We start from the raw sequence: 56,439 nt of genomic DNA on the forward strand, positions 1-56,439 counted from the left end.
TTCTCCCACATGCCGCGCGACTCGGCCTCCAGGAGGCGCTCCGCGATGCCGTGCAGGGCCCAGGGGTTGGCCTCCTTCAGGAAGGCCTGGTTCTCCGGGTCGAGGACGTACTCCTGGGTGAGCTTGTCGTACATCCAGTCGGCGACGACACCGGTCGTGGCGTCGTACCCGAAGAGGTAGTCGACGGTCGCCGCCAGCTCGAACGCGCCCTTGTAGCCGTGGCGGCGCATCGCCTCGATCCAGCGCGGGTTGACCACGCGGGCGCGGAAGACCCGAGAGGTCTCCTCGACGAGCGTCCGGGTGCGGACGGTCTCGGGGCGGGTCGAGTCGCCGATGTACGCCTCGGGGGCGGTGCCCTTGAGCGCGCGGACGGTCGCCACCATGCCGCCGTGGTACTGGAAGTAGTCGTCGGAGTCGGCGATGTCGTGCTCGCGGGTGTCGGTGTTCTTCGCGGCCACCGCGATCCGCTTGTACGCCGTCTCCATCTCCGCGCGCGCCGGGCGGCCTTCGAGCCCGCGCCCGTACGCGTAACCGCCCCACACCGTGTACACCTCGGCCAGGTCGGCGTCGGTGCGCCAGTCGCGGGAGTCGATCAGCTGGAGGATGCCCGCGCCGTACGTGCCCGGCCGGGAGCCGAAGATACGGGTGGTGGCGCGCCGCTCGTCGCCGTGCTCGGCGAGGTCGGCCTGCGCGTGCGCCCGGACGTGGTTGTCCTCCGCGGACTCGCCCTCCAGGCCCGCGACGAGCCGGACGGCGTCGTCGAGGAGGCCGATGACGTGCGGGAACGCGTCCCGGAAGAAGCCCGAGATGCGCAGGGTGACGTCGACGCGGGGGCGGCCGAGCTCGGCGAGCGGGATCGGCTCCAGGCCGTTCACCCGGCGCGAGGCCTCGTCCCACAGCGGGCGGACGCCCAGCAGGGCGAGGGCCTCGGCGACGTCGTCGCCGGCGGTGCGCATCGCGCTGGTGCCCCACAGGGAGAGGCCCACGGACGTCGGCCAGGCGCCCTTGTCGGTGCGGTAGCGCTGCAGGAGCGAGTCGGCGAGCGCCTGGCCGGTCTCCCAGGCCAGCCGGGACGGCACGGCCTTCGGGTCGACGGAGTAGAAGTTCCGGCCGGTCGGGAGGACGTTGACCAGGCCGCGCAGCGGCGAACCGGACGGGCCGGCCGGGACGAAGCCGCCGTTCAGGGCGTGCACGGCGTGGCCGAGCTCGTCGGTGGTGGCGGCCAGGCGCGGCACGACCTGCTCGCAGGCGAAGCGGAGCACGGCGTGCACCTCGGCGCCGTACGCGGCGGCGACCGCCGGCACCGCGTCCACGGACCAGTCCGCCGCCTCCATCGCCTCGACCAGTTCGCGGGCCTTCGCCTCCGCCTCGTCGGCGGTGGTGCGGGTCGCGGCGGACTCGTCGAGGCCGAGGGCCTCGCGCAGACCGGGCAGGGCCTGCGTGCCGCCCCAGATCTGGCGGGCGCGCAGGATGGAGAGGACCAGGTTGACCCGGGCCTCGCCCTGCGGGGCGCCGCCGAGGACGTGCAGGCCGTCGCGGATCTGGGCGTCCTTGACCTCGCACAGCCAGCCGTCGACGTGCAGCAGGAAGTCGTCGAAGCCGTCGTCCTCGGGACGCTGCTCGAGACCCAGGTCGTGGTCGAGCTTGGCCGCCTGGATCAGCGTCCAGATCTGGGCGCGGATCGCGGGCAGCTTCGCCGGGTCCATGGAGGAGATCTGCGCGTACTCGTCGAGCAGCTGCTCCAGGCGCGCGATGTCGCCGTAGGAGTCGGCGCGGGCCATCGGCGGCACCAGGTGGTCGACCAGGGTCGCGTGGACGCGCCGCTTGGCCTGGGTGCCCTCGCCCGGGTCGTTGACGAGGAACGGGTAGATGAGCGGGATGTCGCCGAGCGCGGCGTCGGGGCCGCAGGCGGCGGACAGGCCGGCGTTCTTGCCGGGCAGCCACTCCAGGTTGCCGTGCTTGCCGAGGTGCACCATGGCGTCGGCGCCGAAGCCGCCGTCCTCGGCGCGGGCGGCGATCCAGCGGTAGGCGGCCAGGTAGTGGTGGGACGGCGGGAGATCGGGGTCGTGGTAGATCGCGATCGGGTTCTCGCCGAAGCCGCGCGGCGGCTGGATGAGGACCAGCAGGTTCCCGCGGCGCAGCGCGGCGAGGACGATGTCGCCCTCCGGGTTGCGCGACCGGTCGAGGAACATCTCGCCGGGCGCCGGGCCCCAGTGCTCCTCGACGTGCGTCCGCAGCTCCTCGGGGAGGGTCGCGTACCAGCGCTTGTAGTCGGCGGCCGGGATGCGGACCGGGTTCTTGGCGAGCTGCTCCTCCGTCAGCCAGTCCTGGTCGTGGCCGCCGGCCTCGATGAGGGCGTAGATCAGCTCGTCGCCGTCGCCGGAGACCACGCCGGGGAGGTCGGCCTCGGGGCCGAAGTCGTATCCCTCGGCGATCAGCCGGCGCAGCAGCGAGACGGCGGAGGCGGGGGTGTCGAGGCCGACGGCGTTGCCGATGCGGGAGTGCTTCGTCGGGTACGCGGAGAGGACGAGCGCCAGCCTCTTCTCGGCGTTCGGGATGTGCCGGAGGCGGGCGTGCCGGACGGCGATCCCGGCGACGCGGGCCGCGCGCTCGGCGTCGGCGACGTACGCGGGCAGCCCGTCCTCGTCGATCTCCTTGAACGAGAACGGCACGGTGATGAGCCGGCCGTCGAACTCGGGGACGGCGACCTGGCTGGCGGAGTCCAGCGGGGAGAGGCCCTCGTCGTTCTCCTCCCAGGCGGCGCGCGAACCGGTCAGGCACAGGGCCTGCAGGATCGGCACGTCGAGCGCGGCCAGCGCGCCCGCGTCCCAGGCCTCCTCGTCGCCGCCGGCCTGCGCCTCCGCGGGCTTGGTGCCGCCCGCCGCGAGGACGGTGGTGACGATCGCGTCGGCGGTACGGAGGGAGTCGAGCAGCTCCGGCTCGGGGGCGCGCAGCGAGGCCACGTACAGCGGCAGGGCCCGGGCGCCGGCGTCCTCGATCGCCCCGCACAGCGCGTCGACGAAGCCGGTGTTCCCGCTCATGTGGTGGGCGCGGTAGTAGAGCACGGCGATGGTAGGGCCGGTGGTGGTGCGGGCGGTGCGCTCCAGCGGGCCCCAGGTGGGGGCGGCCGCCGGGGACTCGAAGCCGTGCCCGGTGAGCAGGACGGTGTCGGAGAGGAAGCGGGCCAGCTGCTCCAGGTTCGCGGGGCCGCCGTGCGCGAGGTAGGCGTGCGCCTCGGTGGCGACGCCGACGGGAACGGTGGACGCCTCCATCAGCTGCGCGTCGGGGGCCTGTTCGCCGCTGAGGACGACCACCGGCTTGCCGGCGGCGCGCACCGCGTCGAGGCCCTCCTCCCAGGAACGGAGGCCGCCGAGGAGCCGTACGACGACGAGCTCGGCCTCGGCGAGGAGGCCGGTGAGGTCGGCCAGGGGGAGCCGGGAGGGGTTGGCGAAGCGGTACTCCACCGGGCCGCCGGCCGCGCGGGCGCTGAGCAGGTCGGTGTCGGAGTGCGACAGCAGCAGAAGCATGGCGAGCGCAGGCCTTCCTCGGGGTTGTCCGCGCCCCGGGTGGTCAGATGGACGGCGGGAGTTCCTGACTCACCTGCCCGGGGCGTGCAGACGCACAGCCCGGGCCGGCTCACAGTGGCGGGACCGCGCCGGATTCTCACCGGGCTTCCTCCCCGGGGTCCTGGGACCCCATGCCGTCTGCATAGTAGATCGTGCGGTCGACGGGCCGGGGGGAGCCGGGGAGTCGACCGGATCACACTCGGTGGTCGGCCGGATCCCCGTCGGTATGCTCGCCGCCATGCCGCCCACCCCGCCCCCGACGCCCGAACCGGGCGAACGTCACATACGGGACCGAGGCGACGCGTGCCCCGGGGCGCTGCGCCTGCACTCCGCCGACGACGGTCGCCTCGCCCGACTCCGCCTGCCCGGAGGCCGTTTGACGTCTCGTCAGGTCGAGATCCTGGCGGACGCGACGGAGAACCTGGGCGACGGGCGGCTCAGCATCACCTCGCGCGGCAACGCCGAGCTGCGCGGTCTCGCCGACGACTGCGGGGCCGAGCTGGCGGCGCTCCTCGACGAGGCGGGCCTGCTGCCCTCCCCCACCCACGAACGCGTCCGCAACATCGTCGCCTCCCCCGCCTCCGGCCTCGACGGACTCGGCACCGCCGACGTGCAGTTGTGGGCCCGCGAGCTGGACACCCACCTGCGCTCCGCACCCTGGGCGGCGGCGCTCTCCGGCCGGTTCCTCTTCGTCCTCGACGACGGACGCGGTGACGTCGCCGGGCTCGGCGGGGATGTGACCTTGGTCGCAGTGGGCGGCGGCGAGGCCGAGCTGCACGTCGGCGGACGGGCCGTCCGGCTCGCGAGCTCCGACGCGCCGAGCGCGGCCCTGGCGGTGGCGGGCGGGTTCCTGGCCGCGGCGCGCAAGGCAGGAACCGGGGCCTGGCGGGTCCGGGAACTCCCCGAGGAGTACGCGGTGGACATGGCGGAGTCCGGGGTGACGGCGCGACCCGTGGCCGCACCGGAACTCCCCCAGGGCCCGCCGCCCGCCCCCGGCGTCCTCGGACCCGGCGCCCTCTCCGTGCTCGCCCCGCTCGGCCGGCTCACCGCCGCCCAGCTGCGGGCGCTGCTCCCCGCCGAGGAGGTCCGGCTCACGCCCTGGCGCGGGGTCGTCGTGGCCGGGACGGACCCCGGCCGGCTGCCGCTGCTCGACGCGGCCGGGCTGATCACCCGCCCCGACTCCCCCTGGGCCGGAGTCACCGCCTGCACCGGGCGGCCCGGCTGCGCCAAGTCCCTCGCCGACGTCCGCGCCGACGCCGCCCCCGGGTGCCCGGGGCACCCCGGACACCCCGGACACCTGGGAGACCCGGGGCAGCCCGAGCACTCCCGACGCCCGGGGCACCCCGGCCCCGCCGAGCGCCGCCCCGCCGCCCCGCTCCTCCCCGTGCACTTCTCCGGGTGCGAGCGCCGCTGCGGACACCCGCACGGCGCCTGGACCGACGTCCTCGCCACCGTCGGCGGCGACTACCTGGTGGACGGCGTCCCCACCCCCCGTACCGCCCTGCCCGAAGCCGTGACCGCGGCCCGCACGACGAGATGAGCGAGAGCAACAGGATGTTCGACTACGAGAAGGACGGGGCGGAGATCTACCGCCAGTCCTTTGCCACGATCCGCGCCGAGGCGGATCTGGCGGGCCTGCCCGCCGACGTCGCCCAGGTGGCGGTCCGGATGATCCACGCCTGCGGCATGACCGACCTCGTACGCGACATCGCCTGGTCGCCGCGGGTCGTCACGAACGCCCGCGCCGCCCTCCGGGCCGGCGCTCCGATCCTCTGCGACGCGCAGATGGTCGCGAGCGGGGTCACCCGTCGCCGGCTGCCCGCCGACAACGAGGTGGTCTGCACCCTCTCGGACCCGTCCGTGCCGGGCCTCGCCGCCGAACTCGGCACCACCCGCTCCGCCGCCGCCCTCGAACTGTGGCGGGACCGCCTCGAAGGCTCCGTCGTCGCCATCGGCAACGCGCCGACCGCGCTCTTCCACCTCCTGCAGATGGTCGCGGACGGGGCCGGAAGGCCCGCCGCCGTCCTCGGCATACCCGTCGGCTTCATCGGAGCCGCCGAGTCCAAGGACGCCCTGGCCGCGCAGGACCTGGGCCTCGACTACCTCGTCGTACGGGGCCGGCGCGGCGGCAGCGCCATGACGGCCGCCGCGATCAACGCGATCGCCCACGAAGCGGAGATTCAGAAGTGACCGGCAAGCTGTACGGCGTGGGGCTCGGCCCCGGCGACCCGAACCTGATGACGGTGGCCGCGGTGAAGGCCATCGCCGCCGCCGACGTGATCGCGTACCACTCGGCCCGCCACGGCCGGTCCATCGCGCGCTCGATCGCCGCGGAGCACCTCCGCGAGGACCACATCGAGGAGCGGCTGATGTACCCGCTCACGGTGGAGACCACGGACCACCCGGGCGGCTACCGGGGCGCCCTGAACGACTTCTACGAGGAGGCCGCGGCCCGCCTCGCCGCGCACCTCGACGCCGGCCGCACCGTCGCCGTCCTCGCCGAGGGCGACCCGCTGTTCTACGGCTCGTACCAGCACATGCACAAGCGGCTCGCTGACCGCTACGACACGACCGTCATCCCCGGTGTCACCTCGGTGTCCGCCGCCGCCGCCCGGCTCGGCGAGCCGCTGTGCGAGGCGGAGGAGGTCCTCACGATCATCCCCGGCACGCTGCCGGAGGACGAGCTGACGGCCCGGCTCGCGGGCACCGACTCGGCGGTCGTGATGAAGCTCGGCCGCACCTTCCCCACCGTGAAGCGGGCCCTGGAGCGGGCCGGCCGGCTCGACGACGCCCGGTACGTGGAGCGGGCGTTCATGGCCGGCGAGCGGACCGGGGACCTCGTGGACGTCGACCCCGGTTCCGTCCCGTACTTCTCCGTCGCCGTGCTGCCCTCCCGCATCGACCGCGAACCCGCCGTGCGCGAGCGGGGCGAGGTCGTCGTCGTCGGCACCGGCCCGGCCGGCGCGCCCTGGCTCACCCCCGAGTCGCGCGGCGCGCTCGTCAACGCCGACGTCCTCGTCGGCTACACCACCTACCTGGACCGGGTGCCGGTGCTGCGCCCCGGGCAGATCCGGCACGGCTCGGACAACAAGGTGGAGTCCGAGCGCGCCGAGTTCGCCCTCGACCTGGCCCGCCGCGGCCACCGGGTCGCGGTCGTCTCCGGCGGCGACCCGGGCGTCTTCGCGATGGCCACGGCCGTCCTGGAGGTCGCCTGCGAGCCGGAGTACGCGGACGTGCCCGTACGGGTCCTGCCGGGGGTGACCGCCGCCAACGCGGCCGCCGCCGCCGCGGGCGCCCCGCTCGGCCACGACTACGCGACGATCTCGCTCTCCGACCGGCTCAAGCCCTGGGACGTCATCGAGGCGCGGCTGCGTGCCGCGGCCGCCGCCGATCTGGTCCTCGCGCTCTACAACCCGGGCTCGAAGTCCCGTACCCACCAGGTGGCCGCCGCCCGCGACCTCCTGCTCGAACTCCGGTCGCCCGAGACCCCGGTGGTCGTCGCCCGCGACGTCGGCGGCCCCGAGCAGTCGGTCCGCGTGGTGACCCTGAAGACCCTGGAGCCGTCCGAGGTCGACATGCGCACCCTGCTGCTCGTCGGCTCCTCGCAGACGCGGGCGGTCGAGCGGGCCGACGGCCGGACGATCGCGTGGACGCCGCGCCGCTACGGGTAGGACGCGGCGGTCCCTACTGCCGGGTGAAGGTGCCGAGACCCGTCTCGTCCAGGTACTCGACGCGGACGGTCCTGCCGTCGGGGGAGAACGTCACGCCGGTGGGGCCGACGGCGTTCTCCCCGCGCGTCGGGAAGCTGAACGTGTCGCCGTCGTAGTGCGTGAGCCGGTACGACTGGGGCTCCGGCCCCAGCCGCAGGACCAGACCGCCGTTCTCCTCCACCACCGTCAGACGGCCGTAGTAGTCGCTGCTGTACGTGCCGGTGTAGGCGCTGTTCGCCCGCGCGGGCGTCGCGTCCGCCGGCGTCCTCGCGAAGTCGGTGTCCGAGCGGCCGGCCTCCGCCTCCTGCTCGTACAGGGCGTTGACCAGCGGCAGCCAGTCCCTGCTCGGCTTCCCCTCCTGCGCGGTGTCGAAGAAGTCGAGGGCGACGGTGTCGGCGACGCCGACCGGGGCGCCGTTGGTGAGGACGACGATGCCGAGCTGCTCGCCCGGCAGCATCGTGACGTTGGTGTGCGCGCCGAGCGCGAACGCGCCGGTGTGGGAGAGGCGGAGCCGGCCCTCGTCGTCGTACGACACGTTCCAGCCGAGGCCGTAGAAGCCGGTCCGCGCGGCGGGGGCCCGGGCCGGGACGGCCACGGCCTCGGGGTGGTGGGTGAGGTCGAGGGCGTCCTCGGCGACGATCCGCTTCCCGTCGAGCGTGCCGTTGGCGAGCTGCAGCCGCAGCCAGACCGCCATGTCGCGGGCCGAGGAGCTGACGCCGCCGGCGGGGGACTGGGCGTCCGGGTCGCGGACGAACCGGGCCTTCCAGGTCCCGTCGGGCTGCTTGACGTGCCCGTGGGCCCGGTCGGGGTTCGAGACGAAGTCCTGGAAGCTGGAGCTGGTGTCGTTCATGCCGGCGGGCTTGTAGAGGGTGTCGTCGGCGAGCTTCTCCCAGGACACGCCCTTCTCGGCGGCGACGGCCTCGGCGGCCGCCGTCAGACCGAAGTTGGTGTAGGCGTAGCTGGCGCGGAACGGCGCGAGGGGCTCGTACCGCAGGTGGGACAGGATGTACTCCTGGTCGTAGCCGAGGTCTTCCAGCAGGTCGCCCGCGTGGTCGGGCAGGCCGCTGCGGTGCGAGAACAGGTCGGCCACGGTCACGTGGTCGGTCACCCACGGGTCCTTCAGCCGGAACTCGGGGAGTTCGGGGCCGACCGGCTTCTGCCAGCCGTCCACGCCGACCGCTCCGGAGACGACGGTGGAGGCGATCGGCTTCGACACGGACGCCAGTTGGAAGACGGTGTCGGCGTCGACCTGGCCCTCCTTGCCGACCTCGCGCACGCCGTACCCCTTGAGGTGGACGACCTCGCCCTTGTAGACGACGGCGACGGAGACCCCGGGCACCCCGGTCTTCCTCATCAGCGCCGCGACGCCGGGGTCGAGCCGGGCGACGGCCCGGTCGACGTCCGCCCGGTCGAGCAGGGGCGGCGGCTGGGCCGGGGGAGGCTCGGGTGTGGGGGTGGGGGTCGGCGTCGGCGTCGGCGAGGGGGCGGTGCCGGCGAGGGAGCCCAAGCCGAGCACGGCCGCGACCCCCGCTGTGACCAGCCATCGGACGGTAACCACGCTTCCATTGAACGCCCCGGGGAAGCCGCTGTCGCGCCGGGCGGACCGGGGCCGGCAATCCGCTGGTCCAGCGCCTGAACCGGCCGGTAGAGTCCGCATCCGGCGGTGCCCCCGGCCCCACCCGGACCGCCCGGCTCCCCCACGAGTCCGCACCCCGTCGCCTGTTCCCCGTAGGTCCGGAAAGGGCCCTTTCTCTGTGACGACTCGTAACCGGCTGAGCGCCCTGGCCACGACGGCCGCGCTCGCCGCCTCCGGCGGTCTGCTGACCGCCACCCCGGCCGCCGCGGCCGTGACCTGCGCCGCCCCGGTGTGGAAGGCGGAGTACTACGCCAACACCACGCTCACCGGCACGCCCAAGCTGACCACCTGCGACAGCGTCATCGCCGAGAACTACGGCACCGGCGACCCGGCGGGTGTCACGCTGCCCCGGGACAACTTCTCCGTCCGCTGGTCCGTCACCCGCGACTTCGGCTCCGGCGGCCCCTTCACGTTCACCGCCGAGGCGCAGGACGGCATCCGCGTCACCCTCGACGGCGTCCGGAAGATCGACCTGTGGAAGAACGTCTCCACCACCCAGAAGAAGACCGCCGCCGTGACCATCCCGGCGGGGCGCCACACGATCCACGTGTCCTACGCGACCTGGACGGGCGCCGCCAACGTCACGTTCGGCTACACCCCGAACACATCGGCCACCATCGACAGGATCCGCCCGCTCGCGCCGGCCGGCGCGTCCCTCGCGTACGACCGCGCGCTCAACAGGGCCACCGTGAAGTGGGCGGCCAACAAGGAGATGGACCTCGCCGGTTACCGGGTCTACCGGCGCCCGAGCACCTCCGCCACCTGGACGAAGGTCAGCGGCTCCACCGCCCTGGTCACCGGCACCTCGTACGTGAACTCCCCGCCGGCCACCGGCGAAAGGTTCCTCTACGAGCTCCGCGCCGTCGACCGGGCCGGCAACGAGTCCGCGGGCGGCACCGACCTGACCGTCACCAGCGTCGACCGTACGGCCCCGGCCGCGCCGACCGGTGTGACGGCGGACGACGGCACCCCCGGCGTCACGCTCACCTGGAAGCCCGTCGCGGGCGCGGCGAAGTACCAGGTGCACCGGCAGCGCAAGGGCACCGCGGACCCGGTCGCCCAGGTCGCCACCGGAGTCACCGGCACCACCTGGACGGACGCCGGCGCCGCCGAGCGGACCGCCTACACGTACTGGGTCTCGGCCGTCGACGCCGCCGGCAACGCCTCCGCCCGGACCGCCGTCACCGCCACGCACGACGACTGGACCGCCCCGGCGGCCGTCAAGGGCCTGACGGCCACCGCCCGGGAGGACGGCGTCCACCTCGCGTGGACGCCGAACACGGAGGGCGACCTCAAGCGGTACGAGGTCTTCAAGGCCACGCTGTGGGACGACGGCGAGGGCGGCACCGCCTGGGTCGCCCACCGCGTCGAGTACCTGCTGCCGACGGCCTCCTCGTACGTCCACAAGAGCGCGGCGGACGGCGAGACGGTGCTGTACGCGGTGATCGCCGTGGACACCGCGAACAACATGCTCTACATCCCCGACCCGGCCATCGACTGGGTCGAGGTCACGGAGCTGGGCACCCCGGACGAGGGCTGAGCCTCAGCGGACCGCTGAGCCTCGTCCTGACCGCTGAGCCTCACCCCGACCGCACCCAGGCGGCGGCCTCCTCCGGGGTCGCCGCCACCGGTACGCCCTCCGGGACCGGGGGGCGGCGGACCACGACGACCGGGACGCCCGCCCGGCGGGCCGCGGTCAGTTTCGGGGCGGTCGCCGCGCCGCCGCTGTCCTTCGTCACCAGGACGTCGATCCGGTGGCGGGCGAGGATCTCCCGCTCGCCGTCCAGGGTGAACGGGCCCCGGTCGAGGAGGATCTCCGTGCGGGCCGGCATCGGGGCCTCCGGCGCGTCCACCGAGCGGACCAGGAACCACTCCGGGCGGTCCGCGAAGGCCGCGAGGCCCATGCGGCCGGTCGTCAGGAAGACCCGGTCGCCGAGGCCGTCGAGGGCCCCGGCCGCCTCCTCCAGGGACGCCACGGAGCGCCAGTCGTCGCCCTCGCCCGGGACCCAGCCGGGGCGGCGCAGCGCCAGCAGGGGAACATGGGCGGTGGCGGCCGCCCGGGCCGCGTTGAAGCTGATCCGCTCGGCGAAGGGATGCGTGGCGTCGATGACCGCGTCCACGGCGTTGCCGCCGATCCACTCCACGAGCCCGTCGACGCCGCCGAACCCGCCGATCCGCACCTCGCCCTCGGGCAGCCGGGGGCTCGCCACCCGGCCCGCGAGGGAGCTGGTGACCCGGGCCTCGGCGTGCAGCAGTCCCGCCAGGGCGCGGGCCTCGGTGGTCCCCCCGAGAATGAGTATGTGCACAGGAGCCTCTTCGTGACTTCAGGCGGCGGGCGTGAGGCCCAACTCAAGCACACGGGTCTCCGCCCGGGGTGGACGACGGGTGCCTGCGCGACGGCGGCGACGACGGCCGCCTACACGGCGCTCCTGACCGGCGATTTCCCGGACCCGGTGACCATCACGCTGCCCAAGGGCCAGACGCCGTCGTTCGCGCTCACGGCGGAGTCCCTCGACGCGGCCGCCGGTACGGCCACGGCCGCCGTGACGAAGGACGCGGGCGACGACCCGGACGTCACGCACGGCGCCGTGATCCGCTCGACGGTACGGCTGCTGCCGCCCGGCTCGGGCGTCGTCTTCCGGGCCGGTGAGGGCGTCGGCACGGTCACCCTGCCCGGCCTGCCCCTGGAGGTCGGCGAGCCGGCGATCAACCCGGTGCCCCGGCAGCTGATGCGGGAGCACGTGGCCTCGGTCGCGGCCCGGCACGGCGCGGGCGGCGACGTCGAGATCACCGTCTCCGTCGACGACGGCGCCGAGATCGCCCGCTCCACCTGGAACCCCCGGATCGGCATCCTGGGCGGCCTGTCGATCCTCGGCACGACGGGGATCGTGGTCCCGTACTCGTGCTCGGCGTGGATCGACTCGATCCGCCGGGGCGTGGACGTGGCCCGCGCGGGCGGTCTGACGCACGTGGCGGGCTGCACGGGCTCGACGTCGGAGCGGACCGTCGCGGCCCTCTACGACCTTCCGGAGATCGCGCTCCTCGACATGGGCGACTTCGCGGGCGCGGTCCTGAAGTACGTCCGCCGCCACCCCGTCGACCGCCTCACGATCTGCGGCGGCTTCGCAAAGCTCTCCAAGCTGGCCGCCGGCCATCTGGACCTCCACTCGGCCCGCTCCCAGGTCGACAAGGGCTTCCTGGCGGAGCTGGCCCGCGCGGGCGGCGCGTCGGAGTCCCTCGCCGCGGAGATCGCCGGGGCGAACACGGGCCTGGCGGCCCTCCGCCTCTGCGAGGCCGCGCACGTCCCGCTGGGCGACCTGGTGGCCGCCCGGGCCCGCGACGAGGCCCTGGCGGTGCTGCGGGGCGCCCCGGTGGCGGTGGACGTGGTCTGCATCGACCGGGCGGGGACGGTGGTGGGACGGTCGACGGTGACGGGCCCGGGCGCGGGCGCGTAGCCGCCCTCCCGTCCCCTCCCGGTCAGGGCAGGGCGGGGCAGGTCAGGTCGGGTCGGGTCAGGCCGTCGGGTAGCCGATCTCCGTCACGTCCTCGGCGAGGTCCGCGAGCGTCACGTCCGGGTTGAGGGCCGCGACGACCTCCGCCGTCAGCGGGCGCAGGGCGAGGACGTGCCGGACCGCCTCGATGTCGACCGACCGCTCGTAGTAGTCCTCGGCGAACGCCACGTACGCCTCCGCCGACCGGTCCGTGAGGTGCTGGAAGAGACCCACGGAACCGTCCGGGTCCACACGGTCCTCCAGGTCCGTGAACTCCACCGGGCCCGTGTGCCAGGCCGTGTCCGCCGGCTCGCGCCACAGACAGGCGGTGGTCACGTGGACCCCGTCCTCGTCCGTGAAGGCGGGCTCCGTCAGGTACTCCCGGAACGCCTCCGGGACCCCGTCGATCACTCCGGGCCAGGTCACGCCGTCCGCGAGCGGCCCGAACGGGCTCATCGGCGACTCGTGGGCGAAGGCGCGCGCGAACACCCCGGCCGGGGAGAGGACGATCGTGTACTCGTCACCGGAACCGTTCTTCATCGAGGCCAGCTGCTCGGTCTCCGACCAGTGCGCGTCGAAGGAGTAGTACCGGCTCTCCCACTCCGGGCTCAGCACGGCCTCCACCATCGCGAGCCCCCGGCTGTGGTCGCGCAGTTCCTCGATGCCCGGCAGCGCCCGGGCCACGTCGTAGACAGTCACGTCTCCATGAGACCGCACGCCGCCGACAGCCGACATGCGGCCCCCGGATCACGAACCTAGGCTTACCAGCACATACCCCCCGGAACGAGAGGGAGCCCCATGGCCAAGCGAGGCAACAAGAGGCGCGCCCGCAAGAAGAAGAACGCGAACCACGGCAAGCGGCCCAACGCCTGACGCCCGACGCCGTCCACGCGCGGGGGCCCCGGGGATCGGACTCCCCGGGGCCCCGGCGTGTGCGCGCCCCGCCCGCGTCGGCGGACAGACGTCAGCAGGTGTGGCGGTCGCGCGCCGGGTCGTACAGGTGGCTGTCGCGGAACTCCGAGGCCGCCAGCGTGCGGCCGACCAGGATGACGGCCGTCTTCGTGATGCCGGCCTCCTTCAGCTGGGACGCGATGTCCTCGAGGGTGCCCCGCAGCACGATCTCGTCGGGGCGGCTGGCCATCGCCACGACCGCCGCCGGGCAGTCCGCGCCGTAGTGGGGGACGAGTTCGGCGACGACCCGGTCCACGTACCGCGCGGCCAGGTGCAGGACGAGCAGCGCGCCGCTGCGGCCCAGCGTCGCCAGGTCCTCGCCCTCCGGCATCGGCGTGGCCTGCTGCGCGACCCTGGTGAGGATCACCGTCTGGCCGACGGTCGGGACCGTGAGCTCCCGCTTCAGCGCGGCAGCGGCGGCGGCGAAGGCCGGGACGCCGGGGACGACCTCGTACGGGATGCCCGCCGCGTCCAGGCGCCGCATCTGCTCGGCCATCGCGCTGAACACCGACGGGTCGCCCGAGTGCAGCCGGGCCACGTCCTGGCCCGCCTCGTGGGCGGCGGCGATCTCGCCGACGATCTGGTCCAGGTCCATCCGGGCGGTGTCGACGAGCCGCGCCTCCGGCGGGCACTCGGCGAGCAGCTCGGTCGGGACGAGGGAGCCCGCGTACAGGCAGACCCCGCACTTCGCGAGCGTCCGCGCGCCGCGCACGGTGATCAGGTCGGCCGCGCCGGGACCCGCGCCGATGAAGTAGACGGTCATCGCTCTTCAGAACCTTTCGTTACGGACCACTGCGTGACCGGCATCGCCTGGCGCCAGCCGGTGAAGCCGCCGACGGGGACGGCGGCGGCCACGGCGAGCCGGACCAGTTCGCCGCCGTGGCGGCGGTAGCGGTCGGCGAGCAGCGCCTCGGACTCCAGCGTCACGGTGTTCGCGACGAGCCTGCCGCCGGTGGGCAGCGCGTCCCAGCAGGCGTCGAGGAGGCCGGGGGCGGTGAGGCCGCCGCCGATGAAGACCGCGTCGGGGGCGGGGAGGGCGGCGAGGCCCTGCGGGGCGGCGGCCGTCACCACCCGCAGGGCGGGCACGCCGAGGCGGTCGGCGTTCCGCGTGATCCGCGCCGCGCGCTCCTCCGACTTCTCGACCGCGACCGCCCGGCAGGAGCGGTGGGCCCGCATCCATTCGATGCCGATGGAGCCGGAGCCGCCGCCGATGTCCCAGAGGAGTTCGCCGGGCGCGGGCGCGAGGGCGGCGAGCGTGGCGGCGCGCACGTACCGCTTGGTGAGCTGGCCGTCGTGCTCGTACGCCTCGTCGGGCAGCCCCGGAACCGCGCCGAGCCGGAGGGTGCCGGGGTCCCGTGCGCAGTCGAGGGCGAGGACGTGCAGCGCGTCGGTCCGCTCGTACGGCCAGTCGGCGGCGGTCCCGTCGAGGACCTGCTCGCGGTCCCCGCCGAGCTGCTCCAGGACCCGGATCCTGGTGCCGCCCCAGCCGGTCTCCCGGAGCAGGGCCGCGACCCGCGCGGGAGTCCCGGGGCCTTCGCCGAGGACGAGGAGCCGGCGCCCGGGGTGGAGCGCGGCGGACAGCGCGGCGAGGGGGCGGGCGACGAGCGAGAGGGTCTCGACGGCCTCCAGGGGCCAGCCGAGGCGGGCGGCGGCGTACGAGACGGAGGACGGGTGCGGGTGGATCCGGAGGCGGTCGGCGCCGACGGTCTCGGCGAGGGTGCGGCCGATGCCGTAGAAGGAGGGGTCGCCGCTGGCGAGGACGGCGATCGTCCGGCCCTCGTGGGCGGCGAGCAGTCCGGGGACGGCGGGGCGGAGCGGGGAGGGCCAGGCGACGCGTTCGCCGGGGCAGTCGCCGCCGGGGAGGAGGTCGAGCTGGCGGGGGGCGCCGATCAGGACCTCGGCGGTCCGCAGGACGCGGCGGGAGCTCCCGGGGAGCCCGTCCCAGCCGTCCGCGCCGATTCCGACGACCGCTATCGCACCGTTCACCTGCGCGACTTTACGTGAGGGCCGCTTTCCGGCGGTACGTGGCGGGCCCCACTCGGGACCCGCCCGGGGCCCGGAATACACGGAGGGGTGGCACCGTTGAGCCGGATAGTTTAAGCTTCAACCACTAGCCGCGAGGCACCAGGAACGCGAGAGGTGAGCACGATGCAGTTCGGGATCTTCACCGTCGGGGACGTGACGACCGACCCCACCACCGGCCGCACGCCCACCGAGCACGAGCGGATCAAGAACACCGTCGCCATCGCGCTCAAGGCCGAGGAGGTCGGGCTCGACGTCTTCGCGACCGGTGAACACCACAACCCGCCGTTCGTGCCGTCCTCCCCCACCACCCTCCTCGGGCACATCGCCGCCCGCACGGAGAACCTGATCCTCTCCACCTCCACCACGCTGATCACCACCAACGACCCGGTGAAGATCGCCGAGGACTACGCGACGCTCCAGCACCTCGCCGACGGCCGCGTGGACCTGATGATGGGCCGCGGCAACACCGGCCCCGTCTACCCGTGGTTCGGCCAGGACATCCGGCAGGGCATCCCGCTCGCCATCGAGCACTACGCGCTCCTCCACAGGCTGTGGAGGGAGGACGTGGTCGACTGGGAGGGCAAGTTCCGCAGCGCCCTCCAGGGCTTCACGTCCACCCCGCGCCCGCTCGACGGCGTCCCGCCGTTCGTCTGGCACGGCTCCATCCGCTCCCCCGAGATCGCCGAGCAGGCCGCCTACTACGGCGACGGGTTCTTCGCGAACCACATCTTCTGGCCCAAGCAGCACACCGAGAAGATGGTCCGCCTCTACCGCCAGCGGTACGCCCACTACGGCCACGGCACCCCCGAGCAGGCGATCGTCGGCCTCGGCGGCCAGGTGTTCATGCGCAAGAACTCGCAGGACGCGGTACGGGAGTTCCGCCCGTACTTCGACAACGCGCCGGTCTACGGCCACGGCCCCTCCCTGGAGGAGTTCTCCCGGGAGACCCCGCTGACCGTCGGCTCGCCGCAGGAGGTCATCGAGCGCACCCTGTCCTTCCGCGACTACGTGGGCGACTACCAGCGCCAGCTGTTCCTGGTCGACCACGCCGGACTGCCGCTCAAGACCGTCCTGGAGCAGCTCGACATCCTCGGCGAGGAGGTCGTGCCGGTGCTGCGCAAGGAGTTCGCCAACCTGCGCCCGGCCGGCGTCCCGGACACCGCGCCGCTCCACCCCGCCGTCCTCACGTCCCGTACCGAGAAGGAGTCCTAAGCCATGCGCACCCTCAAGCTGGTCGCCGTCTCCGCAGGCCTCAGCTCGCCCTCCTCCACCCGGCTGCTCACCGACCGGCTCCTGCAGGCCGCGCGGTACCGGCTCGCCGAGCAGGAGTACGCGGTCGACGTCCAGGTGGTCGAACTGCGCGACCTGGCCGTGGACATCGCGAACAACTTCGTGACCGGCTTCCCCTCCGGGCGGCTCCAGGACGCGATCGACGCGGTGGCGGGGGCCGACGGGGTCATCGCGGTGACCCCGGTCTTCACCGCCTCGTACAGCGGTCTGTTCAAGTCGTTCTTCGACCTGGTCGACCCGGCCGCGCTGACCGGCACCCCGGTCCTCATCGGGGCGACCGGCGGCACCGCCCGGCACTCGCTCGTCCTGGATCACGCCCTGCGGCCGCTCTTCGCCTACCTGCGGGCCCTCGTCGTCCCGACCGCCGTCTACGCGGCGTCGGAGGACTGGGGCTCGGGCGCCGACGAGACCTCCCCGACGGGATGGGGCGAGGGGCTGCCCTCCCGGATCACCCGGGCCGGCCACGAGTTCGCGGACACGGTCGCGGCCCGGCCGTCCCGGCGGCTCGACGACGACGAGATCGTCCCGTTCGAGAAGCAGTTGGCCGACCTCCGCCTGGATTGACCTCTTTGTTACGTTGGAGGCGCATGGTTCAGATGTGCCGTACAACGAACGGAGTTCTGTGATGGCCGGCAGGATCGTGGTGGGCGTGGACGGATCGGAGCCTTCGCTGAAGGCGCTGAAGTGGGCGGCCGGGCAGGCCGCCCTGACCGGGGACTCCCTGCAGACGGTGATCAGCTGGGAGTACCCGGCCACCTGGGCGTCGCTCATGCCGGGCGTGCCGCCGGAGTTCGACCCCGAGCAGCTCGCGAAGCAGATCCTCGACGAGTCGATCGACCAGACCCTGAGCCCGCGGGAGGCCGCCGCCGTCGCCCGTACGGTCGTCGGCGGCAACGCCCCGCAGGCCCTGCTCGACGCGGCCAAGGGGGCGTCCCTGCTGGTCGTCGGCGACCGCGGCTACAGCGGCTTCAAGGCGGCCGTGCTGGGCTCGGTCTCCTCGCACGTCACCCAGCACGCGTCCTGCCCGGTGGTGGTCGTACGGGGCGAACCGGCGGACGCCTAGCCGCCGGGGGACGCCTGGTCGCCGGCCGCCGGGCCACGTGACCAGGCCCGGTCGGCGTACCTCAGGCGGGCACCACGTCCGCCACCACGCACGCCACGTTGTCCGGTCCGCCCCGCTCCCGCGCCAGGGCGACCAGGGCCTCCGCCGCCTCCTCCGGGCCGACGCCCGCGGCGAGCGCGCGGCGGATGTCGTCGGCCGGCGCGACCGCCGAAAGCCCGTCCGTGCACAGCAGGTAGCGGTCGCCCGGCCGCGTCTCGTGCACGCCGAGCTCCGGCTCGGGCGCCGCGTCCCCGCCGTCCAGCGCCTTCAGGAGCAGCGCCCGGTCGGGGCGGTCCGCCGCCTCGGCCGGGTCCAGTTCGCCCGCGTCGACGAGGGCCTGGACGACGGTGTGGTCACGGGTGAGGCGGACGAACGCGCCGTCCCGCAGCAGATACGCCCGCGAGTCGCCCACGTGCGCCAGCGCGAGGCGGCCACCGGTCCACACGACCGCCGTCAGGGTCGTACCCGACTCGGCGAGACCGGAGACCGCGCCGTCGGCCGCGCGCACCGCGTCCTCCAGGGCGTTGAGCACGTCCCCGGCGCGCGCCGAGGGGACCGGTGGCGGTACGGCCTCCAGGGCCCCGACCGCGGCCAGCGCGGCCCGTCCTCCCTCGGGGCCGTACCCGTCGGCGACGGCCAGCAGGTGCGGGCCCGCGTGGGCGGCGTCCTGCTGGGCGGCCCGGACGAGGCCGCGGTCGAGCCGTACGGCGGTCCGCAGGACGAAGGCCGGCCGCCCGGCCGTCCCGGCAGGCGCGACGCCCACCCCGTCCGCCGTCTCGCAGGCCGTCGCCCCGGTGGTCCCGCCGCTCACCCCGCCAGTCGCCCCATCGGCCGTCGCGTCGGCCCTCTCGTCGGTCATCTCGGTGGGTCCCTTCAGCCGGTCCACCAGGGAGGCCGCCAGATCCCGCCGCGCCGCGGTCTCCGACTCGACCCGCGCCCAGTAGCCGCGGATCGCGCGGGCCGCGCCCGAGGCGTCCGAGGCGTACAGCGCGCAGACCCGTCCCACCTCGGCGAGCGGCATGCCGATGCCCCGCAGCCAGGCGATCAGACGGGCCCGTTCGAGCTGTTCCTCCGCGTAGTAGCGGTAGCCGGTGAACGGGTCGACGCGGGCGGGGGGCAGCAGGCCGAGCTCGTCGTAGCGGCGCAGCGCCTTGGCGGAGAGCCGGGAGGCGCGGGCGAAGTCCCCGATGGTCAGCATCGGCCCGGACACCGCCGCGGGCCTGGGCTCTTCGTCGCGCACAGCTCGATTTTCCTCCCTGGACCGGGCCCTCCGCCCGGCACAGGCGATGCTGGGCCTTCCCCGCGGGGGAAGGTCAACCGACTGGCGGCGCACGCCGTGCGCCGTGCCGCGGCCCGGCGCACGATGCCCCCATGGACATCAAGCTGGAACTGATCGGCGTGCCCGTCACCGACATCGACCGGGCCAAGGCCTTCTACGAGCAGGTCGGCTTCCACGCCGACCACGACATCCCGGTCAGCGACGAGATCCGGTTCGTGCAGATGACCCCGCCGGGCTCGGCCTGTTCGATCGCCTTCGGCAAGAGCATCACGGAGATGGCCCCCGGCTCCCTGGACAACATGCAGGTCGTCGTCGCCGACATCGAGGAGGCCCACCGCGACCTCACCGAGCGCGGGATCACGGTCAGCGAGATCGCCGACATGCCGTGGGGGTCCTTCGTCTTCTTCGCCGACCCGGACGGCAACCGTTGGGCGGTCCAGCAGACCACCCCGCGCGGGAAGTAGCCGTCCGTCACTTGCGGTTGTAGAGCCGCATGGTGATCGCTCCGAAGACGATCACGAGCAGCGCCGACCAGCCCAGCGACCAGGCGATGTCGGCGGCCGGCCAGTTGCCCGCCATCAGTTCGCGCACCGCCGTCGCCAGGTGGGTCACCGGGCTGTTGTTGACGAAGGCCTGGAGCCAGCCCGGCATCGTCTTCGGGTCGACGAAGACGTTCGACAGGAACGTCAGCGGGAAGATCACCATCATCGAGACGCCCATGACGGACTTCTCGCTGCGCAGCAGCAGGCCGAACATGGTCCAGATCCACGAGAACGAGAACGAGAAGACCACGAGCAGCGCCACCCCGAGCAGCACGCCCACGATCCCGCCGTCCGGCCGGTAGCCGATGAGCATGCCGACGGTCAGCATCACGGCCGAGGCGATCAGATAGCGGACGACGTCGCCGAGGAGGTAGCCGACCATCGGCGCGGGCCGCCAGATCGGCAGGGTGCGGAAGCGGTCGAAGACGCCCTTCTCGATGTCGGTGTTGACCGAGATCCCGGTGTACATCGTGATCATCACGACGCTCATCACGAGGATGCCGGGCAGCAGGAACTGGATGTACGACGAGACGGAGCCGGCCAGCGCACCTCCGAAGAGGTACGTGTACATCAGCACCATCATGATCGGGAACGCCGTCACGTCGAACAGCTGCTCCGGCACGTGCTTGATCTTCAGCATGGCCCGCCAGCCGAAGGTCATCGAGGCGGAGAGCGCGCTGGGGCGCGGCGGGCGGGAGTGGCCCACGAGCAGCGCCGCGAGTTCGTCGGCCTTCGGGGCGACGAAGTCGAGCGTGTCGGTCGTCTGGGTGTCCTTGCCGGTGGTGACGGTCATGCCGCCGTTCCTTTCCTGTCCGTCAGTGCCAGGAAGACCTCGTCGAGGCTGGGCTGGCCCAGCGCGAAGTTGTCGACGGTGATCCCGGCCCCCGCCAGCTCCGCCAGGGCCCGCGCGGCCTGCTCGGCGGCGCCGAGGTCCGTGCCGTGGCCGTTGACGGTGGCGGTGAGCGCGACCGGGTCGGCGTCGAGCTGGACGGTGGCGTTCAGCGCGTCCACGAGGACCTGCCGGGCCTCGGGCCGCTGCTCCGGGTCCCGGAGGCGCACGTGCACGGAACCGGAGCCGACGGAGGCCTTCAGCTCGCCCTTCGTCCCCTCGGCGATCACCTTGCCGTGGTCGATGACGGCGATCCGGGAGGCCAGCTGGTCGGCCTCGTCCAGGTACTGGGTGGTCAGCAGGACGGTGGTGCCCTGGGCGACCACCGCGCGGATGATGTCCCAGACCTGGTTGCGGCTGCGCGGGTCGAGGCCGGTGGTCGGCTCGTCGAGGAACAGCAGGTCGGGGGTGTTGAGGATGGACGCGGCGATGTCGATGCGGCGCCGCATGCCGCCCGAGTAGTTCTTCACCTGCTTGTCGGCGGCCTCCGCGAGCCCGAACGCGGCGAGCAGCTGCGCGGAGCGCTCGCGGGCGGCGGGCCGGGTGTGGCCGAGCAGCCGGCCGAGCAGGACGAGGTTCTCGGTGCCGGTCAGGTCCTCGTCGACGGAGGCGTACTGCCCGGTGAGGCTCACCCGGCCCCGCACGGTGTCGGCGTCCTTGACGACGTCGCTGCCGAAGACGCGGGCCCGGCCGCCGTCGGGGCGGAGCAGCGTGGCGAGCATCTTGACGGCGGTGGTCTTGCCGGCGCCGTTCGGCCCGAGGACCCCGTACACGGTGCCGGTGGGCACGCGGAGGTCGATGCCGTCGACGGCGCGGTTGCTGCCGAAGACCTTGACCAGGCCCTCGGTCTCGATGGCGAGGTCGGTCATACCGTGGATCCTCCGGGGGAAGAGGGCGCGGAGCAGACGCGCGCGAAAGAGAGCGCTCCTCCCAGTCTCCGTCGGCCACCGCCGCACCGCCAGGCCGGCGGAGGCGTGTCCTCCGCGCGGCGGCCTCCCGAGCCCCTGGAGAACCCCCGTCCCCGGGACGATGCCGCCTCCCCCGCGCGGCGGAGGAGGAACGGTCTCCGGGGCGACGGCCGGGGGCGGGTCCCGGCGGGACGCTGGGACCATGATGAGAGTCAAGGCCCTTCCGGACGTGCCCCGTTGGGCCGTCCTCGCCGCCCATGCCGTTCCGCTCGTCACCCTCCCGTCGGGGCTGTGGCGGTTCGCGCTCGTCGCCGGGTTCCCGGTCACCCAGCACGCCGGCTGGAGGTCCATGGGCGTGGGGGAGTCCGTGTACGTCGTCTCCCTCAGCGTCGTGTCCGAGCTGCTGGCCTTCCTCACCCTGGGGCTCGTCCGCTCCTGGGGCGAGGTCTTCCCGCGGTGGATGCCGTTCCTCGGCGGGCGCCGGGTGAACCCGGCCGCCGCGACCGGCGCGGCCCTGGCCGGGGCGGCCGGGCTGTGCGCGATCGCCGCCTGGGGCGCCTACGCCGCGTACGCGGACCTGGGGCCCGGCATCCCCTCCACACCGGCGCAGGACGCCCTGCTGGCCGTCTGCTACGCGCCGCTCCTGGCCTGGCCTGTGCTGCTCGCGGCGGTGGCGGTCGCCTACCGCCGGCGCCGCCGCGACGGCGGGAGGGGTGCCGCCGGGGGCGGGAGCCGTCAGTACGGCGCCGGGTGTCCCTCGCCGTCCTCGTGGGTGTAGAAGAGGTAGTAGGCGGCGGCGCCGTTGAGCGCGCCGAAGGCCAGTCCGAGTCCGCTCGACGACAGGATGCTGGCGCCCGAGAGGCTGTAGAGGAAGCCCGCGGCGATGCCCGTCAGGGACCCCCAGGCGGCGGCCCGCGCCTCGCGGAACAGGGCGCGGCCGTAGCGGCGCAGGACGTAGATCCCGGCGCCGAGGACCAGGGCCGAGATCAGGCCGAGCCACAGCTGCCCCAGGGTGGTGGGTCCGCCCTGGCGGGCCACGGTCGCCGCGTAGAGGCCGTACAGGACACCGATGACGATCGGGGTGGCCAGGCCGTGCGTGCTGAACGGTTTCCGGACGGGTATCGCTGCGTGTGCGGCCATGGCAGGAGCTCCTTCGTCTCTCGCCCCCCTGCTGCTTCCCGCACCCTCAAGGGCACACCCGCGCCCGGCGCCCCGCAAGTGGATCAGGCGGAGGCCGGGCGCCGGGGTCGGGTGGCGCCGGGGTCAGGCGGCGGGGCGTACGGCGACCGCGTCGATCTCGAAGAGCATCCCGGGCAGCGCGAGCGCCGCGACGCCGCTGAGGGTCTGGGCCGGCAGCCGCTCGCCGAAGTGGGCGTGCAGGCCCTTGCCGAGGGCCTCCAGCTTGGCCATGTCGTGGTCGACGATGTACGAGCCGAGGCGGACGACGTGTTCGAGACCGAGGCCGACGCCTTCGAGGGCGAGCCTCAGGTTGACGAGCGAGAGCTCGACCTGGGCGGCGAAGTCGACGGGGACGGGCGCGCCGGACGCGTCGGAGGCGTACTGGCCGCCGATGAAGACCGGCTCACCCGGCGCGGAGACGGCGTGGCTGTAGCCGAAGGGGGTGGGGTCGTGGAGCGTGCCGGGGTTGGTGATGACCCGCTGGTCGGTGGTGGAGGGCTGGGCGGCCGTGGCGGGCTGGTCGGTGGTGGAGGGCTGGGCGGTCATGACGGGTCGTTCCTTCCGGAGAGTACGGCCACGGGGAACGCGGCCAGGGTCAGTGCGGCGCCCGCGAGGAGCACCGTGCCGAGGGAGTACGCGTCGACCAGGAACCCGCCGAGGAGGGCGCCGAGCGCGATCGCGAGGCAGAAGACGCTGACGTTGAGGCCGGTGGCGGTCTCGACGTCGTCGGGGGCGGCGGCCATGAACCAGGACTGGAGCGCGACCGAGACCCCGCCATAGGCGAGCCCCCAGAGCAGCAGCAGCCCGGCCCCGGCGATCGCCGAGCCGCCGAGGAGGAAGCCGGCGAGGAGGACGGTGCCGAGCGCGGCGGCGATGACCGCGAGCGTACGGCCCGGGGAGCGGGCGGCCCGGGAGCCGGCGAGGAAGTTCCCGGCGACCCCCGCGACGCCGTAGCCGAGGAGCAGGGCGCCGAGGAGCGAGCCGGAGATCCCGGAGCGGTCGGCGAGCAGCGGGCGGACGAAGGAGTACGCGAGGAAGTGCCCGGTGACGAGGGCGAGGGTGAGCAGCAGCCCGGCCCGCACGCGCCGGTTGCGGCGGGGCAGGGCGAGCAGGGTGCCCGAGCGTGTGGCGGGGGAGGTGGGGGAGGGCTCCGCGCCCGTCCCCGCACCCCTTCCCGGCAGGCGGGGCAGCAGCGTCCGGAGTGCGGCCGCCGCAAGCAGGGCGAGGAGCCCGGTGACCGCGAACGCCCAGCGCCAGCCTGCCCGTTCGGTCAGGAGAGTGCCCGCGGGGACGCCGAGGACCGAGGCCGCGGAGACGCCGCCGAAGATCACGGCGGTGGCCCGTCCCACGGCACCGGCGGGCACGAGCCGGGGCGCGAGGCCGCCGGCCAGGGCCCAGAAGCCGCCGATGGCGATGCCGAGCAGGACCCGGGCGGCGAGCACGACCGCGAGGTGTCCGGCGAGGGCCGAGACGAGGTTGGCGGCCGCGGCGAGGAGCAGGAGGCCCACCAGGAGCGCCCGGCGGTCGGCGCCGGCGGCGCGGACGGTGACGAGCGGTGCGGCGAGGGCCGCGACGAGGCCGGGCACGGTCACCATGAGGGCGGCGGTTCCCTCGGAGACGGCGAGGTCGGCGGCGGCCGGTGTGAGCAGTCCGACCGGCAGCAGTTCGGCGGTCATGACGGTGAAGATGCCGAGCGTCACGGCGGCGACGGCGGGCGGGCCCCCTCGCTCCGGACCTCGCTCAGTGCCTCCCGCCTTCCCTGCCCGACCCTTCCCTGCTCCACCCGCAATCTGGATATCTAACATCCAGAATTACCCCCTTCAGAAGCCCTCCCCCCACCGGGAGAGCGGCCGTGTCAGACGTTGGCGAACCAGCGGCGGATCCGTTCGGGCGCGGCCGGTGCCTGGAGTTCGGCCCGCGCCCGGACGTCGTCCAGGGTCTGGGCCATGAGCTCGCGGCGCCAGGCCAGGTCGGCCCGCCCCATGGCCCCGGCGATGGCGCACTCCGCGGCGTACGTCTCCGGAGCCCCCGCGCCGGGTCCCTGGCGGCGGATCTCGGTGCAGCGGAAGGCCTCGTCCGGGCCTTCGACGGCGGCGACGACGTCCATCAGCGTGATCCGGTCGAGGCCCCGGGCCAGCCGGAAGCCGCCCTTGGGCCCGGAGACCGAGGTGACGATCCCGGCGCGGGCGAGCGCTTGGAGCTGCTTGTTCAGATAGGCGTGGGGCAGCTCGTGGTAGGCCGCGAGACGCGCGGCGGTGACCGCCCGCTCTGACCCGATCCAGGCCAGGTTCAGGCAGCTGTGCAGTGCCCATTCCACGCCCTCGCTCATCTTCATGTCCTGGACCCTACATATCCAGAATAGAGAAGGCAAGCAACGAGCCGACGGAGAAGGCCCGTTCAGTCCTCCGCCCCCTCCGCCGCCAGAGCCGCCAGTCTCCCCAGCGCCTCGTCGAGCACCGCTCGCGGCGGGGACGCGAGTCCGACCCGGATCGCGTCCGGCGCCGCCCCCGCACCGTCCCGCCCGGCCACCGCGAAGGCGCCTCCCGGGGTGACCGCCACGCCCGCGCGTGCGGCGGCCGCCGCCGTGAAGGTCTCCGCCCGCCACGGCGCGGGAAGCTCCCACCAGCAGTAGTACGCGTACGGGGACGCCCGGACGGCCTGCCCGGCGAGCCGGCGCCGGACCAGGGCGTGCCGGGCCCGCGCGTCCGCCCGCTTGGCCGCGACCACCTCGGCGACCGTCCCGTCCCCGGTCCACCGGGTGGCGGCCGCGAGGGCGAGCCCGCCCGCCGTCCAGGCCCCGGAGCGCAGGGACTCCGCCACCGCCGCCCGGAGCCGCCCTGGGACGACGAGATAGCCGACGGTCAGACCGGGGGCGAGGCGCTTGGAGAGGCTGTCCACCAGGAGGACCCGCTCGGGGGCGTGCGCGGCGAGCGGCGCGGGCGCGTCCGGCACGAGGAAGGCCCAGGTGGTGTCCTCGACCGCCGTCAGGTCCAGATTCCTGAGCAGTTCGGCCAGTTCGGCCCGGCGCCCCTCGCCCGCGGTCGAGGAGAGCGGGTTGTGCAGGGTGGGCTGGAGGTAGACGGCGGCCAGCGGTGCCGCCCGGTGGGCTGCAGCGAGCGCCTCGGGCCGTACCCCCTCCTCGTCCAGGGCGAGCGGTACGAGCCGGATGCCGAGCGTCTCGGCCACCGCTTTGACCAGCGGATACGTGAGGGCCTCGACGCCCAGCCGGCCGCCGGCCGGAACGAGGGCGGAGAGGGCGGCGGCGATGGCCTGCCGGCCGTTCCCGGCGAAGAGCACGCTCTCGGGGTCGGGCGCCCAGCCGGGCCGGGCGAGCACCGCCGCCGCCGCGTCACGGGCCTCCGGGGTGCCCGTGGCGGCGGCCGGCCGGGAGACGGCCTCGGTCAGCACGTCGGACCGGGCGAGGGCCGCGAGGGCGCGGGCCATCAGCTCCGACTGCCCTTCGGCGGCGGGGTAGTTGAGCTGGAGGTCGACGGGCGCGGCACCGCTCGCCTCGGCGAGCGCGGGCCCCGGGAGCGGCGGCGCGGCCCGGACGAAGGTGCCGCGTCCGACCTCCCCGACGACGAGGCCGCGCCGGGCGAGCTCGCCGTACACGCGGATGGCCGTCGAGTTCGCGATGGCGTGCCGGCGGGCGAAGACGCGCTGCGGCGGCAGCCGGTCACCGGGGCGCAGCCGCCCGTCCCGTACGGCGGCCTCGACCCGGTCGGCGATCCTCCGGTACTCCTCCACGCCGCTCCCCACTCCTTCGCGAACCGATTGCACCGAGAGCAAAGATCTTATTGCACCGAGCAGTTGGGGCTGCCTAGCCTGCGGACATGCACGTCACCCGTACCCCCGACGCCGACATCCACTACGCGGACAGGGGCGAGGGCCCGGCCCTCCTCCTCGTCCACGGCCACCCCTTCGACCACACGATGTGGCAGCCCCAGCTCGACCACTTCTCCCGCACGCACCGCGTGATCGCCCCCGACCTGCGCGGTTACGGCGCGACACCGCTCGGCGCGCGGCCCGGCCCCACCGGCCTCAGCGTCTTCGCCGAGGACCTCGCGGCCCTCCTGGACGACCTGGGGATCCACGACTGCGTCCTCGCCGGCCTCTCCATGGGCGGCCAGATCGCCATGGAGCTCTACCGCCGCCACCCGCGGCGCGTCCGGGGCCTCGTCCTCGCCGACACCTTCCCCGCCGCCGAGACCGACGAGGGCAAGGCCGCCAGGAACGCCATGGCCGACCGGCTGGTCGCGGGCGGCGCGGAGGCCATGCGCGAATACGCCGACGAGGTCCTCGACCGGATGGTGGCCCCGTACAACACCCATGCCGCGCCGCACGTGCACCGCATGATGTGCGCGACCGACCCGGCCGGCGCGGCGGCCGCGCTGCGGGTCCGGGCGCAGCGCCCGGACTACCGGAAGACGCTGACGACGGTCCCGTTCCCCGCGCTCGTCGTGGTCGGCAGGGACGACTCGTACACCCCGGTCGCCGACGCGGAGGAGATGCACGCGCTCCTCCCCCACTCCACCCTCGCGGTGGTCGAACGGGCCGCGCACCTGCCGAACCTGGAGCGCCCCGACGCGTTCAACGCCGTACTGGAGGACTACCTCCGCTCACTCGTACGGCCCAGCTGAACGTTCGGAACGGTACGAACGCTCCGACGATGGGTCCATGAGCCAGAACACGGCACCACCGCGCAGACCCACGTCCTCCTCGGCCGCCGCCTGGGCGAGCGGCGGCACGCTCTTCGCGGGCGTCCTCATGCTCGTCACCGGCTTCATGGACGTCTTCCAGGGCATCGCAGGCATCGCCGAGGACGACGTGTACACCCGCGTCGGCGACTACGTCTTCAAGTTCAACCTCACCACCTGGGGCTGGATCCACCTGATCCTCGGCATCGTGGTCGCGATCGCCGGCTTCGGCATCCTCAAGGGAGCGGAGTGGGGCCGGGTCGCCGGTATCGCGCTCGCGTCCCTCAACATCCTCTTCCAGTTCATGTTCCTGCCGTACCAGCCGTGGTGGGCGCTGTTCTCGATGGCCATCTCGGTCTTCGTGATCTGGGCGCTCGCGACGGACGAGGCGTACGGCCGGGACGAGACGTTCTGAGGGGCGGGCGGACGATGAGACGCACCACGGCAGCGGCCCTGGCCCTGGCCGCCGGCACCGCGCTCACCCTCACGGCCACCGGGTGCGACACCGTCAAGGAGACCGCCGGCGACATCGTCTCCACCGCCACGGCGGCCGCGGCCTCGGCCGCGACGGAGAAGATGAACGAGGTCAAGGACGGGGTGAAGGCCACCGGCGACGTGAAGGCCGGGCCGACGAGCACCGACGGGGACCGGACGGTCGCCGAGATCACGGCGACCAACCCGAAGGACGCGAACGCCGACTACACGATCATGGTCACCTTCCGGGACGCCGACGGGAACTTCCTCGACTCGGTCGTCCTGAACATCGACGGAGTGGAACCCGGGAAGTCCAAGACCGGTACGGCGCGCAGCAATCGGACGCTCTCGGGCGAACCGACGGCGGAGATCGCGCAGGCCCTGCGACACTGACAGGGTGGAGCGAGTCCAGACCGCGGAGCACGGGGAGACGGCGGAACCCGTGAACAGCAGCCCCGCCGAAGCGACCCCGGAGCCGAACTCGGAGCCGGCCTCCGGGCCGCCGCCTCTCAGGCCCAGGCATCGCGTCACGGCCTGGGCCGGGGGGCTGCTCATGGTGGTCCCGGCCCTGATCGCGGCCTGCCGCGCCCTGGACACGGACGCCACGACCCCCGTCCCCCAACTCCTCTCGGTACTCCCCTGGCTGACGGTCCCCGCCGCCCTCGCCCTGCTCCTCGCCGCCGCGTCCCGGCGCCGGGCGCTGACCTTCGTGGCGGTCCTCGTCCTCGGCGCGACCGCCTGGAGCGCCGTGCCGTACATGCCGCAGGCCGTCATCCCGTACGGGCTGCCGCTGGCACGGGTGAAGGTCCTCGCGGCGAACGTCGAGTTCGGCCAGGGGACGGCGTCACTGGTCGACGTGGTGCGGCAGGAGCGCCCCCAGCTCGTGTTCGTGTCGGAATGCGATGCCGCCTGCCGGTCCACCCTCACCCGGACCTTCGCCGACGCGCTGCCCCACTACGCCGACGTCCGGGGAGAGGGATCGGTCGGCTCGATCCTCCTGAGCGCGTACCCGCTGACCGACTGGCGGATGATCCCGGCGGCCATGGGCATGCCCGGCGCGACGGCCGAGATCGCGGGCGTGCCGGTACGGCTCCAGCTGGCGCACCCGCTGCCGCCGGTGCCGGGGCAGGTGTCCCTGTGGAAGCGGGAACTGGGGCGGGTGGCGGACGCCGTCGCGGCGCAGCGCACCGGACCGATGCTGGTCGCGGGCGACTTCAACGCCTCGCAGGACCACGCGGCCTTCCGCGCGGTCCTCGCGGCGGGCGGACTCCAGGACGCGGCACGGCGGGCGGACCGGAGCCGCACGCCGACCTGGCCGATGGAGGGCCCGCCGCTGCCGCCGTTCGTCCAGATCGACCACGTCCTGGTGAGGGACTTCAGCGTCCGCGACGTCCGCTTCCTGGACCTCCCGGGCTCCGACCACCGGGCGGTCCTCGCCGATCTCGACCTGCGCGGGCCGCGCTGATCGGCGACGCTGGAGAGCATGGAGAACGAGGAGATCCTGGACGACATCGGCGCCCTCGTCGAGGAGGAACGCGCCCTGCGGCAGCGCACCGGCGGCCTCCTCCCCGAGGAACGCGCACGGCTGTCGGAACTGGAGGTCCGGCTCGACCAGTGCTGGGACCTGCTGCGGCAGCGGAGGGCGAAGGCGGAGTTCGGCGAGGACCCGGACACCGCGACGGTCCGCCCGGCCACGGAGGTCGAGTCCTACCGCAACTGACACCGCGCCGCCCACCCCGTTGTGGGCAGTCGTTCCGCTGGGGCGGAACGGGTGGGCACAACGGACGGCGCCCCTTGCCGGGCCCAGGCTTCCGCGCCCTGACCCGCACCCCGAGTGCGGTGCACGGGTGGTGCGGGTCCAGGCACAAGGGGCGGAGGCGCCGCCAGAGGGCGCCGTCCCGTGTGCCCGCCCGTCCCGCCCCAGCGGGACGATTGCCCACACGGGGCACGGGAGGCGGGGGCCTGGGGCGGCGCCGACAGTACGTTGGGCGCATGGCACGACCCGCAGGGCCCACCCGGCTCTCCCCGCCCGCCTGGCTCACCGCCGGCTTCAGGCCCGCGCCCACCCCCGTCCCCTGGGCCGCCGTCGGACGCGCCGCCGTCGCGCTGTCCGCGCCGCTCGCCGTCGGGCTGGCCGTCGGGCAGCCGGCCTACGGGGCGCTCGTGTCCATGGGCGCGCTCTCCGGCGTCATCGGCGACACTGCCGACGCCTACCGGATGCGGATCCTGAACATCGCCGTGCCGCAGCTCTTCGGCGCCGTCGGAGTCACCCTCGGAACCCTCGCCTTCGGCCACGGCTGGGTCGCCGTCGCCGTGCTCACCCTCGTCGCGCTCGTCTCCGGGATGATCTCCTCGATCGGTGCCGTCGCCTCCGTCTCCGGGCTGCTCCTGCTCCTCAACGCCGTCGTGGGAGCCGGGCTCCCCATGCCCGACCCGTGGTGGAAGGCGCCCCTGCTGCTCGGCCTCGGCGGGCTGTTCGTGCTCGCCCTGACCCTGCTCGGCTGGCCCCTCCGCCGCGCCGCGCCCGAGCGGGCCGCCGTCGCCGCGACGTACCGCTCCGTCGGCGAGCTGTACGAGGCCACCGGCACCCCCGCGTACGACGAGAAGCGGCAGGCCGTCACCGCCTCCCTCAACCAGTCCTACGACCTCGTCCTCGCCCGCCGGGCCCGCCAGCACGGCCGCGCGTCCTCCCTCGTCCGGCTGCTCGCTCAGCTGAACGCCGTCATCCCGCTGGTCGAGGCCGCCCCCGCCGCGCAGCTCCGCGCCCGGCTCCACGGCCCGCTGTCCGCCACGATCCCCGCGGCGGTGCGCGAACTCGCCGACGCCGTCGAGGACGAGGAGGGCCGCACCGGGGCACCCGTACTCGATCTGCCGACCCCGGAGCGGCCCGCCGAGAAGGCCGTCGACCACGCCCTGCGGTACGCCGCCGCCGTCGTCCACCGGACCGAGCCCGACGCCTCCAACGTCGACGACCGGCTCGGCCGCCCGGCCGCGCTCCGGGTCCGGGTCCGCCGGGCCGCCCGCGCCGTCCTGTTCTCCGAGGCGTCCTGGCGGTACGGGCTCCGGCTCGCCCTCTGCATCGGCCTCGCGCAGGCCCTCGTCTCGCTGATCCCCGTCCCCCGCTCCTACTGGGTCGCGCTCACCGTCACGTTCGTCATGAAGCCCGACTTCGGCTCGGTCTTCTCCCGCGCGGTGCTCCGCGCCTTCGGCACCGCCGCCGGGCTCCTCCTCGCCGCCCTCGTGCTCGCCGAAGTCCCCCGCGGCTGGTGGGACGTCCCCGTGATGTGCGTGCTCGCGGCCCTCATCCCGGCCTTCTCCGCCAAGGGGTACGCCTTCCAGACGGCGGCCATCACCCCGGTGATCCTGCTGCTCTCCGACACCCTCAACCAGCAGGGCTTCGGCCTCGTCATGCCCCGCCTGTACGACTCCCTCATCGGCTGCGGCATCGCGCTGATCGCCGGCTACCTCCTCTGGCCCGAGTCCTGGCACTCCCGGATCGGCGACCGGCTCGCGGACGCCGTCGCCGACACCGCCACCTATGTGGCCTGCGCGTTCGGCGGGCTGGAGGACCAGGGCCGGCGGCTGCGCGCCCGCCGAAAGCTCTACCGCGACCTGTCCACCGTCCGCTCCGAGTTCCAGCGGGCCCTCACCGAACCCCCGCCGACCGGGACCCGCGCCGCCGCCTGGTGGCCGCTCGTCGTGGCCGTCGAGCGGATCGTGGACGCCACGACCGCCGCCCGGATCCGGGTCAGCCACGGCGCCCCCGAACCCGACCCCGCCGAGGTCGCCGCCGTCGAACGGGAGCTGCGCGAACTCGCCCAGGGAATCCGCGCGTCGGACACCCTGGTCGAGGTCCGCAGCGAGCTTCCCGGCGACGAGAACGGAGTCCTCGCGCCGCTCCGCCAGGAGGTCAGCGCGGCCCGCGCCATCGCCGGTCCCGACCTGCGGTAAACCTTCCCCCGGGGGCGTACGGGAGGACTTACCGGCGGTCACGGAACGGAACCCTCCCCACCGCCGTTACCGGAAGCCATCCGGGCGACTACGATGCGCTCGATCTCACCCTGATCCGCGCCGGCCGCCGCCGGCAACCGGCCCGGTGGACGGGCCACTTCGTCCTGCCTCACCCCCCGCGCCCCGAGGACACCGCCATGCGCACCACGAACAGAGGGCTCCAGCCCAATGTCCTCGGCACCTTCGACACGATCGTGATGGCCGTCGCCGGCAGCGCCCCCGCCTACTCGATGGCCGCGACCACCGCCGTGCTCTTCGGCGCCGTCGGCTACGCGGGGCCCGCCGCGCTGCTGTACTGCGCGATACCGATGTTCGGCATCGTCCTCGCGTACGCCCGGCTCGGGCGGATCGACGTCAACGCCGGTGCCGGCTACTCCTGGGTGGGCCGCACCCTCCACCCGTTCCTCGGCTTCCTGTCCGGCTGGGCCCTCGTCTTCGCCGCCACCGTCTTCATGGTGGCGGGTTCGCTGCCCGCCGGGTCCCTCACGCTCGCCCTGTTCGACCAGGACCTCGCCGACAGCACCCCGCTCTCCGCGGCCGTCGGCGCCGGCTGGTTCCTGATGATGCTGCTCGTGGTCCTGGGCGGCGCCCGGCTGACCGTGCGCGCCCAGCTGATCATGTCCGGGGTCGAGATGCTGATCCTGGTCGGCTTCATCCTCGCGGCCGTCGCCCACCGCGGCCGGGCCACCGCCTTCGACTGGTCCTGGTTCGGCCTCGGCCACTTCGACGGCACCCAGGGCTTCGCCGCGGGCGCGCTGATCGCCGCGTTCTACTACTGGGGCTGGGACGTCACCAGCAACCTCAGCGAGGAGACCCGGAACAGCCGCCGCACCGCGGGACTCGCCGCGCTCGTCGGCGTCGGCTTCGTCTTCCTCCTCTTCGTCGCCGTCACCGTCGTCGTCAACGTCCTGCTGAGCGCGGAGGAGATCCGTACCGCGGGACCCAACGTCCTGGCCGTCATCGGCCAGCAGATCTGGCCCGGCGTCGGCGGCAAGCTCCTCGTCGTCGCCGTCCTGCTGTCCACGGTCGCCACCCTGGAGACCACCCTCCTCCAGGTCACCCGCTCGCTCTTCGCGATGGGCCGCGACCGGACCCTGCCGTCCGCGCTCGGCGCCGTGCACCGCCGCTGGAACACCCCGTGGGTCGCGATCGCCGCCGTCGGCGGCGCCGCCCTGGTCCTGTTCGCGGCCGCCGCGGCCGCCGGCTCGGTCCAGCAGATCCTCCGCGACGCGGTCTCCGCGATCGGGCTCCAGATCGCGTTCTACTACGGCCTCGCGGGCATCGCCGCCGCCGTCGCCTACAAGTCCGTCCTCCTGCGCTCCGTGAAGAACCTGCTGCTCGGCGGCGTCTGGCCGCTGCTCGGCTCCGCGTTCATGCTCTGGACCTTCGTCGAATCGCTCGGCGAGCTCTCCACCACCGCCCTCACGATCGGCCTCGGCGGCCTGCTCCTCGGGGTCGTCCCGCTCCTCGTCTACTGGCGCAAGGGCAGCGACTACTACCGCCCGGCCCGCCTGGACGCCGCCCGCGCGATGGCGGCCGCGGAGGGCTCGGGCCCGGCCACCCGGGCGCGGAGCGGAACCAGGGACAAGGGTTACGCAACGGATTTCTGATCCCGGCCGTCACCAAGAGCAGAGCCACGAGCACGGGAACACCAGCGAGTCACCACTTCTGACGGCAGCCGAACCCGAAGGAGGCCCCCGATGGCCGTACGCCGCCGCTCCGCGCGCTCGGCACGTCAGGAGCGCTTCGCGCCCGACTTCGACCCGGACTTCGGGGACCGCGCCCTGACCGAGGCGCGCCACGACATCGTCATCGGCCGCTGGCAGGGCGTACGGGACCTGCTCGCCGCCACCGGTGACCACTGGGCGCGCCGCACCCACCGGCTGCGGCTCCTCTCGCACGCGGCCGCGGGCAGCTCCACCGTGGAGACCTGGCGGGCCGCCGAACCGGGCAACCCCGACGCTGCCGTCCTCCGGGCGGCGACCGAGGTGGTCCGGGTCTTCGACGCGGCCATCGCGGCCGGCCGGGGCGCGGCCGTCGAGCGGGGCCGGATCGACGCCGCCGTCGACGCCTGCCGGGGCGCGGCCGAGGCGGCGCCCGCCGACCCGATGCCGTGGGTGTCGCTGCTCTCGGTGGCCAGGCTGTACGAGGGCGGGGTGCCGCGCCGCGAACTGCGGCACTGGTTCGACGAGTTGCGCCGCCGGGACCCGTACAACACGGAGGGGCACATCCAGGTGCTGCGCTACTGGTCGGCGCGGTGGCACGGCACGCACGGCAGCATGTACGACTTCGCGCGGGACGCGGCGGGGGTGGCGCCGCCCGGCTCCCCGCTGCCCGTCCTCGTGCAGGTGGCCCGGGTGGAGGAGTACCGGTACATCGCGGACGGGGCCCTCGGCCGGGGCCCGGTGCGCGGCTTCGACCAGCACTGGAAGCACGAGCTCGCGGTGACGGAGCTGCGGCGCACCCACGCGCGCTGGATCGGCGGCCGCGATCCGGCGGCGCCGGTGGCGCCCGAGGAGGTGGGCGACCTCAACTTCCTCGTGCACGCCGCCTGTTACGCGGGTCAGGTGGAGATCGCGCGGGAGCTCCTCGGGATGCTCGGCGCACGGGCGGCCTGGGTGCCGTGGGCGTACACGGGGGACCCCGAGGAGCAGTTCGTCCGGTTCAGGGAGGGCCTGGGGGTGGAGTGAGCGGGCACTCCACCCCCGGGGCCGCCTGTCAGGCGCCGATGTCGCCGCCGTCCGTGCGCCACACGGCGACGACCGACGGGCGGACGATCCGGCCGGGTCCGTCGGGCCACTCCGACTTCGGGTTCTCGACGGACGCGCCGTCGATCTCGCCCGGGTGCTGCACGGCCACCAGGACACGGCGGTCCTGGATGATCGGGCCGCAGGTCTCGGCGCCCTTCGGCACGGTCAGGAACTGCTTCAGCTCACCGCGGCGCTCGCCCTGCGTCGCGACGCCGAACAGGCCGTCGTGCGAGCCGAGCTGGGCGCCGTCCGTGGAGATCCACAGGTTGCCGTGCGGGTCGAAGGCCACGTTGTCGGGGCAGGAGATCGGGGAGACCTTCTCCTTCGGGTAGCCCGCGAAGTAGGTGGCCGGGTCGTTCGGGTCGCCGGCGACCAGGAAGAGGCGCCAGGCGAAGCCGTCCGAGGACGGGTCGTCCCAGTTCTCGGCGAGTTCGAGGATCTGCCCGTGCTTGTTGAGGTTGCGCGGGTTGGCCTCGTCGGCGCCGGCCTTGCCGGCCTTGCCGCGGTCGGTGTTGTTGGTGAGCGCGACGTAGACGCGACCGGTGCGCGGGGACGGCTCGACGTCCTCGGGGCGGTCCATCTTGGTGGCGCCGACCTTGTCACCGGCGAGGCGGGTGAAGACGTACACCTCCTCCGCGGTCATGCCGGGGACGTGCGAGACGTCGCCGGTGGCGAGCGGGATCCACACGCCGGTGCCGTCGAACTCGCCGTCGGCGGGGTGCTTGCCGGTGCCGTCGATCTCGGCGGCCGGGGAGTCGCCGGTCAGCTTGGCGACGTACAGCGTGCCCTCGTCGAGCAGCGTGAGGTTGTGCTCGCGGGCGGCCCGCGAGTTCCCCTTCTTCATCCGCTTGCTGGAGACGAACTTGTAGAAGTAGTCGAACCGCTCGTCGTCGCCCATGTAGACGACCGGACGGCCGTCGGCGGTCAGCCGGGGCTGCGCGGCCTCGTGCTTGAAGCGGCCGAGCGCGGTGCGCTTGCGCGGGGTGGAGTCGGGGTCGTACGGGTCGAGCTCGACGACCCAGCCGAAGCGGTGGACCTCGTTGGGCTCCTGCTTGAGGTCGAAGCGCTTGTCGAACCGCTCCCACTTGCGCTCGGTGGCACCGGTGCCGACGCCGTAGCGCTTGTCGGTGACGCTGGAGCCGTTGGCGAAGTACTGGTTGAAGTTCTCCTCGCCGTGGAGGGTGGTGCCCCACGGGGTGGTGCCGCCGGCGCAGTTGTTGAGCGTGCCCAGGACGGTACGGCCCCTGGGGTCGGCGGACGTCTTCAGCAGGCCGCTGCCGGCGGCGGGGCCGGTCACCTCGAACTCGCTCGTCGTGTGGAGGCGGCGGTTGAGGTGGTGCCGGGTGACCGGGGTGAGCTTGCCGGTACGGCGCTCCTCCTGGACGACCACGACGGACAGGCCGTGCGCGGCCCAGGCGATCTCGACCTGCTCGCGGGTCGGGTTCGCGGCGTCGTAGTTGCGGAACATCAGGACTTCGTCGGTGTACTCGTGGTTCGCGACGAGGACCTGGCGGTCGTGCTCCCCGCGCAGCGGCAGCAGGGAGAGGAAGTCGTTGTTGTAGCCGAACTGGCCGGCCTGGGCCCTCGCCGTCTGCTTCTCGGAGTCGAAGGCCGGGGCGCCGCGGAGGATGGGCTCGCCCCAGCGGATGACCACGTTCTGCGCGTAGCCGGAGGGGACGGTCACCTTGTCGGCGGTGTTGGGCGCGACGGGGGTGAAGCGGAGGCCGCGGGCGCCGTCGGCCCTGCCGGAGCCGTGGCCGTGTCCGTGGCCGTGCCCGAAGGTCTCCTGGCCGGCGACGGCCTCGGGCGCGTTGCCGATCGCGAGGGCACCGCCGGCGGCGGAGGCGACCGTCACGACGGCGGCGGCGCGGAGGGCCGAACGGCGGGAGAGCACACCGGCTATGACGTCGCCGGCGTACTCGTTGTCGCTGGTGTTGGGAACCTCGTGGAAGCAGGCGTCGCCGCAGCGGTAACGGCACGTGAGAGCGGAACGTCCGCCTCCGTGGGGGTTCGTGCTCAGCAGCGGCAGCAGTTTGCGCACTTCGTCCTCCTCCGGCGCACGCTGCGCCGACATGGTGTCGGGTAGACCTTCGGCGGCGACGCTATGTGCGCACATCTGCACAGGGACGGCGTCGGGGTGAACGACGAATGAATGCACGGCAACCGGGGGCGACCGGGTCGCGGAGGAGGGGAGGGGTGGCCGCTAACCTTACGTGTCCGCCCTGGCCAGGGATGAACGTCCCGAAACACCCAGTACGGACATTCACACGCACCCCACTCATGCGAAAGGGTTCGCCCATGGGTATTCGGAGCATGCTGCGCAAGGTGTTCGGCCGAGACCGCGAGGAATCCCCGGCAACCTCCGTCGTCCCGCCCCAGACGCGTGAGACCACGTCGACGGCGACGGCAACGGCGACGGCTTCGCCTTCGGAGCCGGAGCCGGTGCCGGTGCCGGTGGCGGTGACGGTGACGTCCGAGGAGCCGGTCGCGGCCGCGAGGGCCACGGCGTCGACCGGGACCACGGACACCTCGGAGGCGGTGGCCCGCCGGGCGGCGGACGACCTGGTGGCGGCGTCGTTCGACAACCCGCAGATCCCGCGGGCCCGGGCGAAGACCCCGTCGCCGACAGCGGAGAAGCCGATCGCGGAGACGGAGAAGCCGGTCGCCGAGGCGGACAAGCCCGTCACCGAGACGGAGAAGCTGGTCGCGGAGGCGGACAAGCCCGTCGCCGAGGCGGACAAGCCGGTTGCGAAGACGGACAAGCCGGTTGCCGCTGCCGCTGTCGCTGCCGTCGAGGAGACGCCGGCGGTCGAGGCGGAGGCGCCTGCCGCGGCTGCGGAGGCCGCGCCGGTCGAGACGCCCGTGGCTGAGGTGGAGGTGACGGCGAAGGCCGACGCACCCACCGCCGAGGTGGAGGCGTCGGTGAACGATGCGGAGGCGCCTGCCGCCGCCGCGGAGGCCGCGCCGGTCGAGACGCCCGTGGCTGAGGCGGAGGTGACGGCCGAGGCCGACGCGCCTGCCGACGCTGCGGAGCTCGCGCCGGTCGAGGCGCCTGCGGCGGACGCCGCCGCGACCGCCGAAGCCCCGGCGGAGCCCGAGGCTGCTGCCACTGCGCCCGAGGCGGAGATCGCGTCCACGGAGGCGGCCGAGCCGCAGGCCGTGGAGCCGGTGGAGGCACCGGTGGCCGAGGTGTCGGCGGAGCCGGAGGCCGAGGCCGTCGAGCCGGAACCGGCGGCGACCGCCGTCGAGGCGGAAGCAACCGCCGCCGTCGAGCCCGAGGTCGAGGCGACCACGGCTGCTGACGTCGAGGTCGAGGCGGAGGCGAGCGCGGCTGCCGAGGCCGAGCCGAGCACCGCCGCCGAGCCCGAGGCCGTTGCGGCCGTGGCCGCCGACACGGCGACGGAGCCGGAAGCCGCCGAGGAGCCGCAGACGGAGCAGGCCGAGCCCGAGGCTGCGGCCGAGCCGCAGGCCGACGAACCCGCCGCCGAAGCGACCGACGTCGTCGCCGACGCTCCCGCCCCCGAGGCTGAGCCCGCCCCGCAGGAGCAGGGCACCGAGCCCGAGGCCGCCGTCGTCGCCGACGACGCGACCCCGGCGGCGGAAGCCGCCGAGGAGCCGCAGACGGAGCAGGCCGAGCCCGAGGCTGCGGCTGAGCCGCAGGCGGAGCCCGAGGCCGCTGCGGCGGAGCCGGAGGCCGCCCCCGAGGCGCCCGCCCCGCAGCCCGCCTTCGCCGCCGCCACGGCCGGCGTCGCCGTCCCCGCGCACCTGGCCGACGCCCACGCCGCCGCCGCCGCGCAGCTGGAGGCGCAGGGGCTCGCCGGGGCACGGGCCGCCGTGTACCTCGTCGTCGACCGGTCCGGTTCGATGCGCGGGTACTTCAAGGACGGTTCCGTGCAGCGGCTCGCCGAGCAGGTGACCGCGCTCGCGGCGCACCTCGACGAGGACGCCACCGTCACGACCGTGTTCTTCTCGACGGACATCGACGGGACGGTCGAGCTGACCCCGGCCGGCCTCACGCCGACCCGTATCGACGAGGTCAACTCCACCCTCGGCCGCCTGGGCCGGACCAACTACCACCGCGCCGTGGAAGAGGTCCTCGCCCACCACGAGAAGGCCGACCCGACCCGTACCGCCCTGGTCGTCTTCCAGACCGACGGCGCGCCGGAGTCGAAGACCGCCGCCACCGCGGCCCTGGCCGAGGCGGCGGAGCGTCCGCTGCACTGGCGGTTCGTGGTCTGGGGCGAGGAGGACAACAAGGCCTTCGACTTCGTCCGGAAGCTCGACGGCACTCCTCGTACCGCCGCGTACTTCGCGGGCACGGCCCCGGCCGGGACCGCGCACGCGGCCTTCTACGCCGGCCTGCTCGCGGGTCTGGAGTTCTGAGGCTCACGCGAAGGAGTTCCACGGCGCGGGCCGGGTCCGGGATCTTCCCGGGCCCGGCCCGCGCGCGTGAGCCCCGCGCGCGTGAGCCCCGCGCGCGTGAGCCCCGCGCGCGTGAGCCCCACCGCACAAAGCCCCGCCACCAGTCCCCGCGGCGCGAACCCCCCGCCCGGACCCCGGCAGAATCCTTTTTCTCTTCCTGTGCGGCATTCGGGTGATATTCAGCATCCGCTGAGTTTCCCCGCCCCTAAGATCCACTCGTGACAGCAAGTCAACAGCCTTTACCCGCACCGGACATGACCCGTTCCGCCGACGTGGTCATCCTCGGCGCGGGCCCCGCCGGGCTGGTGCTCGGGAACCTCCTCCTCCGCAGCGGCGTCGACTGCGTCGTCCTGGAGCGGGCGAGCCGTGAGCACGTGCAGCAGCGGGCGCGGGCCGGTTTCCTCGCCCCGCACACCGCCCGTGTCCTCGCCCGGCACGGCCTCGACGAGGGGCTGCGCAAGCGCGGGCAGGAGCACGGCGTCTGCGAGTTCCGCACCGAGAGCGGACGGTTCCGCCTCGACTACGCCCGGCTCGGCACGGGCGAACCGCACACCGTCTATCCGCAGCACGACCTGGTCACCGATCTCGTCCGGCTCTTCCTCGGGGCCGGCGGGCGGATCCGCTTCGACACCGAGGCCCTCGACGTGACCGGCCTCGACGGCCCGCGCCCCTCGGTGGCCGTACGCGAGCCGGACGGCGGCACCGCGCACTGGCGGGCGCGGTACGTCGCCGCCTGCGACGGGCGGTACGGGGCGGGACGCCGCTCGCTGCCGCCCGGCGCGGTGCGGCACCACCACCGCGACCACGGGGTCACATGGCTGGGACTCCTCGCGGAGGCGCCCCCGAGCCTGGACGCCGTCGGATACGCCACGCACGCCCGGGGATTCGCGGGCCACATGGCGCGCTCGCCCGAGGTCACCCGCTACTACCTCCAGTGCCCGCGGGGCACCGTGCCGGACGACTGGCCCGACGAGCGGGTGTGGGACGAGCTCGACCTGCGGATGCGGGCCGAGGAGTTCGGGCCGCTGCGACGGGGCGGCATCCTGCAGCGGACGGTGGTCGACTTCGAGTCGGACGTCCTCGAACCGCTGCGCCACGGCCCCCTGTTCCTCGTCGGCGACGCCGCGAGCCTGCTGAGCCCCTCCGCCGCGAAGGGGGCCAACCTCGCCGTCCTCGAGGCGGAGCTCCTCGGCCGCGCCCTCGCCGACGACCTGCTGCACGGGGACTCCGCTGGACTCGACGCGTACTCGGAGCGGTGTCTCGCGCACATCTGGCGCGCGCAGGAGTTCTCGCACTGGATGATCCAGCTCCTGCACCGCGTGCCCGGCCCCGACGGCGGCACCTCCCCCTTCCAGGAGGGGCTGCGCCGCGCCCGTATGGAGGCGCTGCGGAACTCCCGGAGCCAGCAGGACTGGTTCGCCGAGAACTACGTCGGCGTCTGACCCCCGTCGTCCCTCCCGCCTTCATTCCCTCCCCCCACTCCCCCTCCCGTACGGCCGTGGAGAGCCCGGTCCCGCCCCCGGCGACCGTGGCTCCGCCCTGCCCTGCCTTGCCCTGCCCTGCCCTGCCCGCATTCCGCCGTCCCTTCCCCTCCCCGAAGGAACCCCCGCGATGACGACCACCACCCCGGCCCGCACCGATGTCGAGCGGCTGCGCGCCGCCGCCGATTTCGTACGGGAGCAGGAGACGCCCGACCTGTTGGCGCGCGTCCTGCCCGGACTCGACGGCCCCGAGCTGCGGGCGATGACCGAACGGTGCCGGTTCGCGCACGCCGCGCTGCTCGTCTCCCCGCCCGACGGACAGGCCCTCCGCACGCAGCTGGCCGCCGCCGGGCTGTCGCCGGACGGCGAGGCGCGGCCGAGCGTGGTGGTGCGGGACCGGCTGGCGGCACGGCACGGACGGGAGGCCGGAGAGCTGGACGTACGCATCCTCCGCCCGGCGGTGTACGGGCCGGGCGGCGAGCGGCGGGCGGTGGAGGTGTTCGTGCTGACCGATCCGGCGGGGTCGGCGGCGGACGTCGCCGCCGAGGAGCGGGCCGCCGACCGGGAGGCCCATCTGGCGTTCGACGTCGAGCGGCCGGACCCGCTGGTGCTGCGCGGGCTGCGGGCGGGCTTCCTGCGCCACGGAGCGGCGCCGGACGGCGGCGGCTACAACCCGCACGAGGACGGCACCGTCTTCTACTTCGCCGCGCCCGAGGAGACGAAGACGCCCTACCGGCGGGTGGAGCTGTACGCGCGCGGCGACCACCGGGACGTCCTGGCCGAGCACCTCGCCGGGCGGCCGTCCGCGCATCCGGCGGAAACGCTCCTTCGCCTGCTGACCGGGGCCTGGACCACACAGGCGCTGGCGGTGTGCGCGGAGCTGCGGCTGCCGGAGGCGATGAGCCCGTCCACCGCGCGCGGGGCCGGGGAGCTGGCACCCCTGGTCGGCGCCCGGACGGAGAACCTGGCGACGCTGCTCCGGTACCTCGCCATGGTGGGGGTGGTGGCCGAGGAGCCCGGCGCGCGGGGCACGTTCCGGCTGACGGAGGCGGGGCTGCTGCTGCGCGAGGACGCCGAGGGATCGGTGCGGGCGCTGGCGCTGATGTACGGCGGGCCGTTCTACGAGTCCTTCGCCCGGCTCGCGCACACCGTGCGGACGGGGGAGCCGGGCTTCGAGGACCGGTACGGCGAGAACCACTTCGACCACTTCGCACGCGACCCCGAGCTCGCCGCCCGGTTCGACCGGTCGATGACGGCGAGCGCCCCGATGTTCGACCCGCTGCCTCAGCACCCGGTCGTCGCGGCGGCCGCCGCCGCCGGCCGTACCGTCGTGGACATCGCCGGAGGCACCGGGGAGCTCCTCGGGCGTCTCCTCACCGCGCACCCCGCCCTGCGCGGGGTCCTCCTCGAACGCGCCCACGTGGTCGAGGCGGCCAGGACCCGGCTCGGCACCGTCGCGGAGCGGTGTGCCTTCGTGACCGGCGACTTCGCGGACGTGCCGCCGGACGGGGACGTGTACGTGCTCTCCCGGGTCCTGCACGACTGGGACGACGAGCGGTGCCGGGCGATCCTGCGCCACTGCGCGGCCGCGATGCCGCCGGAGGCCGACCTGCTGATCGTGGAGCGTCTGCTGCCCGTGGATCCCGCGCCCTCGCTGGCGACGGCCTGGGACCTCCACATGATGTGCAACACGGGAGGGCGGGAGCGGACGGCAGCCGGGTACGCCGGGCTGCTCGCCGACGCCGGGCTCACCCTCGTCGGCCACAGCCCGCTGCCCCTGGAGGCCCACGTGCTGCACGCCCGCCGGCTGTAGGGCGTCAGGAGGCGGTAGCGGTGCTGGTGGCGGCGGTGCTGCTGGTGACGGCGGCGGTCACCGGCAGGGCTTCACGGCGAGGCGGTGCCGGTGACGGCGGCGGCGGCGCTCACCGGCAGGGTCACCGTCACCACCAGGCCGCCGCCCTCCCCCGCGCCCCGGGCCACCGCCCGCACCCGCCCCCCGTGCGCCTCCGCGATCGACCGCACGATGGACAGGCCGAGCCCCGCGCCCGGCCCCATCCGGTCCCGCCCCTCGCCGCGCCGGAACGGTTCGAAGAGCCCGGCCACCTCGTCGGGCGGGACGACCGGCCCCGTGTTGGTCACCGTGAGCACCCCGCCCTCGGCCCGTACGCCGACGGTGCCGTCCGGCACGTTGTAGGCGACGGCGTTCGCGACGAGGTTCCGTACGAGCTGCCCGAGCAGCACCCGGCTGCCCCGTACGACCCCGCCGTCGGCCACGACCTCCGCGTCCGCCCACTCCTCCTCGGCGAGCTCCCCGAGCCGCACGTCCTCGCGTTCGGCGAGGCCCCGCTCGCTGCGGGCGAGCAGCAGCAGACCGTCGATGAGGCGTTCGCTGCGGCGGTTGGCGTCGAGGAGGACCTGCCGCACGTCGCAGCTGTCGGCCAGACCCACCTGGATCGCGGCGCGCTGGGTGGCGAGGGGGGTGCGGAGCTCGTGGGAGGCGTTGGCGATGAACCGGCGCTGGCTGTCGAAGGCGGTCTCCAGGCGGCCGAGCAGCGCGTCGATGGTGTCGCCGAGTTCCTTGAGCTCGTCGTCGGGTCCGGTGACGGCGATCCGGTCGTGCAGGTTGCGTTCGGAGAGGCGGGCGGCGCGGGCGGTCATCTCGTGCACGGGCCGGAGCACCCGTCCGGCGGTCCACCACCCGACGACGACGGCGCAGCAGGCCATGCCGAGCAGGGCGAGGGCCGACCACATGAGCATCTGCTCGGCGGCGGCGCGGCTGATGTCGTCCCCCAGCTCGTACGCCTCGACGACGGCGACCCCGTTCGTGACACCGCTCCCGGCACCGTCGGCGAGACCGTGGGCGCGGGCCACGATCGCGTCGGTCTCGTCGTCCGTGCCGGCGAGGACGAGCAGGTTCACGACGAGCAGCAGCACCGTCCCGAGGACCAGGAAGGCGCCCCCGTACACGAGCGCGATCCGGGTCCGGATCGTGGAGCCGGACCCCAGGTATCCCGCGTCGCCGCCCGGCCTCACAGCTGGTACCCCACGCCCTGCACCGTCCTGATCAGCGCCGGCTCGCCGAGCTTCGCCCGCAGCTTGCTCATGCAGACGCGTACGGCGCCGGTGAAGGGGTCGGCGTGCGCGTCCCAGGCACGGTCGAGGAGCTCCTCGGCGGAGACGGCCGCGCCGTCGGCCTCCAGGAGGATCTGGAGGACGGAGAACTCCTTGGGGGAGAGGTCGAGGTCCCTGCCGTCGCGGGCGGCGGTCCGCCGGACGGTGTCCACGCGGAGCCCGTGCCGCTCCAGGAGCGGGGGCAGGGCCGCGCGGGCGGACCGGCGGCGCAGGGCGCGGACCCGGGAGACCAGCTCGGGGAACTCGAAGGGCTTGCCGAGGTAGTCGTCGGCGCCGAGGTCGAGGCCGGTGACGCGGTCCTCGGTGGCGGTGGCGGCGGTCAGCATGAGGATGCGGGTCGGGGAGCCCTCGGCGAGGAGGCGGCGGGCGACGTCGTCGCCGTGGACGCGGGGGAGGTCGCGGTCGAGGACGAGGACGTCGTACGGGTGGAGCCCGAGGTGGTCGAGGGCGGCGTCGCCGCTGTGGACGGTGTCGACGGCGAAGCCCGCGCGCCGCAGACCGGTGGCGACGAGCTCGGCGAGGGGGCGTTCGTCCTCGGCTACCAGTACACGCATGGCCTCCATCCTCCTCGTGCCCGGCCCGTCGTCCGCCCCCGGGTTTATCGATGTGAGTGGATCTTCGTACGACCGTTAGGATTTCGACCATGGCGGCCACTGGATCCGAGAAGCAGGGGGCGAAGGCGTTCTACGTCACGACCCCCATTTACTACGTCAACGACGCTCCTCACCTGGGCCACGCCTATACGACCGTCGCAGGCGACGTGCTCACGCGCTGGCACCGTCAGCGCGGCGAGAAGGTGTGGTTCCTCACCGGCACGGACGAGCACGGTCAGAAGATCATGCGCACGGCCGAGGCGAACGACGTCACGCCCCAGGCCTGGTGCGACAAGCTCGTCGAGGAGGCGTGGAAGCCCCTCTGGGAGCACCTGAACATCGCGAACGACGACTTCATCCGCACCACGCAGAAGCGTCACACGGACCGCGTCCAGGAGTTCGTGCAGGACCTGTACGACAAGGACGAGATCTACAAGGGCGGCTACGAGGGCCCGTACTGCGTGGGCTGCGAGGAGTACAAGCTCCCCGGCGACCTCATCGAGGCCGAGGACGGCACCAAGCTGTGCGCCGTCCACAAGAAGCCGGTGGAGATCCTCAAGGAGGAGAACTACTTCTTCAAGCTGAGCGAGTACGGCCCGAAGCTCCTGGAGTTCTACGAGGCGAACCCGGGCTTCATCCAGCCGGAGTCGGCCCGCAACGAGGTCGTGAACTTCGTCAAGCAGGGCCTGGAGGACCTCTCCATCTCGCGCTCGACGTTCGACTGGGGCGTCCCGGTGCCGTGGGACGAGAAGCACGTCATCTACGTGTGGATCGACGCGCTGCTCAACTACGCGACGGCCGTCGGCTACAACGAGAACCCCGAGAAGTTCGACGAGACCTTCCCGGCGAACGTCCACCTCATCGGCAAGGACATCCTGCGCTTCCACGCGGTGATCTGGCCGGCGATGCTGATGGCGCAGGGCCTGCCCGTCCCGGGCCGGGTCGCGGCCAACGGCTGGCTGATGGTCGGCGGCGAGAAGATGTCGAAGTCGAACCTGACGGGCATCAAGCCGCAGGACCTGACCTCGCACTTCGGCGTGGACGCGTACCGCTGGTACTTCCTGCGGGCGATCGCGTTCGGCCAGGACGGCTCGTTCTCGTGGGAGGACTTCACGGCCCGCTACACGAGCGAGCTGGCGAACGACTACGGCAACCTGGCGTCCCGCGTCGCGGCCATGGTCGGCAAGTACTTCGACGGCGCGCTGCCGGCCTCGACGGCCGACGGCGACGCGGAGAAGGCGATCCACGAGGGCCTGGCCAAGGCCGTCGCGACGGCCGACGCCAAGATCGGCGAGGAGCTGGACTTCCAGGCCGGCATCCTGGCGATCTTCGACTTCGTGAAGCAGGTCAACGGCTACATCACGGAGCAGGAGCCGTGGAAGGTCGCGAAGGACGAGTCGGAGGAGGGCCGGGCCCGCCTGGCGACGATCCTCTACACGGCCGCCGAGTCCCTCCGCGCGGTCGCGGTCCTGCTGAACCCGATCATGCCGGAGACCTCGCAGGCGCTCTGGGAGTCCCTGGGCGCCGAGGCGTCCCTGGGCACCCTGGCCGCCCAGCCGGTCCAGTCCTCCGCCACGTGGGGCCAGCTCCCCGCGGGCGCGACGGTGACGAAGGGCGCGGTGCTGTTCCCGCGCCTGGAGGAGCCGAAGAAGGACTGACGCAACGGCGAAGGCCGCCGTCCCCCTCTGCGGGGGGCGGCGGCCTTTTCGCTGCCCACGGTCACCAGGTCAGGGCGAGGGCGGCGACGGCGGGGGCCATGTAGACGAGCGGGAAGGGGGCGTGGCCGTAGGCGCGGGCGCGAAGCACGGTGATCACGGCCCCGGCGAAGTACAGGATCAGCCCGATCGCGGCGAGGGTCCCGACGACCGGCACGAAGAACCCGACGACGAGCCCGACGGCCCCGGCGGCTTTGGCGGCCCCGAGCCAGTTCCACCAGGCCTGCGGGACGCCGTACTGGGCGAGGGGCTCGACGACGAACTTCGCCCGGAAGAAGATCGAGGCTCCGGAGAACCCGGCCATGACCGCGGCGACGGCGGTGACGACGACAGCGGTGGTGGACATCTCGGTGAACATCGCGGGGCTCCTCGTCCGGTGAACGTCCGCCTCGACCGAGGCGGACACAGCACTGACGGAGCGGGGACGGGAAGTGTGACGGCCCGCGCGAAGAACTCTTCACACGTGTGGGTTACGGAGGCGGGATGGCGGGATCAGCCGGCCGTCGCGTACGAGACGAAGCCCGCCCAGGCACCGGGCACGAACGCCAGCTGCGGGCCGTCGAGGCACTTGGAGTCGCGGACGTGGACGGTGGCGGGGGTGGTGGCGACCTCGATGCAGGAGTCGCCCTCGCTGCCGCTGCTATAGCTGCTCTTGAACCAGACCAGTTCGGAGGCGTCCCCGACCGAGGTGTTGCGGATCATGTCTCTCCCAGCAGTTGCTCGATGAGGGCCGACGACTCACGGGGGGTGAGAGCCTGAGCCCGGATGATGCCATAGCGCAACTCCAGGATATGGAGCTGTTTCCGCTCGGTCACTGGCCGACCGTTGGCCACCACCGGCGAGCGCCCGACCACCGATCCGTCATCGAACTTCAACACCTCGATTCCGCCGTCCACTCCGGCGTGCTCCTCGCGGTCCAGCGGCATCACCTGAAGCTCGACGTTCCGCAACTGCCCCACCTCCAGCAGGCGCTCCAGTTGAGGACGCCGCAGACTCCGTCCGCCCAGCGGGCGGCGAAGTGTCCACTCCTCCAGAACGAAGCTGATCTCCGGGGCCGGGTCCCGCTGGAAGATGCTCTGCCGTGCCATCCGACCGGCCGCCATCCGCTCGACCTCGTCCTGCGTGTACGCCGGCCTCCTCATCATCAGCAGCCCACGCGCGTACTCCGGCGTCTGCAAGAGGCCGTGGATGTTCAGCGGGTCATAGAGCTGAATCTCGACCGCCTTGCCCTCCATCTTCGCCAACGCCCGCACCTTCTTCGGGTACCGGACCTTCGCCACGTCCTCCTTCATCGCCGAGAGCAGGCCGCCCGCCCCCAGTACCTCGTCCGCCTTGTCCAGGAACTCCGGACGGGGGATCCGCTTGCCGCTCTCGATCTTGTAAATGAGGTCCTCGCCGTAGCCGGTGGCCGTTCCCAGCTCGGCGGCCCGCATCCCCACCGACTCCCTCCGCAGCCTCAACTGCCGCCCTACGGTGGCGACCACGGCCACGCCCCAGTCGTCGTCCGGGTCGACCTCCCACCCCGGCTCGTCCGCCTCGGTCTTGAGCCGTTGTGCCGCACCATCCACCGACATACCGCACCCTTCCCTCGCCCCTTCGTGGCGCGACGCCCCTACCCGTGAAGAGGGTCCGGACAGCCCGGACAGCAGTGGACAAGCTCCGGACAGTGGCTCTACGCATCGACGTCGTCGCTGTTCACGGTAGCCAGGAGCGGCCACGCTCGGTGACGTGAATCAGCAGAACGTGACGCAAGTCCACACGCCCGCACGCCACTTCAGCGTGCTCCTGTCCCCCACGCCCCGAGGGGCACGTCTCGCCCGGCTGCTCGCCGTCGCGTGGATGCGGGACCACGACGTCCCGTACGGGCTGACGGAGTCGGCGACCCAGGTCGTCGCCGAACTGGCCGCGAACGCGGCGACGCACGGCCGGGTCGGCGGCCGGAGCTTCCGGCTGGCCCTGCTGTCACGGCCGGACACGCTACGGATCGAGGTGACGGACACGCGGGGCGAGGATCTCCCGCGCGCCCGACCACACCGCCCCGAGAGCGACTCGGGACGAGGACTGCTCCTGGTCGAGGCACTGGCCGACCGGTGGGGCGTCGCGCTCGGCCCCGTACCCCGGAAGACCGTATGGGCGGAACTCGACCTGCCACGCCCATGACCGCGTCTGACCTGCACAAAGGGCCTGGTCACCGGATCCCGTGATCTCGGTCGCCGGTCGGGTGGACGGCCTCCCAAAGAAACGACCACCGGGGGAAAGAAACCGAACCAAACCCCACCCCTCCTCCCCGTTCGGACCGGTCTCACTCGCGCGGGTGAATATGCCAACTCAGCTGGCTTTGGGGTGGGTTGCCTGATCTACGCTCTGCCCAACAGACCCGGACGCAGACATGCGTCGGCCCTCGCCGGGACGGCAATCCCAATGCGAGGGCCTGACCACCAAGGAAGAGAACAGCTTCCCGATGGATAAAGAAAACCGTAGCGCCCAGGCGCCCGCCCTGTCTGGTGACGGGGCCAAGAACCACCCTTCCCGGGGTACTTCCTGCGGAGTGGTGCACGAGAACACGCATCACTCCACTCACTTCACGGTGGTCGGCAACCACCTCGCGCAGCACGCGGACCTCTCGCTGACGGCGATCGGACTGGCGACGCACATCCAGTCGCTGCCGGCCGGATCGCCCGTGGACATCAGGTCGTTGGCCCGGCGCTTCCCGGAAGGCACCACGCGGATCGCCGCCGCCCTGCGCGAGCTGGAGGCCCACGGCTACCTGCGCCGCACCAAGGAACGCACGGCGGCCGGGCGGGTCGTGACCCGCACGGTCTCCTGCAACCGGCCCGGCCGCACGGGCGGCGGCCCCCGCCGCACGAGCGCCCCGTCGGCCCGTCCCACCAAGGGGGACGGCCCCCCTCCGAGGCCCGAGGCGGAACCTCCGCCACGACGGCGCGAGCAGCGCGAACCCCGCAGGCGGGCCGCCCTGCCGGCCGTACCGGAGCCCGTGTACCCGACGCCGGATCTCGTCCAGACGGCGATCGGCGTCCTCTCCGGCCTCCGCCGCACCGATCCGCGGCTGCTGATCTCCGCGACGGACGCCGAGCACCTCGCCCCGGGCGTCGCCGCCTGGCTCGAACGCGACCTCACCCCCGAGGACGTACACCGCGCGCTGACCACCGCCCTGCCACCGGAGCCCCTTCACCGCCCGGCAGCCCTGCTGGCCCACCGCCTGACGGCCCAGCTCCCACCCCTGCCACCGTTCCACGCGGAGAGACCGTCGGCGAGACACCCACTCCAGAACTGCGACACCTGCGACCGCGCCTACCGGGGCCCGGAACCGGGCACCTGCGGATCGTGCTCCGACCCGGCGGAATCAGAACCGCGTTCACTGCTTCTCTGAGCAGGCGGATGGCTCCCCAGAAGGCGGGGGCCCGAGCCCTGCCAATCCCCGGGACGCCCAACTGGTCTCGTGGAACACTCGGTTGAGACGTACCGAATCAAGGAGTCCACGGCATGACGAGCGGTGTCCCCGACGAGCCGGACGCGACAGCGTCCATCCCCGGCCAGCGCGTCCTCGACCGCCTGGACAAGGCGATCGGCGTCCAGAGCCCGCTCGTGCGCAAGAACATCGCCCGGGCGCGCCAGCGGAATCCGGAGGCGACGCCGGCGGAGGTCATCCGCAGTCTGGAACGGATGTATGTCAGCGCCCTGACGGGTACCGGCGCCGCCGTCGGGGGAGCCGCGGCCGCACCCGGGGTGGGCACGGGAGTCGCCTTGGCCCTGTCGGCGGGCGAAGCTCTTTCGTCTCTCGAGCTGAGCGCCCTCTTCGCGCTCTCGCTCGCGGAGGTCCACGGAGTGCCTGTCGACGAGCTCGAACGTCGCCGAACGATCGTGATGGGCATCATGCTGGGTGGCGGCGGCTCCGCGACCATCGGCAAGGTCGCCGAGCGCACGGGGCAGCACTGGGGTCGTCAGGTCGTCGCCAAGGTACCCGTCGAGACATTGCGCCAGATCAACAAGATCCTCGGCAAGAACTTCGTCACGAAGTACGGGACCAAGCAGGGAATCATCGTCCTCGGCCGAGTGGCGCCGTTCGGCATCGGCGCCGTGATCGGCGGTGGCGCCAACGCCGCCCTTGCGGCTCTGGCCGTGCGAGCCGGCCGTCGGGCGTTCGGCCCTCCCCCGACGACGTGGGAAGAGACGCCGACGTGGGCCGAGGACGAGGACGACGACTGATCCCGGGTGAACGGAAGGGGCCCGGAATCCACGAGGATTCCGGGCCCCTTCGGCCGCTCAAGGCGAGTGACTACCGCGCCGCGTCCGGGTGGACCGCGTCCGTGATGTCGACCGTCTTCTTCTCGACCGGCTTGCGGAGCTGGATGTTCAGCTCGCGCAGGCGGGACTCGTCCAGCTCCGTCGGGGCTCCCATCAGGAGGTCCTGGCCGTTGCCGTTGAGCGGGAAGGCGATGATCTCTCGGATGTTGGGCTCGTCCGCGAGGAGCATCACGATGCGGTCGACGCCCGGGGCGATGCCGCCGTGCGGCGGGGCGCCGTACTCGAAGGCGCGGAGCATGCCCGCGAACTCGTGCTCGACCGTCTCGCGCGAGTAGCCCGCGATCTCGAAGGCCTTGAACATGATCTCGGGCTCGTGGTTCCGGATCGCGCCGGAGGAGAGCTCGATGCCGTTGCAGACGATGTCGTACTGCCAGCCGAGGACGTCCAGCGGGTCCTGGGTCTCCAGGGCCTCCAGGCCGCCCTGCGGCATCGAGAAGGGGTTGTGCGAGAAGTCGATCTTGCCGGTCTCCTCGTCCTTCTCGTACATCGGGAAGTCCACGATCCACGCGAAGCGGAAGACGTTCTCCTCGAACTGGCCGGCGCGCTTGGCGGCCTCGACCCGGACCGGGCCCATGATCTTGGAGACCTCGTCGAACTCGCCCGCGCCGAAGAAGATCGCGTGGCCGGGCTCCAGGCCGAGGCGCTCGGTGAGGACCTTGACGTTCTCCTCGGTGAGGAACTTGGCGATCGGGCCGGTGAGGGCGTGGCCCTCGCCGACGCGGACCCAGGCCAGGCCCTTCGCGCCGAGGGAGACGGCGAAGTCGCCGAGCTGGTCGAAGAACTTGCGCGGCTGGTCGCCCGTGTTCGGGACGGCCAGGGCGCGGACGTGCTTGCCGGCGAAGGCCTTGAACTCCGAGGCCTCGAAGACGTCGGAGATGTCGACGAGTTCGAGGGAGGTGCGCAGGTCCGGCTTGTCGTTGCCGTACTTCAGCATCGACTCGCGGAACGGGATCCGCGGGAAGGGGGAGGTGACGTGGCGGCCGCCGCCGAACTCCTCGAAGAGCTCCGTCATGAGCTTCTCGATCGGCTGGAAGACGTCCTCCTGCTCGACGAAGCTCATCTCGACGTCGAGCTGGTAGAACTCGCCCGGCGAGCGGTCCGCGCGCGCGTCCTCGTCGCGGAAGCAGGGCGCGATCTGGAAGTAGCGGTCGAAGCCGGAGATCATCAGCAGCTGCTTGAACTGCTGCGGCGCCTGCGGCAGCGCGTAGAACTTGCCCGGGTTCAGACGGGACGGGACGACGAAGTCGCGGGCGCCCTCGGGGGAGGTCGCGGCGAGGATCGGGGTCGCCATCTCGTTGAAGCCGAGGGCCACCATCTTGGAGCGGATGGAGGCGATGACGGCGGAGCGCAACATGATGTTGCGGTGCATGCGCTCGCGGCGCAGGTCGAGGAAGCGGTACTCCAGGCGCCGCTCCTCGTTGACGCCGTCGTCGGCGTTGATGGTGAAGGGGATCTGCTTCGCGGCACCCAGGACCTCGACCGTGGCGGCCTCGATCTCGATCTCGCCGGTGGCGAGCTCCGGGTTGACGTTGTCCGCGCCGCGGGAGACGACCTTGCCGTCCACGCGGACGACGGTCTCCTTCGTCAGCTTGTCGAGGACCTCGGCGGCGGCGGTGCCGGGCCGGGCGACGAGCTGCGTGATGCCGTAGTGGTCGCGCAGATCGATGAAGAGGATGCCGCCCAGGTCGCGCCGATTGTGCAGCCAGCCGCTCAGCCGGACGTCGGTGCCGACGTCAGAGGCGCGGAGCTCGCCGCAGGTGTGGGACCTGTACCGATGCATCGTCGTTCATCCAGTCTTCGGGATCTGTGGTCGTGGGGCGCCGCCCTGTGGCCCCTGTCACAGATGTCACAGGACACGCGGGCAGACCCACCCAGAGTACCGGCCGGGCCAAGATCGGTTTTCGAATACGCTCAGTGGCGATCTGCTGTCCGATATTCATAAAGTGGGGCAATGCGCACCGAGGACGTCCTGGCCGCGATCGCGACCGGCCTGTGGCGCTGGGACAACGCGTCCGGGACCGTCTCGCTCGACGCCGAGGCCGCCCGGCTGCTCGGGCTGCCCGCGGAACCCGTCCGGCTCACCGAGGCGGCCGTGCGCTCGCGCTTCCACCCGGTCGACTGGAACGAGATCGACGGGGTCGTGAACCTCGCCGTCGCCGAGGGGACGCTCGCCGAGGCCCGGCTGCGGATCATGGACGGGAACGGCCGGGTGATCCGTACCGTACGGAGCAGGTCGAAGCCGCTCATCGAGGGCAACGACTACCAGCTGGTCGGCACCCTGCAGGAGGTCGCCGAGCAGCTGCCGGGGACCGCCGCGCGCACCCCGATCACGGGTGACTGGCGCAGGTCCCGCGAGGCGTTCCTCCTGGACGCCGGGCGGGCGCTCGCGGAGGCCCGGTCGACGGCCGAGGTGCTGCGGGTGGCCGCCTCCCTCTCGATGCCCGGGTTCTCGCCGGACGGGCTCGCGGTCTTCGGGGTGGCGGGCGACCGGCTGACGGTCATCGGCCACCACGGGCACGGCGAGGGCGACGAGGGCCCGTTCTCGTCGATGTCGCTCGACACGGACTACCCGGCGGCGGAGGCCGCGCGGACCGGCCGGGCGATCTATCTGCCGACCCCCGACGAGTACCTGCGCCGCTTCCCCGTGACCTGGCCGCTGGCGCAGCGCTTCGGCCGCCGTTCCTGGGCCTTCGTGCCGCTGGTCGTCGCCGGCCGCACGATGGGGGCCTGGATGGCGGCCTTCAAGCACCCGGTGGCCTTCACCCCCGACGAGCGGTCGGTGCTGACGACGGTCGCCCGGATGCTCGCCCAGGCCCTCGCACGCGCGGGCGTGGCCGAGTCCGAGCGCGAGCTGTCGCTCGGACTGCAGCGGACGATGATGCCGGTCCTCGGGCCCGGCATCCCCGGCATCCAGGTGGCCGCCCGGTACGTGCCGACCGGCGGCGGGCTCCAGGTCGGCGGCGACTGGTACGACATGATCCGGCTGCCCGGCGGCACCTCCCGCACCGGCGGTCGCGGCTCGGGGCGCATCGCCCTGGTGATCGGCGACGTCCAGGGCCACGACGTGCGGGCGGCGGGCCTGATGGGGCAGCTGCGGATCGCCCTGCGCGCGTACGCCTCCGAGGGCCACCGGCCGGACGCCGTCCTCTCCCGCGCCTCGCGCTTCCTGTACGGGATCACCGACGGCGACGACGGGGAGGGCGAGGCCGGTCCGCGCTTCGCCACCTGCCTCTACCTGGAGGTCGACCTGGAGAGCGGGACCGTCGACATCGCGCGGGCCGGGCATCCCGACCCGGCGGTGCGGATGAACGACGGAACGGTTCTCCTCAGACCCACCGCGGGCGGCCTGCCCCTCGGCATCGACCCCGACACCGACTACCCCACCACCCGGCTCACCCTGGAACCCGGCGAGACCCTGATGATCTGCACCGACGGCCTCCTGGAGACCGGCGGGCACGACCTCGACACCGGCTGGGAGCGGGTCCGCGCGCTCCTGGAGTCCCACGACGGCGAGGACCTGGAGGCGCTCGCCGACACCCTCGTGGAGGCCGTCCACGGCCCCGGCTCCCACTACACGACGGGGCCGCTCGCCGACCGCCGCGAGGACGACATCGCCGTGCTGCTGCTCTCCCGCCGGCCCGTCGGCACGCTCCCCGAGGCCCCGCGCCGCACCCTGATGACGATCGCGCAGGCCGAGCCGGAGCGGATCGCCGCGGCGCGCGAACAGGTACGGCAGCTGCTGCACGACTGGCGGGACGAGGACCAGCTGGACTCGGCGGTCCTCATGGTCTCCGAGATGGTCACCAACGTCCTCGTGCACACGGACGGGGACGCGCTCCTCGTCGCCGAGGTCGCCTGCGGGGAGAAGGCCCGGCGGCTGCGCGTCGAGGTCTCCGACGGAAGCGACGAACTGCCGCACAAGCGCCACCCGGGCGAGATGGCGTCGAGCGGGCGCGGCCTGGTCCTGATGGAGATGCTCGCGGACGCGTGGGGCGTCGACCCGCGCGGCGAGGGCAAGGCGATCTGGTTCGAGCTGAACGAACCGGAATCGGAACAGGGCTGCTGCGGCTGACCCGTGTGCGGCACGGGCGCGCTCGCGTACCGCCTCCGGTGTGCTGCGCTCGGCACGGGCCGCGCCGTGCTCGTGCGCCGCTCCCCTGTGCGGCGCAGACTGGTGTCGTACGGCCGTCCGGGGGAAACCGCTCGGCCGGGGGACCTTCGCCGGGGGGACCACGGAGCGCGCCATGGACACCCACAAGGTCGGCAGCGACACCACCGTGCTGGCCGACAGCCTCGAAGTCCCGGGCATCGGGCACCTGCCGATCAACGCCTATGTCGTCACCGCCACCGAGCCCGTCGTCGTCGACACCGGCGTCTCCCTCCCCGACCGTGACTTCGTCGCGGCGATCGGCGAGGTCGTCGACCCGGCCGACGTGCGCTGGATCTGGCTGACCCACCCCGACCGGGACCACACCGGCGGCCTCTTCGACCTCCTCGAAGCCGCCCCGGACGCACGGGTGGTCACGACGTTCCTCGGGGCCGGCGAGATGACCACCGAACGCCCGCTGCCCATGGACCGGGTGTACTTCCTCAATCCGGGGCAGTCCCTGGACGTCGGCGACCGCGCCCTGCACGCCTTCCGGCCGCCGCTCTTCGACAACCCCGCCACCGTCGGCCTCTACGACGACCGCACCCGTTTCTACTTCAGCTCCGACTGCTTCGGCGGGCCGATGCCGAGCGCGGAGGTCGCGGAGAGCGGGCACGCGAGCGACCTCAAGCCGGAGGACCTGCGGCAGGCGCAGCTGCTGTGGGCGACCATCGACAGCCCCTGGGCGCACCTCGTGGACCCGGAGAAGTACCGGGCGACGATCGAGCCGCTGCGGGAGATGGGCCCTGAGATCGTGCTGTGCACGCATCTGCCGCCGGCCGTGCGGATGCTGGACCGGATGATCGAGACGATCGCGATGGTCCCGGACTCCGACCCCTTCGTCGGCCCCGACCAGGCGGCCCTGGAGCAGCTCCTGGCCTCCTTCCAGCCAGGCGGCCCGGTGCCGGCCTAGCCGGCCCGGTGCCGACCCAGCCGACCCAGCCGGTGCGGACCCGGCCTGACCGGCCAGGTGCCGGCCCGGCCCGTGCGGGCCCGGACGGTGCCGGGCCCGCACCGCCACCGGTCAGGCGATGTCGGAGTAGGCGCTGCCCTCCCCGGGACCGTCGTAGAGCCGCGTGCTCACCCGCGTGAAGGGCGACTGCCAGTTGCCGGTGGCGCGGTAGAGGTAGGTGCCCTGGGGGCCGTAGCCGATCAGGTCCGGGCGGCCGTCGTTGTCCACGTCACCCGCGCCGACGAGCCGGCTGAACATGTTCCAGCCGCTGCCGACGCGGGTGCGCGGGGCGAAGGTGCCGTCGCCCTTGCCGAGGTACAGCCAGAGGACGCCGGCGGTGTCGCGGGCGACGAGGTCGCCTGCGGCGGCTCCCGCGATGTTGCCCACGGCGGTGATCTGGTTGTAGCCGCCCCAGCCGGAGCCGAGGCGCACCCGGGAGGCGTACGGCTTCGTCCAGTCGCCGGTGCCCTTGTAGAGCCACGCGACGCCGTCGGTGGCGGTGGCGACCAGGTCGGACCTGCCGTCGCCGGTGAGGTCGGAACCGCCCGTGATCTTGTCGTAGACGTTCCAGCCGCCGCCGACGCGCGCGCGAGGCGCGAAGGTGCCGTCGCCCTTGGCGAGGTAGGTCCACAGGTCGCCCTTGGCGTCGACCGCGACGAGGTCGCCGTGGGCGGCGCCGCCGATCTGCCCGACCGCCTCGATGTGCTTGTACGTCTGCCAGCCGCCGCCGACGGCCGACCGGCCGACCGAGGTGTACTGGCCGTCCACCGGCCCGTCGGACAGGTCGTCCCGCCACAGCGTGCCGGAGGAGTCCCGCGCGAGGAGGTCGGTCGATCCGTTGTCGTTGAAGTCGTGCGGGTTGGCCTGCCGGGTGACCTGGAACGTGCCGGAGGCGCGCGCGGCGCTGCCGATGCCGTGGGGGATGGCGACGAGCTGCCAGGTGTAGGCCCCGTTCGGAGCGGCGAGGCCGTCGATGGCGCCGTCCCACTCCATGACCGGGCGCGTGGAGCGGTCGACCGGACCGGGCAGGGTGATCTTCTTGCCGGTGGCCACGTGCGTCAGCGTCACCATGGCGAAGGCGGGGCGGGAGAGCGTCCACTCCCACCGCACCGGGGTCCCCGGCTGCTGGAGGTCGACCGCGGTGGGGACCTTCGTGTCCAGGACGGTGACG

The 56,439-nt window shown here is 73.4% G+C and carries 50 protein-coding genes and 1 riboswitch (2 of these 51 cut by a window edge); of the genes, 28 read left to right on the top strand and 22 right to left on the bottom strand.

The features are described 5' to 3' along the window. On the bottom strand, positions 1–3,527 hold the 5' portion of the coding sequence (cobN, locus tag AMK27_RS17610; protein WP_073908376.1) for a cobaltochelatase subunit CobN. It extends 85 nt beyond the left edge of the window; only the first 3,527 of its 3,612 coding nucleotides appear in the window; it begins with the start codon at positions 3,525–3,527; its stop codon lies beyond the left edge, outside the window. Positions 3,528–3,563: 36 nt separating this feature from the next. Beyond that, positions 3,564–3,720: riboswitch (cobalamin riboswitch) on the bottom strand. Positions 3,721–3,792: 72 nt separating this feature from the next. On the opposite strand from cobN, the gene AMK27_RS17615 reads away from it, so the two are divergent. The 3 genes from AMK27_RS17615 to cobJ are packed head-to-tail and all read left to right on the top strand — an operon-like array spanning position 3,793 to position 7,237. Beyond that, a complete protein-coding gene (locus tag AMK27_RS17615; RefSeq protein ID WP_073909472.1) occupies positions 3,793–5,106 on the top strand; it encodes a cobalamin biosynthesis protein CobG in 1,314 nt (437 codons plus the stop codon). 14 nt (positions 5,107–5,120) lie between these two features. Beyond that, on the top strand, positions 5,121–5,756 hold the full coding sequence (locus AMK27_RS17620; RefSeq protein WP_073908379.1) for a precorrin-8X methylmutase: 636 nt from the start codon (positions 5,121–5,123) through the stop codon (positions 5,754–5,756). Next, positions 5,753–7,237, top strand: coding sequence for a precorrin-3B C(17)-methyltransferase (gene cobJ / locus AMK27_RS17625; protein ID WP_073908382.1), 1,485 nt, complete (start codon positions 5,753–5,755; stop codon positions 7,235–7,237). The genes AMK27_RS17620 and cobJ overlap by 4 nt, the downstream gene beginning before the upstream one ends. A 13-nt stretch (positions 7,238–7,250) precedes the next feature. On the opposite strand, the gene AMK27_RS17630 is transcribed toward cobJ, so the two are convergent. Further along, positions 7,251–8,834: a serine hydrolase gene (locus AMK27_RS17630; protein ID WP_073908385.1), complete on the bottom strand. Its 1,584-nt coding sequence runs from the start codon at positions 8,832–8,834 to the stop codon at positions 7,251–7,253. A 196-nt stretch (positions 8,835–9,030) separates the two neighbouring features. Between AMK27_RS17630 and AMK27_RS42355 the strand changes: the two genes are divergently transcribed. After that, positions 9,031–10,452 (top strand): fibronectin type III domain-containing protein, encoded by a 1,422-nt coding sequence (locus AMK27_RS42355; RefSeq protein WP_073908388.1) that lies wholly within the window; start codon positions 9,031–9,033, stop codon positions 10,450–10,452. 40 nt (positions 10,453–10,492) lie between these two features. Here AMK27_RS42355 and AMK27_RS17640 read toward each other — a convergent pair whose 3' ends face one another. Next, positions 10,493–11,218: a cobalt-precorrin-6A reductase gene (locus tag AMK27_RS17640; RefSeq protein ID WP_073908391.1), complete on the bottom strand. Its 726-nt coding sequence runs from the start codon at positions 11,216–11,218 to the stop codon at positions 10,493–10,495. Positions 11,219–11,230: 12 nt separating this feature from the next. Between AMK27_RS17640 and AMK27_RS17645 the strand changes: the two genes are divergently transcribed. After that, positions 11,231–12,367, top strand: a complete 1,137-nt coding sequence (locus AMK27_RS17645; protein ID WP_073909476.1) for a cobalt-precorrin-5B (C(1))-methyltransferase — start codon at positions 11,231–11,233, stop codon at positions 12,365–12,367. A gap of 57 nt (positions 12,368–12,424) precedes the next feature. On the opposite strand, the gene AMK27_RS17650 is transcribed toward AMK27_RS17645, so the two are convergent. Then, on the bottom strand, positions 12,425–13,138 hold the full coding sequence (locus AMK27_RS17650; protein ID WP_073908394.1) for a hypothetical protein: 714 nt from the start codon (positions 13,136–13,138) through the stop codon (positions 12,425–12,427). A gap of 63 nt (positions 13,139–13,201) precedes the next feature. Here AMK27_RS17650 and AMK27_RS44565 point away from each other — a divergent pair, with 63 nt between their 5' ends. Beyond that, positions 13,202–13,276 (top strand): 50S ribosomal protein bL37, encoded by a 75-nt coding sequence (locus AMK27_RS44565; RefSeq protein ID WP_015034725.1) that lies wholly within the window; start codon positions 13,202–13,204, stop codon positions 13,274–13,276. A gap of 91 nt (positions 13,277–13,367) precedes the next feature. Here AMK27_RS44565 and cobM read toward each other — a convergent pair whose 3' ends face one another. Both cobM and cbiE read right to left on the bottom strand, forming a co-directional pair. Next, entirely contained in the window at positions 13,368–14,117 is a 750-nt protein-coding gene (cobM, locus tag AMK27_RS17655) for a precorrin-4 C(11)-methyltransferase (RefSeq protein ID WP_073908396.1), read from the bottom strand. Next, on the bottom strand, positions 14,114–15,340 hold the full coding sequence (cbiE, locus tag AMK27_RS17660) for a precorrin-6y C5,15-methyltransferase (decarboxylating) subunit CbiE (protein ID WP_073908399.1): 1,227 nt from the start codon (positions 15,338–15,340) through the stop codon (positions 14,114–14,116). The genes cobM and cbiE overlap by 4 nt, the downstream gene beginning before the upstream one ends. A 162-nt stretch (positions 15,341–15,502) precedes the next feature. On the opposite strand from cbiE, the gene AMK27_RS17665 reads away from it, so the two are divergent. The 3 genes from AMK27_RS17665 to AMK27_RS17675 all read left to right on the top strand — a co-directional run bounded on the left by AMK27_RS17665 (position 15,503) and on the right by AMK27_RS17675 (position 17,732). Further along, positions 15,503–16,591 (top strand): LLM class flavin-dependent oxidoreductase, encoded by a 1,089-nt coding sequence (locus AMK27_RS17665; RefSeq protein WP_073909480.1) that lies wholly within the window; start codon positions 15,503–15,505, stop codon positions 16,589–16,591. Between the two features lie 3 nt (positions 16,592–16,594). Further along, complete coding sequence (locus AMK27_RS17670; RefSeq protein ID WP_073908402.1) at positions 16,595–17,233, top strand: FMN reductase; 639 nt, start codon at positions 16,595–16,597, stop codon at positions 17,231–17,233. A 61-nt stretch (positions 17,234–17,294) separates the two neighbouring features. Next, entirely contained in the window at positions 17,295–17,732 is a 438-nt protein-coding gene (locus tag AMK27_RS17675; protein WP_073908404.1) for a universal stress protein, read from the top strand. A gap of 61 nt (positions 17,733–17,793) precedes the next feature. Here AMK27_RS17675 and AMK27_RS17680 read toward each other — a convergent pair whose 3' ends face one another. Then, complete coding sequence (locus AMK27_RS17680; RefSeq protein WP_073909484.1) at positions 17,794–18,969, bottom strand: MerR family transcriptional regulator; 1,176 nt, start codon at positions 18,967–18,969, stop codon at positions 17,794–17,796. A gap of 173 nt (positions 18,970–19,142) precedes the next feature. On the opposite strand from AMK27_RS17680, the gene AMK27_RS17685 reads away from it, so the two are divergent. Then, positions 19,143–19,514 (top strand): VOC family protein, encoded by a 372-nt coding sequence (locus AMK27_RS17685; protein WP_073908406.1) that lies wholly within the window; start codon positions 19,143–19,145, stop codon positions 19,512–19,514. A gap of 7 nt (positions 19,515–19,521) precedes the next feature. Here AMK27_RS17685 and AMK27_RS17690 read toward each other — a convergent pair whose 3' ends face one another. Both AMK27_RS17690 and AMK27_RS17695 read right to left on the bottom strand, forming a co-directional pair. After that, entirely contained in the window at positions 19,522–20,385 is an 864-nt protein-coding gene (locus tag AMK27_RS17690; protein WP_073908408.1) for an ABC transporter permease, read from the bottom strand. Continuing rightward, on the bottom strand, positions 20,382–21,350 hold the full coding sequence (locus AMK27_RS17695; protein WP_073908410.1) for an ATP-binding cassette domain-containing protein: 969 nt from the start codon (positions 21,348–21,350) through the stop codon (positions 20,382–20,384). The genes AMK27_RS17690 and AMK27_RS17695 overlap by 4 nt, the downstream gene beginning before the upstream one ends. Positions 21,351–21,591: 241 nt before the next feature. On the opposite strand from AMK27_RS17695, the gene AMK27_RS17700 reads away from it, so the two are divergent. Then, positions 21,592–22,167 carry a hypothetical protein gene (locus AMK27_RS17700; protein ID WP_073908412.1) on the top strand — a complete coding sequence of 192 codons (576 nt, stop codon included), beginning with the start codon at positions 21,592–21,594 and terminating at the stop codon, positions 22,165–22,167. On the opposite strand, the gene AMK27_RS17705 is transcribed toward AMK27_RS17700, so the two are convergent. The 5 genes from AMK27_RS17705 to AMK27_RS17725 all read right to left on the bottom strand — a co-directional run bounded on the left by AMK27_RS17705 (position 22,125) and on the right by AMK27_RS17725 (position 26,315). Continuing rightward, positions 22,125–22,529, bottom strand: a complete 405-nt coding sequence (locus tag AMK27_RS17705; RefSeq protein ID WP_073908415.1) for a hypothetical protein — start codon at positions 22,527–22,529, stop codon at positions 22,125–22,127. The two genes, AMK27_RS17700 and AMK27_RS17705, sit on opposite strands and share 43 nt — an antisense overlap. Positions 22,530–22,652: 123 nt before the next feature. After that, positions 22,653–23,114, bottom strand: a complete 462-nt coding sequence (locus AMK27_RS17710) for a RidA family protein (protein WP_073908418.1) — start codon at positions 23,112–23,114, stop codon at positions 22,653–22,655. Further along, positions 23,111–24,268 (bottom strand): MFS transporter, encoded by a 1,158-nt coding sequence (locus AMK27_RS17715; protein ID WP_241847531.1) that lies wholly within the window; start codon positions 24,266–24,268, stop codon positions 23,111–23,113. The genes AMK27_RS17710 and AMK27_RS17715 overlap by 4 nt, the downstream gene beginning before the upstream one ends. 155 nt (positions 24,269–24,423) lie before the next feature. Beyond that, a complete protein-coding gene (locus tag AMK27_RS17720) occupies positions 24,424–24,897 on the bottom strand; it encodes an RrF2 family transcriptional regulator (RefSeq protein ID WP_079188517.1) in 474 nt (157 codons plus the stop codon). 68 nt (positions 24,898–24,965) lie between these two features. Further along, positions 24,966–26,315, bottom strand: a complete 1,350-nt coding sequence (locus AMK27_RS17725) for an aminotransferase-like domain-containing protein (protein ID WP_073908427.1) — start codon at positions 26,313–26,315, stop codon at positions 24,966–24,968. Positions 26,316–26,401: 86 nt separating this feature from the next. Here AMK27_RS17725 and AMK27_RS17730 point away from each other — a divergent pair, with 86 nt between their 5' ends. The 8 genes from AMK27_RS17730 (at position 26,402) to AMK27_RS17765 (ending at position 34,440) form a co-directional block, all read left to right on the top strand. Continuing rightward, the gene (locus AMK27_RS17730; protein ID WP_073908432.1) at positions 26,402–27,208 is read left to right on the top strand and encodes an alpha/beta fold hydrolase; all 807 of its coding nucleotides are present in this window, start codon (positions 26,402–26,404) and stop codon (positions 27,206–27,208) included. A gap of 37 nt (positions 27,209–27,245) precedes the next feature. Continuing rightward, on the top strand, positions 27,246–27,680 hold the full coding sequence (locus AMK27_RS17735; RefSeq protein ID WP_073908436.1) for a DUF7144 family membrane protein: 435 nt from the start codon (positions 27,246–27,248) through the stop codon (positions 27,678–27,680). Between the two features lie 14 nt (positions 27,681–27,694). Next, entirely contained in the window at positions 27,695–28,132 is a 438-nt protein-coding gene (locus AMK27_RS17740; RefSeq protein WP_079188492.1) for a hypothetical protein, read from the top strand. Between the two features lie 4 nt (positions 28,133–28,136). Then, entirely contained in the window at positions 28,137–29,204 is a 1,068-nt protein-coding gene (locus tag AMK27_RS17745) for an endonuclease/exonuclease/phosphatase family protein (protein ID WP_079188493.1), read from the top strand. 18 nt (positions 29,205–29,222) lie between these two features. Beyond that, on the top strand, positions 29,223–29,459 hold the full coding sequence (locus AMK27_RS17750) for a DUF2630 family protein (RefSeq protein ID WP_073908441.1): 237 nt from the start codon (positions 29,223–29,225) through the stop codon (positions 29,457–29,459). Between the two features lie 272 nt (positions 29,460–29,731). Next, positions 29,732–31,690, top strand: a complete 1,959-nt coding sequence (locus tag AMK27_RS17755; protein ID WP_073908446.1) for an FUSC family protein — start codon at positions 29,732–29,734, stop codon at positions 31,688–31,690. Between the two features lie 197 nt (positions 31,691–31,887). Continuing rightward, positions 31,888–33,360, top strand: a complete 1,473-nt coding sequence (locus AMK27_RS17760) for an APC family permease (RefSeq protein ID WP_073908449.1) — start codon at positions 31,888–31,890, stop codon at positions 33,358–33,360. A gap of 90 nt (positions 33,361–33,450) precedes the next feature. Beyond that, positions 33,451–34,440 carry a hypothetical protein gene (locus AMK27_RS17765; RefSeq protein WP_073908453.1) on the top strand — a complete coding sequence of 330 codons (990 nt, stop codon included), beginning with the start codon at positions 33,451–33,453 and terminating at the stop codon, positions 34,438–34,440. A 28-nt stretch (positions 34,441–34,468) separates the two neighbouring features. On the opposite strand, the gene AMK27_RS17770 is transcribed toward AMK27_RS17765, so the two are convergent. After that, positions 34,469–36,541, bottom strand: a complete 2,073-nt coding sequence (locus AMK27_RS17770) for a PhoX family protein (RefSeq protein ID WP_073909496.1) — start codon at positions 36,539–36,541, stop codon at positions 34,469–34,471. Positions 36,542–36,798: 257 nt separating this feature from the next. Between AMK27_RS17770 and AMK27_RS43720 the strand changes: the two genes are divergently transcribed. From AMK27_RS43720 to AMK27_RS17785, 3 genes are all read left to right on the top strand, one after another. Continuing rightward, positions 36,799–38,883, top strand: a complete 2,085-nt coding sequence (locus AMK27_RS43720) for a VWA domain-containing protein (RefSeq protein WP_073908457.1) — start codon at positions 36,799–36,801, stop codon at positions 38,881–38,883. Between the two features lie 293 nt (positions 38,884–39,176). After that, positions 39,177–40,364, top strand: a complete 1,188-nt coding sequence (locus tag AMK27_RS17780) for a 4-hydroxybenzoate 3-monooxygenase (protein WP_198955894.1) — start codon at positions 39,177–39,179, stop codon at positions 40,362–40,364. 169 nt (positions 40,365–40,533) lie between these two features. Further along, positions 40,534–42,216, top strand: coding sequence for a methyltransferase (locus tag AMK27_RS17785; RefSeq protein WP_073908462.1), 1,683 nt, complete (start codon positions 40,534–40,536; stop codon positions 42,214–42,216). A 71-nt stretch (positions 42,217–42,287) separates the two neighbouring features. Here the strand turns inward: AMK27_RS17785 and AMK27_RS17790 are convergent, their stop codons facing one another. Both AMK27_RS17790 and AMK27_RS17795 read right to left on the bottom strand, forming a co-directional pair. Beyond that, on the bottom strand, positions 42,288–43,436 hold the full coding sequence (locus tag AMK27_RS17790) for a HAMP domain-containing sensor histidine kinase (protein WP_107425601.1): 1,149 nt from the start codon (positions 43,434–43,436) through the stop codon (positions 42,288–42,290). Beyond that, the gene (locus tag AMK27_RS17795; RefSeq protein WP_073909504.1) at positions 43,433–44,089 is read right to left on the bottom strand and encodes a response regulator transcription factor; all 657 of its coding nucleotides are present in this window, start codon (positions 44,087–44,089) and stop codon (positions 43,433–43,435) included. Before AMK27_RS17795 ends, AMK27_RS17790 begins: the two co-directional genes overlap by 4 nt. An 89-nt stretch (positions 44,090–44,178) precedes the next feature. Here AMK27_RS17795 and metG point away from each other — a divergent pair, with 89 nt between their 5' ends. Beyond that, positions 44,179–45,786 carry a methionine--tRNA ligase gene (gene metG / locus AMK27_RS17800; protein WP_073908469.1) on the top strand — a complete coding sequence of 536 codons (1,608 nt, stop codon included), beginning with the start codon at positions 44,179–44,181 and terminating at the stop codon, positions 45,784–45,786. 61 nt (positions 45,787–45,847) lie between these two features. Here metG and AMK27_RS17805 read toward each other — a convergent pair whose 3' ends face one another. The 3 genes from AMK27_RS17805 to AMK27_RS17815 all read right to left on the bottom strand — a co-directional run bounded on the left by AMK27_RS17805 (position 45,848) and on the right by AMK27_RS17815 (position 47,417). Further along, positions 45,848–46,201: a DoxX family protein gene (locus tag AMK27_RS17805; protein ID WP_107425602.1), complete on the bottom strand. Its 354-nt coding sequence runs from the start codon at positions 46,199–46,201 to the stop codon at positions 45,848–45,850. 134 nt (positions 46,202–46,335) lie between these two features. Then, positions 46,336–46,545 (bottom strand): DUF397 domain-containing protein, encoded by a 210-nt coding sequence (locus tag AMK27_RS17810; protein WP_073908476.1) that lies wholly within the window; start codon positions 46,543–46,545, stop codon positions 46,336–46,338. Next, positions 46,542–47,417 (bottom strand): helix-turn-helix domain-containing protein, encoded by an 876-nt coding sequence (locus tag AMK27_RS17815; RefSeq protein WP_073908479.1) that lies wholly within the window; start codon positions 47,415–47,417, stop codon positions 46,542–46,544. The genes AMK27_RS17810 and AMK27_RS17815 overlap by 4 nt, the downstream gene beginning before the upstream one ends. A 154-nt stretch (positions 47,418–47,571) precedes the next feature. On the opposite strand from AMK27_RS17815, the gene AMK27_RS17820 reads away from it, so the two are divergent. From AMK27_RS17820 to AMK27_RS17830, 3 genes are all read left to right on the top strand, one after another. Next, positions 47,572–48,003, top strand: coding sequence for an ATP-binding protein (locus AMK27_RS17820; RefSeq protein WP_073908482.1), 432 nt, complete (start codon positions 47,572–47,574; stop codon positions 48,001–48,003). A 301-nt stretch (positions 48,004–48,304) separates the two neighbouring features. Beyond that, the gene (locus AMK27_RS17825; RefSeq protein ID WP_073908485.1) at positions 48,305–49,234 is read left to right on the top strand and encodes a helix-turn-helix domain-containing protein; all 930 of its coding nucleotides are present in this window, start codon (positions 48,305–48,307) and stop codon (positions 49,232–49,234) included. Positions 49,235–49,347: 113 nt separating this feature from the next. Next, positions 49,348–50,070, top strand: a complete 723-nt coding sequence (locus AMK27_RS17830; RefSeq protein WP_073908489.1) for a hypothetical protein — start codon at positions 49,348–49,350, stop codon at positions 50,068–50,070. Positions 50,071–50,140: 70 nt separating this feature from the next. Here the strand turns inward: AMK27_RS17830 and aspS are convergent, their stop codons facing one another. After that, positions 50,141–51,949 (bottom strand): aspartate--tRNA ligase, encoded by a 1,809-nt coding sequence (aspS, locus tag AMK27_RS17835; protein WP_073908493.1) that lies wholly within the window; start codon positions 51,947–51,949, stop codon positions 50,141–50,143. Positions 51,950–52,120: 171 nt separating this feature from the next. Between aspS and AMK27_RS17840 the strand changes: the two genes are divergently transcribed. Both AMK27_RS17840 and AMK27_RS17845 read left to right on the top strand, forming a co-directional pair. After that, positions 52,121–54,241 carry a SpoIIE family protein phosphatase gene (locus AMK27_RS17840; RefSeq protein WP_073908496.1) on the top strand — a complete coding sequence of 707 codons (2,121 nt, stop codon included), beginning with the start codon at positions 52,121–52,123 and terminating at the stop codon, positions 54,239–54,241. Between the two features lie 172 nt (positions 54,242–54,413). Then, entirely contained in the window at positions 54,414–55,229 is an 816-nt protein-coding gene (locus tag AMK27_RS17845; protein WP_073908498.1) for an MBL fold metallo-hydrolase, read from the top strand. Positions 55,230–55,340: 111 nt separating this feature from the next. On the opposite strand, the gene AMK27_RS17850 is transcribed toward AMK27_RS17845, so the two are convergent. Continuing rightward, positions 55,341–56,439: the final stretch of an FG-GAP repeat domain-containing protein gene (locus AMK27_RS17850; protein ID WP_073908501.1), read on the bottom strand. Its footprint extends 1,112 nt past the window's final position; 1,099 of the gene's 2,211 nt are visible here — the last part of the coding sequence; the start codon falls outside the window, past its right edge; the stop codon is at positions 55,341–55,343.

This window comes from Streptomyces sp. CB02009 (assembly GCF_001905825.1).
Taxonomy (GTDB): Bacteria; Actinomycetota; Actinomycetes; order Streptomycetales; family Streptomycetaceae; genus Streptomyces.

What these genes read in the sequence shown, in the direction of transcription:
- AMK27_RS17840 (WP_073908496.1), top strand. Translation starts at nt 52,121, where the DNA reads ATGCGCACCGAGGACGTCCTGGCCGCGATCGCGACCGGCCTGTGGCGC.
- AMK27_RS17825 (WP_073908485.1), top strand. Translation starts at nt 48,305, where the DNA reads ATGGATAAAGAAAACCGTAGCGCCCAGGCGCCCGCCCTGTCTGGTGAC.
- AMK27_RS17785 (WP_073908462.1), top strand. Translation starts at nt 40,534, where the DNA reads ATGACGACCACCACCCCGGCCCGCACCGATGTCGAGCGGCTGCGCGCC.
- AMK27_RS17795 (WP_073909504.1), bottom strand. Translation starts at nt 44,089, where the DNA reads ATGCGTGTACTGGTAGCCGAGGACGAACGCCCCCTCGCCGAGCTCGTC.
- AMK27_RS17735 (WP_073908436.1), top strand. Translation starts at nt 27,246, where the DNA reads ATGAGCCAGAACACGGCACCACCGCGCAGACCCACGTCCTCCTCGGCC.
- AMK27_RS17665 (WP_073909480.1), top strand. Translation starts at nt 15,503, where the DNA reads ATGCAGTTCGGGATCTTCACCGTCGGGGACGTGACGACCGACCCCACC.
- metG (WP_073908469.1), top strand. Translation starts at nt 44,179, where the DNA reads ATGGCGGCCACTGGATCCGAGAAGCAGGGGGCGAAGGCGTTCTACGTC.
- AMK27_RS17620 (WP_073908379.1), top strand. Translation starts at nt 5,121, where the DNA reads ATGTTCGACTACGAGAAGGACGGGGCGGAGATCTACCGCCAGTCCTTT.
- AMK27_RS17700 (WP_073908412.1), top strand. Translation starts at nt 21,592, where the DNA reads ATGATGAGAGTCAAGGCCCTTCCGGACGTGCCCCGTTGGGCCGTCCTC.
- AMK27_RS17705 (WP_073908415.1), bottom strand. Translation starts at nt 22,529, where the DNA reads ATGGCCGCACACGCAGCGATACCCGTCCGGAAACCGTTCAGCACGCAC.
- AMK27_RS17690 (WP_073908408.1), bottom strand. Translation starts at nt 20,385, where the DNA reads ATGACCGTCACCACCGGCAAGGACACCCAGACGACCGACACGCTCGAC.
- AMK27_RS17675 (WP_073908404.1), top strand. Translation starts at nt 17,295, where the DNA reads ATGGCCGGCAGGATCGTGGTGGGCGTGGACGGATCGGAGCCTTCGCTG.
- AMK27_RS17615 (WP_073909472.1), top strand. Translation starts at nt 3,793, where the DNA reads ATGCTCGCCGCCATGCCGCCCACCCCGCCCCCGACGCCCGAACCGGGC.
- AMK27_RS17695 (WP_073908410.1), bottom strand. Translation starts at nt 21,350, where the DNA reads ATGACCGACCTCGCCATCGAGACCGAGGGCCTGGTCAAGGTCTTCGGC.
- AMK27_RS17680 (WP_073909484.1), bottom strand. Translation starts at nt 18,969, where the DNA reads ATGCTGACCATCGGGGACTTCGCCCGCGCCTCCCGGCTCTCCGCCAAG.
- AMK27_RS43720 (WP_073908457.1), top strand. Translation starts at nt 36,799, where the DNA reads ATGGGTATTCGGAGCATGCTGCGCAAGGTGTTCGGCCGAGACCGCGAG.
- AMK27_RS17720 (WP_079188517.1), bottom strand. Translation starts at nt 24,897, where the DNA reads ATGAGCGAGGGCGTGGAATGGGCACTGCACAGCTGCCTGAACCTGGCC.
- AMK27_RS17830 (WP_073908489.1), top strand. Translation starts at nt 49,348, where the DNA reads ATGACGAGCGGTGTCCCCGACGAGCCGGACGCGACAGCGTCCATCCCC.
- AMK27_RS17740 (WP_079188492.1), top strand. Translation starts at nt 27,695, where the DNA reads ATGAGACGCACCACGGCAGCGGCCCTGGCCCTGGCCGCCGGCACCGCG.
- AMK27_RS17730 (WP_073908432.1), top strand. Translation starts at nt 26,402, where the DNA reads ATGCACGTCACCCGTACCCCCGACGCCGACATCCACTACGCGGACAGG.
- AMK27_RS17780 (WP_198955894.1), top strand. Translation starts at nt 39,177, where the DNA reads ATGACCCGTTCCGCCGACGTGGTCATCCTCGGCGCGGGCCCCGCCGGG.
- cobM (WP_073908396.1), bottom strand. Translation starts at nt 14,117, where the DNA reads ATGACCGTCTACTTCATCGGCGCGGGTCCCGGCGCGGCCGACCTGATC.
- AMK27_RS17755 (WP_073908446.1), top strand. Translation starts at nt 29,732, where the DNA reads ATGGCACGACCCGCAGGGCCCACCCGGCTCTCCCCGCCCGCCTGGCTC.
- AMK27_RS17670 (WP_073908402.1), top strand. Translation starts at nt 16,595, where the DNA reads ATGCGCACCCTCAAGCTGGTCGCCGTCTCCGCAGGCCTCAGCTCGCCC.
- AMK27_RS17805 (WP_107425602.1), bottom strand. Translation starts at nt 46,201, where the DNA reads ATGTTCACCGAGATGTCCACCACCGCTGTCGTCGTCACCGCCGTCGCC.
- AMK27_RS17845 (WP_073908498.1), top strand. Translation starts at nt 54,414, where the DNA reads ATGGACACCCACAAGGTCGGCAGCGACACCACCGTGCTGGCCGACAGC.
- AMK27_RS17750 (WP_073908441.1), top strand. Translation starts at nt 29,223, where the DNA reads ATGGAGAACGAGGAGATCCTGGACGACATCGGCGCCCTCGTCGAGGAG.
- AMK27_RS17765 (WP_073908453.1), top strand. Translation starts at nt 33,451, where the DNA reads ATGGCCGTACGCCGCCGCTCCGCGCGCTCGGCACGTCAGGAGCGCTTC.
- AMK27_RS17685 (WP_073908406.1), top strand. Translation starts at nt 19,143, where the DNA reads ATGGACATCAAGCTGGAACTGATCGGCGTGCCCGTCACCGACATCGAC.
- AMK27_RS17650 (WP_073908394.1), bottom strand. Translation starts at nt 13,138, where the DNA reads ATGTCGGCTGTCGGCGGCGTGCGGTCTCATGGAGACGTGACTGTCTAC.
- AMK27_RS17810 (WP_073908476.1), bottom strand. Translation starts at nt 46,545, where the DNA reads ATGATCCGCAACACCTCGGTCGGGGACGCCTCCGAACTGGTCTGGTTC.
- AMK27_RS17760 (WP_073908449.1), top strand. Translation starts at nt 31,888, where the DNA reads ATGCGCACCACGAACAGAGGGCTCCAGCCCAATGTCCTCGGCACCTTC.
- AMK27_RS17710 (WP_073908418.1), bottom strand. Translation starts at nt 23,114, where the DNA reads ATGACCGCCCAGCCCTCCACCACCGACCAGCCCGCCACGGCCGCCCAG.
- aspS (WP_073908493.1), bottom strand. Translation starts at nt 51,949, where the DNA reads ATGCATCGGTACAGGTCCCACACCTGCGGCGAGCTCCGCGCCTCTGAC.
- AMK27_RS17815 (WP_073908479.1), bottom strand. Translation starts at nt 47,417, where the DNA reads ATGTCGGTGGATGGTGCGGCACAACGGCTCAAGACCGAGGCGGACGAG.